Source organism: Microbacterium sp. NPDC091676 (assembly GCF_044756645.1).
In the GTDB taxonomy this organism is placed as follows: Bacteria; Actinomycetota; Actinomycetes; order Actinomycetales; family Microbacteriaceae; genus Microbacterium; species Microbacterium paraoxydans_D.
In genome coordinates, this window is record NZ_JBIVTI010000001.1 from 1,118,569 (window position 1) to 1,173,272 (window position 54,704).

Below are 54,704 nucleotides of genomic sequence, written 5' to 3' on the forward strand. Positions count from 1 at the left end.
CCCGCACCTCGCCGCTGTCCAGCTTCGGGTGGTGCAGCCGGATCGGACGCTCCAGGTGATGGACGATCGTGTGGAACGGGTTGAGTGAGGCGAACGGGTCCTGGAAGACCATCTGCACGTCCGACCGGTAGCGCTCGAGAGCCGTCCCCCGCGTACCCGACTCCTCGCCGTCGAGGAGGATGCTTCCCGAGGTCGGCGTCTCCAGCTTCATCAGCATCCGGGCGATGGTCGACTTGCCCGAACCGGACTCGCCGACCAGAGCCGTGGTCCGCCCCGCCTCCAGCGTGAACGACACGTCCTTCACCGCGTGCAGAACGCTCGTGCGGAACCCTGACCGCAGGTGGAAGTCCTTGACGAGGTTCCTCGCCTCGAGGGTGCCGTCGCGCCTCGTCCCGTCCCCGCTCATCGGATGACCTCCTGGTTCACGCCGCCGCTGCGGACGAAGTCGCCCCGCTCGCCCGTGAGGGACGGGAAGCTCGACAGCAGCCGCTGGGTGTACTCGTGCTGCGGGTTGCGGTAGATCTCCTCCGCGGTGCCCTGCTCGACGATCCGCCCCTGCAGCATGACCGCGATGCGGTCGCTGATCTCGATGAGCATGGGCAGGTCGTGCGTGATGAAGATGACGGCGAAGCCGAGCTTCTCGCGCAGGCGCATGATCTCCCGGATGATGCCGCGCTGCACGACCACGTCGAGCGCCGTGGTGGGCTCGTCCATGATCATGACCTGCGGGTCGAGCGCGAGCGCCATCGCGATCATCATGCGCTGGCGCATGCCGCCGGAGAGCTCGTGCGGGAAGCTCGTGAGCCGGCCGGGGTCGACGCCGACGAGCGTGAGCAGCTCCTCGGCGCGCTCCTGCTTGGCCTTCTTCGACATTCCGGGACGGTGGGTGTCGAAGATGTCGAAGATCTGCGCGCGGACCGAGATGACGGGGTTGAGGGAGTTCATCGCCCCCTGGAAGACCATCGAGATCTTGTCCCAGCGGAAGGCGCGCAGCCCGTCCCCGTCGAGTCCGACGACGTCGATGTCATGGCCGTCGCGGTCGTGGAACACGATCTCGCCGTCGGTCATCAGCGCCGGCGCCTTGAGCAGCCGGTTCATCCCGTACGCGAGGGTCGTCTTGCCGCAGCCCGACTCCCCCGCGAGTCCGAGGATCTCGCCGCGGTGGAGCGTCAGCGAGACGTCGCGGACGGCTTTGACGGGCGGGTCGACCTCGTACTCGATCGAGACGTTCCTGGCGGTGAGCACGGCGTCGCTCATGCGGTGACCCCCTTCTCCTTCGCGGCCTTGCGCAGACGACGGGCCGCATCGGGCGCGTTGCGCAGCTTCGGGTTGATGACCTCGTCGATGGCGAAGTTGATCAGCGCCAGTCCTGCGCCGAGGATCGCGATCATGATGCCCGGCGGCACGAACCACCACCACGCCCCTCGACCGAGAGCCTGGCCGGACTGGGCGTCGTTGAGGATCGAGCCCCAGGTGATCGAGGAGTTCGGACCGAGGCCGAGGTAGGACAGGCCCGCCTCGCCGAGGATGGCGAAGATGATCGCGAAGAGGAACTGCGCGGTCAGCAGCGGGAGCAGGTTCGGCATGATCTCGACGAGGATCACCCGGAAGGACTTCTCCCCCGCCACCTTCGAGGCGTAGACGTAGTCGCGGGTGCGGAGCGAGCGGGTCTGCAAACGCAGCACGTACGCCGCCCCGGCCCACGAGGTGATGCCCAGGACGAAGGCCACGAGCTGCCAGCTGCGCTGCGGCACGAAGGAGGCGATCACCATGACCAGCGGCAGTCCGGGGATGACGATCATGACGTTGGTCAGGAGAGCGAGGACGTCCTCCCGCCAGCCGCCGAGGTACCCGGCCAGGACGCCGAAGAGGAGGGAGAGCACGATGGCGATGCCGCCGGCGGTGACGCCGATGAGCAGCGACCCCTGCGCCCCGACGGCGAGCTGCGCGAGCACGTCGTTGCCGAGCTTGGTCGTGCCCAGCCAGTGCTCCGCCGAGGGCGCGGCGAGGGCGGGGTTGTCGGTGCTGCGCGGGTTCTGCGTGAAGAACGGCGCGATGATCGCGAAGAGCACGATGGCGAGCACGAGCACGGCCCCGACGATGAACTTCGGCGACGTGCTGGGCAGGATCCGGCGGCGCCGGCGCTCCTGACGCTGGGTGGCCAGGGCGACGGTGCCCTCGGGGGCGACGGTGGGAGGCTCCTCCACGAGGAGCGGGTTCTTCGTGTCAGACATTCTGGCGAGCCCTCGGGTCGATGAAGCCATAGACGAGGTCCATGAAGAAGTTGGCGACGAGCACCGTGAGGGTGATCACGAGGAACAGTCCCTGCATCAGCGCGTAGTCGTTGTTGGTGACGGCCTGGAACATGAGCTTGCCGACGCCCGGGTAGGTGAACACCTGCTCCATGACGATGGAGCCGGCCACGACGAACCCGAGCGTGATCGAGAAGCCCGCGATCGACGGGATGGCCGCGTTGCGGGCCGCGTACGTCGTCATGATGCGCCGCGGCCGCAGTCCCTTGGCCTCGGCGGTGAGGACGTAGTCCTCGGCGAGCGTGGAGACCATCATGTTGCGCATGCCGAACATCCAGCCCCCCACGGAGCTGATCACGATCGTGATCGCGGGGAGGAGCGAGTGGGCGACGGCGTCGGTGAAGAACGCCCAGGTCGGCTCCGGGCCGTCCGGGAAGTCGAAGACGTCGTAGCCGCCGAACATCGGGAACCAGCCGAGCCCGACCGCGAAGACGGCGATGAGGACGAGCGCGAGCCAGAAGTACGGGATGGACTGCAGCACGGTGGTCGCCGGGATGAGGTGGTCGACCCAGGTGCCGCGCTTCCACCCGGCCCAGGCGCCGAGCACGACGCCGAGCAGGAAGGAGATGACCGTCGCGGTGCCGACGAGCACCAGCGTCCACGGCAGGGCGCCGGCGATCAGCTCGGCCACCGGGGTGGGGAACTTGGTCACCGACACCCCGAGATCGCCGCGGAGCATGCGTCCCCAGTAGGCGAGGTACTGCTCCCAGAGGGACGCATCGTCGCCGCCGAGCAGGAGCTTGATGTTGCGGATGGTGGTCTCGGAGACCTCTCCGCCGGCCCGCTGCATCTTGGCGATCATGATGTCGGCGGGATCCCCCGGCATGAGCCGGGGAAGCAGGAAGTTGATGGAGATCGCAGCCCACAGCGTGAACGCGTAGAACCCGATCCTTCGTGCATAGAACTTCATGTCACTCGTCCTGACTTCCTGCTTCCCCTGCTCCTCTCGTGACTCAGCCGGCGGGCTTGATCTGCGTCAGCACGTATCCGGCGGCGATGGCGCCCCAGGACGGCGGGAACGCGTAGAGGTTCTCCTCGGTCGGCCAGCCGGTGTAGTCCTTCGTGTTGTAGAAGGTCTGCGTGGCGTTGATCACGAGCGGGATGTAGGGCACGTCGTTGACGATCGCGTCCTGGATCGTGGCGTAGAGCTCCTTGCGCTCGGCCTCGTCCTCGGTGCTGATGGCCTGCTGGATGGCGGCATCGACGGTGGGGTTGTTGTACCGGCTGAAGTTCCAGCGCCCCGGGGGGATCTCGGTGCCGACCGGGCTGGTGGACTGCACCTCGGTGCCGCCGAACCAGTCGCGGTAGATCTGGAACGGGTCGGCGATGGTGGTGCCGACCACGCCGCCGACGATGAGCTGGAACTCACCGGACTGGCGGGCGTCGACGAACTCCTGCCACTGCACGGTCGACGCGGTGACCTTGATGCCCGCGGCCTCGGCCTGCTCGGAGATCAGCTTGGCGGCGTCGTTGTAGTCCGTCCAGCCGTCGACCGAGATCAGGCTGAGTTCGACGGGAGCGCCGTCCTTCTCGTAGATGCCCGACGAGCCCTTCGTGTAGCCGGCGGCCTCGAGGATGGACGCGGCCTCCTCGACGTTCGCCTCCTGCGGGCTGACCTCGTACGCGTCGTCCGTGAGCCACTTCTCATCGCGCGGGAGCAGCGTGTAGGCGGGCGAGACGTCGGCGGTGAGGCCCACGAACGCCTTGTCCTTGATGGTGGCACGGTCGACGGCGACGTTCAGCGCCTGCCGGACGGCGACGTCCGTCTGCGGGCCGGTGCAGCCGAGCTCGGCGTTCGAGCAGGTGTAGAGCACCGTCGGGTCCTGCGGCGTGTTGATCCACTCGATCTTGCCGTTGGCGGTCGCGTCGTCGGGATTCGGGATGAACATCCCGGTCCAGTCCAGCTCGCCCGCCGTCACGAGATCCTGCGCGGTCTGGTTGTTGTCGACGGCGATGTACTGGACCTTCTTGATGGCCAGCTCGTCGGCGCCGCGGTAGTTGTCGTTCGCGACCAGCGTGTAGGACTCGCTCGTGGTCTTGTCCACGACGTACGGGCCCGATCCCACCGGCTCCTCGTTCGTGAAGTTCGCGAAGTCGTCGACGTCTTTCCAGATGTGCTCGGGGAGGATGTAGCTCGACCCCATCCGCTGGAACTCCGTGGTGTACTGCGCGATGCCGTAGGTGAGCACGACCGTGGTGTCGTCGGTGGCCTCCGCGGAGACCAGCTTGTTGCCCTCGGGGTTGTTCGCCTCGTACTGGAAGGTGAAGGCCACGTCGGCCGCGGTGAGCGGCTCGCCGTCGCTCCACTTCAGGTCGGGCTTGATCTTCACCGTGATCTGCGTGCCGTCTTCGTTGTATTCGAAGGACTCGCCGATGAGGCCGATGGGCTCCTCGTCCTTGGTCTTGTTGTAGAAGAACAGGGGCTCGTAGATCGGGCCGAGTGCGCCGTGGAGCACGTTCGGGGCGAACGGGTTGTAGTTCGTGGTGATCGGCGTCGTGCTGCCGGCCCAGACGCGGAGGGCGCGGTCGCTGGACGCGTTGCCGCCCTCGTCGCCATTGCCGCCGCCGCCGCAGGCCGTCAGGCCCAGGGCGAGGACCGAGGCCCCCGCGATCGCGGTGAGCGCGATCTTGCGCTTTCCGTTAGGGATCATTCTTCATTTCCTCTCGGTGCTGCACTGCAGGAGGGATTCTCCGGTTGGAGCCGAACCCCGGGCGGGGTTCACGGGAACCCCGGGAGGTGGCCTGCGGCCGCCCTCGAAGGGGTTTGTTAGGACAGTAACCTAACAAACCCACTCCGGGGGGACAAGCCTTCCCGTGGGCGGGAGATAACGTTTCGGACTCGACGCCTTCACTCGTCATGAACGCGCACTAAAGGTCACCGTGACACTAAGATCGGACGCGGAGGTTAAGGTGCCTATGACTCGAAGTGCGGACATCCGCGTCGCCGTCTCGACGGTGATCCTCACGCTGCGCCGCGGCGACGACGGTCCCCCCGTGCTCGCGCTCCCCCTCGTCCGCCGCACGCGCGAGCCGTTCGCGGAGGCCTGGGCACTGCCCGGCGGGTGGCTCACCCCCGAGGAATCACCGGTCGACGCGGCGGGCCGCACGCTCGCCGAGACGACGGGCCTCGCCCCCACCTACCTGGAGCAGCTCTATGCCTTCGGCGCCGTCGACCGCTCCCCCACGCGGGTCGTCTCGATCGTGTACTGGGCGCTGCTGCGTCAGGACGACGTGGAAGCCCAGATCACCGCGCACCGGGCGTCCGGGCGTGCGCCGGAGAACGTGGAATGGTTCGATGCCGACGACCTGCCCGCGCTCGCCTTCGACCATCGCGAGATCATCGAGTACGCGCTCTGGCGCCTGCGCAACAAGGTCGGCTACAGCCGCGTGGCCCAGGGGTTCCTCCCCGCGGAGTTCACGCTCGCCGAGCTCCGCGAGGCGTACGAGTCGATCCTCGGGCGTCCGCTCGATCCCGCCAACTTCCGGCGGCAGGTGGAGACGGCGGGCAACCTCACCCGGACCGACCGCTTCCGCACGGGCAGCCACCGACCCGCCCGCCTGTACCGCGATGACACCGATGTCGAGCTGGCCGACCGCGGCCCGCTCCGCCCCGAGGAAACGAGAGCCCGATGAGCATCACCTCCGTCCCCCTGCCCCTCGTGCCTGCGGCTGATCCCTCCGTCGACCACGCCATCCAGGCCATCGTCGGCGGGGCCTCCACCGACGCCACCTGCACCACCGACCTGGCCGTCGGGCCCTGGGACTTCGACACGCGCCCGGGGTACGGGCCCGGCTCCTCCATGGGCGACGTCATCCCGACCGGGGCTCCCCGGCAGGGAGAGCTCCCCGCCGCCTACCGCGAAGCGGGCGAGGATGAGCTCCACCGACGCATCGAGGCGGCCAAAGCCGCGCTCGGGGACCGGGTGGTGATCCTCGGCCACTTCTATCAGCGCGAGGAGGTCGTGACCCATGCGGACGAGGTGGGCGACTCGTTCCAGCTCGCCACTGCCGCCACGATGCGACCGGATGCGGAGGCGATCGTCTTCTGCGGCGTGCACTTCATGGCGGAGACCGCCGACCTCCTGTCGCAGCCCGATCAGGCGGTGATCCTGCCGAACCTGGCCGCGGGCTGCTCTATGGCGGACATGGCCGACATCGATCAGGTGGAGGAGTGCTGGGAGCAGCTCGCCGACGTGCTGGGCGACCTCGACACCCCGGACGAAGACGGCCGCGTGCCGGTGATCCCCGTCACCTACATGAACTCCTCGGCGGCGATCAAGGGCTTCGTCGGGCGGCACGGCGGCATCGTGTGCACCTCGTCCAACGCCGTAACGGTCCTGGAATGGGCCTTCGCCCGCGGCCGTCGGGTGCTCTTCTTCCCCGACCAGCATCTGGGCCGCAACACCGCGAAGGCCATGGGGGTGCCTCTCGACCGGATGCCGCTGTGGAACCCGCGGCGCGCGCTCGGCGGCTCCGCCCCCGAGGAGCTCGTCGACGCGCAGGTGATCCTCTGGCACGGCTTCTGCTCCGTGCACCGTCGCTTCACCGTGGCGCAGATCGACCAGGCCCGCGCCGAGCACCCGGGAGTCCGCGTGATCGTGCACCCGGAGTGTCCGATGGAGGTCGTCGACGCGGCCGACGAGGCCGGCTCCACGGAGTACATCCGCCGCGCCATCGCCGAGGCCACGGAGCCGACGACCTTCGCGGTCGGGACCGAGATCAACCTCGTGCGCCGCCTCGCCGCGCAGTACCCGCAGCACCGGATCTTCTGCCTCGACCCGGTCGTCTGCCCGTGCTCGACCATGTACCGCATCCACCCCGGCTACCTCGCGTGGGTGCTGGAGGAGCTGGTCGCCGGCCGCACGCCGAACCGGATCACGGTCTCCGCCGATGTCGCGGCCCCCGCCCGGCTCGCGCTCGAGCGGATGCTGGCCGCCAAGCCGCCGACGGCGGTCGGGGCACGATGAACCTCGTCGTCGTCGGCTCCGGCATCGCCGGGCTCACCGCCGCGCTGCACGCGCACGAGACCGGGCACACGGTGACGGTCGTGACGAAGGGCGGCCTCGGGGGCGGATGCACGCCTCTCGCGCAGGGCGGTGTGGCCGGCAGCTACGGGCCGGGCGACGGCGCGGCCGCGCATGCCGCCGACACGATCAGTGCCGGAGGGGGCCTGTGCGATCCGGCCGCCGTCGACGCCCTCGTGGCGGACGGCGCCGCCCGGATCGCCGAGCTCCTCGCCCGCGGCGTCGCCTTCGATCGCGCACCGGACGGCTCTCTCGCCCGCGGACGGGAGGCCGCGCACGCCCATGCCCGCATCCTGCACGCCGGAGGTGACGCCACCGGCGCCGCGATCTCCGCGGCGCTGTGCGCAGCCGTTCGCCGTGCGTCCATCACCGTCTGCGAGGGGACGATGCTCCTCGACCTCGTGGTCGAGGCGGGACGGGTCCGCGCGATCACGGTCCTCCGCGACGTGGACACGGCCGAGATCCGGGCCGACGCCGTGATCCTCGCGACGGGCGGGGCGGGGCAGCTCTACGCGCACACGACGAACCCGGCGGAGACGACCGGCGACGGCATCGCGGCGGCCCTGCGCGCCGGTGCCGCCGTCGCCGACCTGGAGTTCGTGCAGTTCCACCCGACCGCGCTTCCCGGCAGCCCGGTCTTCCTGCTCTCCGAAGCCATCCGCGGCGAGGGTGCCGTGCTCCGCGACCACGAAGGCCGACGGTTCGTGTTCGACAGCCACCCCGACGGCGAGCTCGCCCCGCGGGATGTCGTCGCGCGCGCCATCGCCCGACAGGCCGCCCGGCAGGGAGCGCCCGTGCACCTCGATGCCACCGGACTGGGCGCGGACGCGCTCGCCCGCCGCTTCCCCACCATCGACCGGGTGACGCGTGCGCGCGGTTTCGACTGGTCGAGGGAGCCGCTGCCGGTGACCCCCGCCGCCCACTACCTCATGGGCGGCGTCGTCACCGATCGCCACGGACGGACCACGGTCCCGGGGCTCTACGCCGTCGGCGAGACCGCCCGCACGGGGGTGCACGGAGCGAACCGGCTCGCGTCCAACTCCCTCCTCGAAGGCGCCGTGTTCGGGGCCAGGGCCGCCGCCGCGCTGGACGGACCGTGGCCCGCTGCCGTCGACATCACCCCGTGTCCGTCACCGACGGACGCGGCGGACGCGGATGTCGCACCGGAGACGCTCCCCCCGTTCGACCGCGCCGGGCTGCAGCGGCTGCTGTGGGAGGAGGTGGGCCTGCACCGGACCGGCTCGGGCCTGCGGCGCGCGCTCCGGATCGTGCGCGGATGGGCCGTCGAGACGCCGCCCGCGTCCGACGCCCGCACGCACGAGGACCGGAACCTGCTGCAGGTCGCCGACGCCACCATCCGCGCCGCCCTGGCCCGCCCCGTCTCAGTCGGCGCCCACCACCGCGACGACCTCGCCCCCGCCGCACCGAGGGCGGCACACGCACCGATCCTGGAGACCGCCTGATGCTCACCCGCGCCACCCTGCACCGCGTCGTCGGAGCCGCACTGGAGGAGGACGCCCCGTGGGGCGACCTCACCAGCACCACCCTGCTCCCGGCGGTGACGACCGCCACGGCCGACCTCGTCGCCCGCGAGGACGGGGTCTTCAGCGGCGGCGAGGCCTTCGCCGCCGCCTTCCTCCTCACCGATCCCGATGTCATCGTCGACCTGCACGTGGGCGACGGCGATGCCTTCGCGGCCTCCGACGTGCTGGCCACCGTGACCGGGCCGGCCCGCGCGGTCCTCACCGCCGAGCGCGTCGCCCTGAACTTCGTGCAGCGGATGTCGGGCATCGCGACCCTCACCGCCGCCTACGTCCGCGAGGTCGGGGGAACGCGGGCGCGCATCGCCGACACCCGCAAGACGACGCCCGGACTGCGGGCGTTCGAGCGGCACGCCGTGGTGTCCGGCGGCGGCCGGAACCACCGGTACTCCCTCTCCGACGCGGTCATGGCGAAGGACAACCACCTCGCGGTGCTCCAGCGGTCCGGGCTCGACCTCGCGACGGCTCTTCGCGAGGCGCTCTCGCGGCTGCCGCACACCGCCCACGTCGTCGTCGAGGTCGACCGTCTCGACCAGATCCCGGCGGTGCTCGACGGCGGCGCGCACACCGTGCTCCTGGACAACTTCTCCCTCGACGATCTGCGCGCCGGCGTGGCCCTCATCGGCGAGCGCGCCACCGTGGAGGCCTCGGGCGGCGTCGATCTGACCACCGTCCGCGCCATCGCCGAGACCGGGGTGGATGTGATCTCGGTCGGCGCCCTCACGCACTCCGCGCGGGCGCTGGACCTCGGACTCGACCTTCGGATCGACTGAGTCCGTGCTGTACCTCGACCACGCCGCGACGTCGCCGGTACGCCCCGAGGTGCGGGCGGCCATGGAGCCCTTCCTCACGGAGGTGTTCGGGAACCCCGCCAGCCACCACACCGCGGGCGAGACGGCGGCGCGCGCGCTGGAGGACGCCCGCGCCCGGGTCGCCCGCGTCGTCGGGGCGCGGGTCGGCGACGTCGTCTTCACCGGCGGCGGCACGGAGGCGAACAACCTCGCCGTGAAGGGACTCGCCCTGGGAGCGCTCGCCTCCGGGCGGCGACGCGTCGTGGTGTCCCCCATCGAGCACGAGTCGATCCGGGAGTCGGCGGCGTACCTCGCGCGCTTCCACGGGGTGACGGTGGCGATGCCCGCGGTCGAGGGAACCGGGCGGATCACGCCGGACGCCCTCGACACGGTGCTCACCGACGACACGGCCGTCGTGTCCGTCGGACACGCGAACAACGAGATCGGCACCGTCCAGGACATCGCGGCGCTCCGCGAGGTCGTCCGCGCCCGCCGCGTGCCGCTCCATATCGACGCGGTGCAGTCGGCCGGCTGGCTGCCCCTGCACGAGCTGGACGCCGACGCCGTGTCGATCGCCGGGCACAAGCTCGGTGCTCCCAAAGGCACCGGGGCGCTCGTCGTCCGCGGACGCTTCCCACTGGAACCGCTCCTGCACGGCGGCGGTCAGGAGCGCGGACGGCGGTCCGGCACCGTCGACGTCGCCGGAGCGGTGGGCCTGGCGACGGCGCTGGAGCTCGCCGAGCGGGAGCGTGAGCACGCGGCGCCGCGGGTGCGGGCCGCCACGGCGCGCTTCATCGCCGAGGTGACCTGGCGGGTGCCCGACGCCGCGCCGACAGGGGATCCCGTGCACCGGCTCCCCGGCACCGCGAGCTTCACCATCGCCGGTGTGAGCGGCGAGGCGGTGCTGCTGGAGCTGGAGCGCCGCGGGGTGATCTCATCCAGCGGCTCCGCCTGCGCGGCCGGCAGCGACGAGCCCTCCCCCGTGCTGCTCGCGTGCGGCATCGCCCCCGAGGTCGCACAGACGGCCGTGCGGTTCACCTTCGGGCGCGCGGCCCTCCCGGCGGACGCTCCCGAGCGCCTCGCCGCACTGGTCGCGGAGGCGGTCGACGCCGTCCGCGGCTGACGGACGGCCTTAGACTCGGCGGAGTGACCGCCCCCACCCCGATCGTGACGCTGATCGTGCCCGGACGCGACATCGCCGCGTTCGCCCCCGCCGCCCTCGACTCCCTCCGCGCGCAGACGGACGAGCGGTGGCGTGCCATCCTCATCGACGACGGCTCCACCGACGACACGGGAGCGATCTTCGCCGACGCCGCCGCGAGGGATGCCCGCTTCACCGTGGTGCGGCATGAGGCTTCCGTCGGGCTCGGCGCCGCGCGCAATGTCGGCCTCGCGCGGGTCGACACGCCCTTCACGGGCTTCCTCGACGCGGATGACGAGCTGATGCCGGACGCGCTGGCGACCCTCGTGGGCACGCTCGAGCGCACGGAGAGCGACTTCGCCGCCGGCGCCTACGTGCGGCTGCGTCCCCAGGGGCGAGGATACGTGCCCGGCCGCGTGCAGCCGTGGGTGGCCGCGGCGACCTCACCGGCTCGTCTCGGCACCACCCTCGCGGAGCATCCGCAGGCCGTGTCGAACATCGTCGCGTGGTCCAAGGTGAGCCGCACCGACCTGTGGACCGACCTGCGGTTCCCGGAAGGGGTGGCCTACGAGGACCAGGTCGTCGCGCAGACGATGTACACCCGGGCGCGCACCTTCGACGTGCTGCCCGACGTCATGGTGCGGTGGCGCGTCCGAGCGGACGGCACCTCGATCACCCAGAGCAAGGCGCAGCTCCCCGTGCTCCGCGACTACCTCGCCGCACTCCGCGGCGGGATCCGCGTCCTGCAGGAGGCGGGCGCGCACGCCGCCGTGACCGCCCGGCTCGACCTCATCCTCGCGATGGACGTCGCGCCGCTCCGGGAGATCGCGGACACCCATCCCGACCCCGCCTACGCGGCGGAGGTCTCCGCGTTCCTGGCCGAGCTGCGTGCCCTTCCCGAGTTCGCCGACGCCCGCCCCGACCCCACCCTCGCCGACGCCCTCGCGTGGTGAGCCCCGCCGGAAGGACCCCCGCATGACCGACTACCTCTCCTCGCTCTTCGCGCTCGAAGGCCGCACCGCCGTCGTGACCGGCGGCAGCTCGGGCATCGGCCGCGGCATCGCGACGGCGCTCGCCCGGGCCGGCGCGGCGACGGTGATCGTCGCCCGCGGTGCGGAGCGCATCGCCGAGACCGTCGAGGAGCTGAACGCGCAGGGGTGCCGGGCCGCGGGCGTCGTCGGCGATCTGGGCTCCCGCGACGGCATCCGCGCGGTCGCGGAGGCCGCGGCCGTCCCCTTCGGCGAGCCGGACATCCTCGTCAACTCCGCCGGCATCAACATCCGTCCGCCCTACGCCGAGATCACCGAGGCGGACTGGGACGCGACGATGACCGTCAACGCGCTGGCCCCGTTCCTCCTCGGTCAGCGCTGGGCGCAGGGCATGGCGGCGCGCGGCTACGGGCGGCTGATCCACATCAGCTCGCAGCAGGCGCACCGGGCATTCGTGGGCAGCGGGGTCTACGGCGCCTCCAAGGGCGCTGTCGAGTCGCTCATGCGCTCGGAGGCGGAGGCCTGGGGCGGCACCGGCGTGACGAGCAACACCCTCGTCCCCGGATTCGTCCTCACGCCCCTGAACGCCCGCCTGCAGGAGGATCCCGCCACGATCGCGGCCCTCGCGGCCCGGACGATGGTCGGACGCAACGGCCTCCCCGAGGACTTCGCCGCAGCCGCGGTCTTCCTCGCCGGCCCGGGCTCGGCCTATGTCACCGGTCAGTCGCTGTTCGTCGACGGCGGGCTCTCCGTCCACTGACCCTCGCGGTCGTCACCCGTCGGTCGGGCGCGGCCGGGAGTCGGTGCTCGATGCCGTCGGCAGCGGGACGCCCGTCGTCAACGCCACGACGGCATCGGCCGCGGCGGAGTCCTCCGGCTCGCGGTCGGCACGGCGCGCGGCGAGACCGGCCTCGACGCCCTCTTCGACGCCCCCGCGGATGGCGGCCTCCTCCTCGGCCTCCGCTTCCCTCTCGGCGTCCAGCACGCGCGACGCGGCCACCTGCTGCGCCGCCAGCTCGGCGTAGAGGCCGCCCTGCGCGAGCAGCTCGGCGTGGGTACCCGACTCCACGATGCGTCCCGCCTCCAGCACGTGGATCACGTCCGCCCCCATGACCGTCGACAGGCGGTGCGCGATCGACAGGGTGGTGCGCCCCTTCGCCGCCTCGTCGAGGGCTTCCTGCACCACGCGCTCGGACACGGTGTCCAGGGCGGAGGTCGCCTCGTCGAGCAGGAGCACCGGCGGATCCTTCAGGAGCACGCGCGCGATGGCGATGCGCTGCTTCTCGCCCCCGGAGAGCCGGTACCCGCGCTCCCCCACGACCGTGTCGTAGCCCTTCTCGAAGCCCGCGATGATGTGGTGGATGTTGGCCGCGGTGCAGGCGGCGACCAGCTCCTCGTCCGTCGCATCGGGCTTCGCGTAGCGGAGGTTCTCCCTGATCGTCGCGTGGAACAGGTAGGTCTCCTGGGAGACGATGCCCACGTCGTCGATGATCGACTCCTGGGTGAGCGTGCGCACGTCCGCCCCCGCGAACAGGACCGCGCCGCCCTTGGCCTCGTACAGTCGAGGCGCGAGGTAGAGGATCGTGGTCTTGCCCGCGCCGGAGGGGCCGACGAAGGCGACGTGCTGCCCGGGCTCGGCCACGAAGGAGACCCCGTGCAGCGTGGGACGCGAGTCGGCCGCGGCATCCGGATACCGGAACACGACGTCCCGGAACTCGATGCGGCCGCGCGGGCCCGGTGCCTGCGCCACGGCGATCGCATCGGGGGCGTCGGTGATCTCGGGGACGAGGTCGAGGTACTCGAAGATGCGGGCGAACAGCGCGGACGAGGTCTGCAGATCGAGCGAGACCCGCATGAGCCCCATGAGCGGCATGAGCAGCCGCGCTTGGACCGTCGTGAAGGCCACGACCGTACCGGCGGTGATCGCTCCCGTCCCGCCCGCGATGAGGTATCCGGAGACGAGGTAGATGACGGCGGGGACGCTCGCCATGATGACCTGGACGACCGCGAAGAAGCCCTGCCCGCTCATGGCGCGGCGCACCTGGAGGCGCACCTGGTTGCGGTTCTCCTGCTGGTAGCGCTCGGACTCGGTGCGCTGGCGGTTGAAGGCCTTGGAGAGCAGCATGCCGGAGACGCTCAGCGTCTCCTGGGTGATCGAGGTCAGCTCGGACAGCGACTCCTGGGTCTCCCCCGCGATGCGGGCGCGCACCTGACCCACGCGTCGCTGCACGAGCACGAGGAACGGCATGAGCACGACGGCGATGAGGGTGAGGCGCCAGTCGATGAGGATCATCGCCACGAGGGAGGCGATCACCGTGACGGCGTTGCCGAGGATGCTGGTGACGGTGTTCGTCAGCACGCCGGAGACGCCGCCGACGTCGTTCTGCAGCCGGGACTGGATCACCCCGGTCTTCGTCCGGGTGAAGAAGCCGAGCTCCATGGCCTGCAGGTGCTCGAACAGCCGCACCCGGAGGTCGCCCGTGACGCTGTTGCCGACCGTCGCCGTGAGCCAGGTCTGCGCGACGCCGAGGACGGCCGAGAAGAGGAAGAGGCCGACCATCGCCCCGACGAGCACGCCGAGCAGCGAGAGGTGGGGACCGCCGCCGTCGACGGGGAACAGCGCGTCGTCGAAGATGCGCTGCACGAGGAGCGGCGGGATGACCGCGATGCCCGCACCGAGGACCACGAGGACACCGGTGAAGAGGATGCGCCACCGGTAGGCGCTGAACAGGGCGACGACCCGGGTGCCGAGTCCGTCGATCTTCGGAGCCTCCGCGTTGAGCCGACGCTGGGCGTCCTCGTCCACGCCGCGGAAACCGCCCCGCGGACCACCGCCCATCCCGCCCATGCTCATGGCGCCAGCGTACTCACCCCCCCCCCCCCCCCCCCCGGGACACGGGCTCCGCTGTCCCGACGTTCAGCGATATCCCAGATTTCGGAATGAAATGTCCGCCCGACCCGTTACGCTGAATGACTCTCGCGAACTCTCGCACCTTCCTCTTCTCTCCGATGCCCTGGAGGCCGCCCATGTCTGCCGTCGATACCGGCTCCATCACGACGCCCCCCGCATCGAGCGGGGGCATCCCCCGCAAGGACATGCGGGTCATCTGGCTGCTGCTCATCGCCGCCTTCGTCGCCATCCTCAACGAGACGACGATGGGCATCGCGATCCCGCACCTGAACACCGACCTCGGCATCCCGCCCGAGCTCGGCCAGTGGCTGACGAGCGCGTTCATGCTCACGATGGCGGTGGTCATCCCGACCACCGGCTTCATCCTGCAGCGCTTCACGACGCGGCAGGTCTTCATCGCCGCGATGACGGCGTTCTCGCTCGGCACGCTCGTGGCGCTCGTCGCGCCCGGCTTCTCCGTGCTGCTCGTGGGCCGCGTGATCCAGGCGGCAGGCACCGGCATCATGATGCCGCTGCTGATGACGACGATCATGAACGTCGTGCCCGCGCAGTCGCGCGGCCGCATGATGGGCCGCGTCGGCCTCGTCATCTCGCTCGCGCCCGCCATCGGCCCGACGCTCGCGGGCGCCGTGCTCGACGCGTTCAACTGGCGCGCGCTCTTCGCGATCGTGCTGCCCATCGCCCTGATCTCGCTCGGCATGGGCGCGAAGTGGATGACCAACCTCGGCGAGACCCGCAAGGCCCCGCTGGACGTGCTCTCCATCCCGCTCGCGGCGCTCGGCTTCGGCGGCATCGTCTTCGGACTCAGCCAGTTCGGCGGCGAGGGCGGATCGGGCGGCACGACCGGCGTCATCGCCCTGGTCGTCGGCGCCGTCTCGCTCGCCCTGTTCGTCTGGCGCCAGCTCGTGCTGCAGCGGGTCGACGACGCTCTCCTCGACCTGCGCGTGTTCCGCTCGGCGAACTTCTCGCTGGCCGTCGTGATCATGACGATCCTCGCGCTGTCGATGTTCGGTACCCTCACGCTGCTGCCGCAGTACCTGCAGAACGTCGCCGGGCTCACCGCGCTGGAATCCGGCCTCATCCTGCTGCCCGGTTCGGTGCTGATGGGTCTCCTCGGCCCGATCATGGGTCGCGTGTACGACGCGAAGGGCACGCGCCCGCTGCTCATCCCGGGCACGATCCTCGTCTCGGCGGCCCTGTTCTTCTACTCGACGGTCGGCGAGCACACCGTGTGGTGGCTGCTGATCATCGTGCAGGCGGCCATGTCGGTCGGCCTCGCGATGTCGTTCACGCCGCTGTTCTCCTCGTCGCTGGGGTCGCTGCACCGTTCGCTGTACTCGCACGGCTCCGCGGTGCTGAACACGCTGCAGCAGGTCGGCGGCGCGGCCGGCGTCGCGCTGCTCACGGTCACGTACTCGGCCATCCTGCACGCCGGCGAGGACGAGGGCCTGTCGCGGGCGGTGGCGGGTGCCCCCGGTGCGCGGACGGCGTTCCTCATCGCGGCGATCATCTCGCTCGCGGCGGTCGCGCTCAGCCCGCTGGTGCGCAAGCCCGCCGACGACATCGGCGATGCGGCGCACGGCGGTCACTGACCGCGAAGAGACACCGACGGCGTCTGCTGCTCACCGCTCCTTGGGGGCGGGGATGTGGCAGACGCCGTTGCTGCAGTAGCCGGCGGCATCGCCGTCGAGCAGCTCGATCGCACCCGGCAGCGGCTGCAGCCCGAGCGGCGCGTCCTGCCCGGTGTTCTCCTGCTTCGATTCGGTCATCCCTCGATCGTACGCCTGCCAGGAGCACCGGGCGCCGCACGCTCTTCTCTGCGCCCCGGGAGCGGCGTATCGTTCCCGGCGAGGGGGTGCGCACCCTCGCCGCGCCCCCGGAGCCGAGGAGGCGCCATGATCATCCATCCTCCCGAGCGGGCCACCGCGACCGGCCACGTCGCCGCGATGTACGAGAGCGACCTCGCCGACGACGGCATCGTGTTCGCGCACACCAGGGCCATGGCCGTGAACCCCGAAGCCCATGCCGCCTTCGAGGCCCTCGTCCGCGCGATCGTCCCGTCGATCGGCGTGCCGATCTACGAGGCCGCGACCCTCGGGGCGGCGCGGGCCCTCGGATCCGCGCACTGTCTGCTCGCCCACGGCCGCCGCTCCCTCCGCGCCGGCGTCGTCGACGAGGCGGGACTCGCCGCCTTCGCCGCCGGAGACGACCGCGGTTTCACGGAGCAGGAGCAGGCCGTGATCCGCTTCGCCGCGCGCCTGTCGACCGATCCGTCGGCGATGACAGACGCGGATGCGCAGGAGCTGCGCGACCGAGGGTTCAGCGATCGGCAGATCGTGGACATCACCCTGGCGGCGGCGGCACGCAACTACTTCAGCAGGGCGCTGCTCGCGCTCGCCGTCCCCGTCGAGGACGTCCCCGGGCTGGACTCCGGCCTCACCGCGGCCCTCGCCCACGCCACTGCGACCGCGCCGACAGGCGATCGATAGGCCGCTCCCCTTAATCTGGACGGATGCTCCGACGATTCCTCGCCCGCGTGTACTGGGCCGTCAGCCGGTGGACCCTCGTCGCCGACGCCGCCCCCACGCGTCCGACCGTCCTGATCGGCGCCCCGCACACCTCGAACTGGGATTTCGTGCTCATGCTCGCGATCGCGTGGCGGCTGGGCATCGACGTGCACTGGCTGGGCAAGAAGAGCCTGTTCCGCGGCTGGCGCGGCCCGATCATGCGCGGCCTCGGCGGCATCGCCGTCGACCGGGCGGATCCGGCGCGCGTCGTCGGCGAGGTCGTGGACCAGGTGCACGCCGGGACGGTGTTCGGCCTCGTCGTCACCCCCGACGGCACCCGCGGCGGCAACGAGTACTGGAAGAGCGGCTTCTACCGCATCGCACGGGCCACCGGCATGCCGGTCACCCTCGGCTTCGTCGACCGTCCCACCATGACGACGGGCCTCGGACCGACGATCGACCTCACGGGCGACGTGGCCGCCGACATGGACCGGATCCGGGCGTTCTATGCGGACAAGCACGGCGTGCGCCCCGAGCGTCGCACGGAGCCGCGGCTGCGCGAGGAGACCGCCGTGCAGCCGGAGGACTGACGTCTCAGTCCGCTGCGGGGGCGTGGTCCCGGGCGTAGGCGAGGTCGTCGTCGGACAGCGACTCGATCATCCCCACCACCGCTCCCGTGATCTCCCGGATCTCCTCGCGGACGTCGTCGTCGAGGTGCCGTGACCCGCTGTCGATGACCGCACGACGCGCCTCGTCTGACAGCTCGGGCCACCATTCGTCGATCGGGGGCAGGGTCATCTCGGGTCCTTTCCTGAGGCGTCTCCGGCGGGCCGCGCAAGGTCCTGGACAGCGGCGGATCGTGCCCACGAGACTATCGCCATGAGAGCAGAACCCCGTGGCGCCGCGGACGAGCGCGACGACGGCCGCGACGAGACCCCGAACGAGCGCGCGGACCGCAACTGGGAAGAGCTGCTGCAGGAGCTCCGGGTGATGCAGACCGGCACGCAGATCCTCACCGGCTTCCTCCTCGCGGTGGCGTTCCAGCCGCGCTTCACCGACATGGACGAACTCCAGCGCGACCTGTACGTCGTGCTCGTGGCGCTCGCGGCGCTGGCCACCATCCTCGCCCTCGCCCCGGTCGGCATCCACCGTGCCCTGTTCGGCAGCCGGCTGAAGCCGGAGCTCGTCCGGACGGCGGCGCGGCTGGTGAAGATCGACCTCTTCGTGATCGGGGCCCTCACGATCGGCGTCACGACCCTCATCGTCGACTTCACGGTCAGCAGGACCGCCGGGATCGTCGCGCTCGTCGCGTCGCTCGTGCTCGTGGTCGGACTCTGGATGGCGCTGCCCGGCCTGCTCCGGCGCGCCCGATCGCGAGTGCACCCCCACACGGAACCGCCGCCCCCGTCGGCGTGAGCGCGACGAGGACGGCGGTCGGACGGCGGGACGTCAGCGCCCGGCGGGGCTGCGGTTCTCCGCGCTCACCATCCAGGCGAACTGCTCCAGTCGCTCGATCACGGCGTGCAGCAGATCGGCCGACGTGGGGTCCTCCTCGTCGACGGCATCGTGCACATCGCGAATCGTCCCCACCGCGGCCTCCAGGCGCGCGGTGACGAGGTCGATGGTCTCCGTCGTGGACACCTCGCCGGTCGGGAACTCCGGCAGCGTCGTCGTCTTCGCGATCGTGGCGCTGCGTCCGTCCGGGACGGCGTGCAGAGCGCGCATGCGCTCCGCGATGGTGTCGCTGAACGTCCGGGCGTCCTCGATGATCTCGTCGAGCTGACGGTGGGTGTCGCGGAAGTTGCGTCCGACGACGTTCCAATGCGCCTGCTTGCCCTGCAGCGAGAGTTCGAGGAGATCGACGAGCACGGCCTGCAGGTTCGCCGCGAGGGTCGGGGATGCGGTGAACCCCTTCTCCGCGTTCTGCTGGCGCGTGGTCTTGACGCCTGCCTTCGCCGCCCCGTTCTTGCTGCTGGAGCTGCCGGACTTCTTGGTCTTCGTGTCTGCCATGGTGTGACCTCCTCCCGGCACGGTAGCCCGCAGCGCGGCCCGTTCCGAGGGGGTTGACACCCGCCGGTCGCACCCCTGAACGTGAGGGAGGCGACAAGGGCCATCGAGAAAGGCGGAACAGTGGGAACAGCAGCACAGGAGGATCGGCCCGAGGTGGTCATCGCCCCTCTCACCGCGGCGGACGCCGGCGAGGTGCTCACGATCCAGCGGGCGGCCTTCGTGTCGGAGGCGGCGATCTACGGCAGCGTCGACATGCCGCCGCTGACCCAGACGGTCGCCGAGATGGAGGCGGAGCTCACGTCGGAACGCGGGCTCGGCGCCCGGATCGACGGCCGCCTGGTCGGGGCGATCCGGTTCGTCGAGGACGACGATCTGCTCCTGATCGGACGGATCGCGATCGCACCGGACATGCAGGGAGAGGGCATCGGACGGAAGCTCCTCGACGCAGCGGAGCAGGCCTCCGACGCCCGGGAGGCCGAGCTCTTCACGGGAAGCCTCAGCGAGGCGAACATCCGGCTGTACGAGTCCTGTGGCTACGAAGAGCGCGAACGGGTGCCGCAGGGCGACGGCACCGCCCAGGTGTTCCTCCGCAAGCGGCTGCGAGGTTAAGGGCAGCGCCCCGCTCCGCGCAAGGGGGTCGAGGGGATCCGGACGATGGGGAATCGTGGTCCGGACATGTCGCGACCGCGTCATGCCCCAACCGGAAAGGAGAGCTCGTGCTCACCCTCACCGACAACGCCACCGCCATCGTGTCGACCCTCGTGAGTCGGCAGAACGACGCGCCGGCCGCCGGGCTGCGCATCCACACCGCCGAGGCGCAGGACGATTCGGGCGCGGCCCGGCTCGCCGTCGCCGTGACCGCCGACCCGGAGCCCGCCGATCAGGTCGTCGAGCTGTCGGGCACGCGCCTGTTCCTCGACGAGGCCGCCGCCTCCGCGCTCGACGACAAGATCCTCGACGCGGGCGTGGACGACGAGGGCTCCGTGTCCTTCGCCGTGCTCCCTCAGGTCGCCTGAGACCTCAGACTTCGAACGCCGCGGCCGCCCCGGCCGCGGCGTTCGTCCGTCTCCGAACACGGTCTGATAACGAGGTCCGCGCCTTCGTGGGCCCGGCCACAAACGCTCTAGCATCGGGACCATGCGACGACCTTCTTCTCTCCTTCTCGCCCTTGCCGCCACCGCGCTCGCCGTGACGGCCTGTGCTCCGGCGAACTCGAGCGAGCCGTCCGGGTCCCCGCGTCCCTCGGAGACCTCCAGCGCATCGCCGACGCCGACGGAGACCACGTCCGCGCAGATCGTGGTGACGCTGGACGGCCTGACGGTCACCGGCGCGGAGGAGCGGAGTGCCGACTACGCGGACTCCGCCGCCCTTCTCGAGCTCCTCCAGGAGGTCACCGGCGAGCTTCCCGAGCCGGAGGGCGTGGAGATCTTCCCCGGCGAGCCCTCCACACTGGAGGCGTACGACTGGGACGGTCTGCGCGTCCTGGCCGACAGCACGGGCGAGGCCCCGGCGAGCATTTCCGTCACCGCCGCCGAGGTGGCGGGCCTCCCCGTCGTCACCGAGGACGGATTCCGCGTCGGCAGCACCCGCGCCGAGCTCCGCGCCGCCGATGCCTGGGCACTGACGGATGCGGAGGACCCGGAGACGGCGAGCGAACTCGGGCTCGGCGGGCGCGAGGTCCCCGACACCGAGTCCCTGACCCGTCCGGGCTCCACCGGGATCATCTACACGATGTTCGTGCTCGACGGCGACACCGTCACGCAGATCATGGTCCCCGCGAACGACTTCAGCGACCTCTGACCCGCGGCGTCCCTCAGTCCCAGTCCAGGTACTCCTCGAGCACGACGGCCGTCTCGATGGGGTGCGTCATGGGGAAGAGGTGATCCCCGCCCTCGACGACCTTGATGCTGGCGCGCTCCGGAGCCGTGGCGCGCAGGCTCTCGGCGTTCGCGGGCGGGGTGTCCTCGTCGGCCGTCCCCTGGATCAGCAGCACCGGGATCACCGGGGCGAGGGGCGTCTCCACGTCTTCCACGCCGAGGAGCGCGAGACCGTTCACGCGCTCCGGATGAGCCAGCGCGAACGACCGGGCGATCGTGCCGCCGAAGCCGTGTCCGCCGATCCACGTGTCGCCGAGGCCGATGTGGTCGATGACGGCGAGCGCGTCCGCGACGCGGTCCTCGATCGAGGTGTCGGCGTCCTCCGCGCGATGGCCGATCCGCACGACGTGGAATCCGGCCTCCTCGGCCAGGTAGTGACCGACCACACCGAGCACGTCGGCGGCCAGGCCGCGCTCCTGGATGAGCACGAGCTTGACCGGCCCGTCGCCCTCGTCGACGAACGGGATGGCGCGGCCCTCGGGCTCGAAGGTCTGGGTGTCGGTCATCGGCGTCGTTCTCCTCAAGCCGTCGGTGTCAGGTTCGCAGGCGTCGTCCGCACCGGGCTCCTGCGACCGGGCACCGGGCGGAGGCGCCTGCGTCCAGCGTAGCCCGCCGGGGGACGAGCCTCCTCCTCGCATCCCCCGGCGGAGTCATCAGGCGGCGGCGAGCTCGCGCCACAGATGCGCGAGTGTCGCGGCGCCGCGGACGAGCATGCGCAGATCGATGCTCTCGTCGCTCGCATGCCAGTGATCCTCGGGCAGCCCCGTGCCAACGAACACGACCGGGGCACCGAGTTCGCGGGACAGCAGCTCCGCCGGCCCTCCCCCGGCGTTGCCCATCCTCCCCTGGACCGGTCGCCCGCATCCGAGGGCGAGAGCCCGCTCCAGCGCATCCCGGTACGGCCCGGGAGGAGAGACGTACGGCTCCTGCGCGATGTCCTCGTCGACCTCGAGACGGTACGTCGCCTCCGGGGGCATGACGTCGGCGATGAAGGCACGGAGCGCGTCGGCGACATCATGGTTGCGCTGGTCGGCGACCGTCCGGATGCTCAGCGAGGCCCTGGCCTCCCGCGGGATGACGGAGCGCTCGATACCCTCCGGGTCCCCGGCGAGCAGCGAGATCACCTCGATGGCCGGGCGCACCCACAGGCGCTCCTTCGGGGTGAACCCCTTCTCCCCCACGATGACCCTCGTCTCGGTGCGCCGCGTCCAGTCGTCGGGGTCGAACGGCAGTGCGTCGAGCTCCGCGGCGCGTTCGTCGGTGAGCGCGGCCAGCCCGTCGTGGAAACCGGGGATCGCGATCCCCCCGTCCTCGTCGTGCAGCTGCGCGAGCACCCGGGAGAGCACGAGGGCGGGATTCACCGTCACGCCGGAGGCGGCGCCGCTGTGCACGTCCCGGTCGGGCCCCTGCACCGTGAGCGTCGCGGTCAGCGTTCCGCGCATCGAGGTCACCGGAGCCGGGGAGTCGACCTCCCACTGCAGGGTGTCCGAGAAGACGACGAGATCGCACGCGAACCGATCGGGGTCGGCCTCCAGGAGGTTCTCGAGGTGCGGGGAGCCGATCTCCTCCTCACCGTCGACGAGGAGCTTGAGATGCACCCCCGCATCGGGGCCGTCCACGGCGGCGAGCGCTCGCTGGGCCCAGACGTGCGCGAGCGCCTGACCCTTCGCGTCCGATGCCCCGCGCCCGTAGAGGCGCCCCTCGCGGAGCACCGGCACGAACGGCGCCGTCTCGCTCCACTCCTCCGGCTTGGCGTGCCGGACATCATGGTGGGTGTAGACGAGCACCGTCGGGGAGCCTGGGGTGCCCGCACGCTCGGCGAACACGGTCACGGCGTCGCCGGCCGGGAGGAGCGTCGTCGTGAATCCCGCGTCACGCAGCTCGGCGGCGATCCAGTGCGCGGACCGCACCCCGTCTGCTCGGCGCTCGGGGTCCGCCGACACCGAGGGGATCTCGACCCAGGCGGACAACCGCTCGACGATCTCGTCCAGACGGGCTGCGAGGAACGCTCCGATCGCGTCCTCCGCGGCTGCCGTCCGATCCCCCATGGTCACAGCATGCCCGCTGGGCCGCAGAGGAGGGCGGGGGTTGACGGCGCTGCCGCCGACCGGCTACGGCCGGCGCGGCCGCTCGCGGGCCGTGAGCGATTGTCCCAGGCGTCTCCGGGTTTGGAAAGGCCCTGAGTGGATCCATCGACCGGGCGTTGCATGGCCAGCCCATCCCCAGAAGAGAAAGGCTCGACATGTTCTTCCATCGACAGGAGCTCCAGTTCTCCGCGACGCCCGAGGCCCCGGATGCCGTGTACGCGCGCAAGCTGCAGGAGGTCCTTGGCGGGCAGTACGGCGAGATCACCGTCGCCCTGCAGTACCAGTTCCAGGCATGGAACATGCACATCTCCGGCAAATACCGCGACCTCGCCTTCGGCATCGGGGCCGAGGAGATGGGCCACGTGGAGATGCTCGCGGTCATGATCGCGCAGCTCCTCGAGAAGTCCCCGCTCGGCATCACGGAGGACGCCGTGCAGGACGACCCGACGGTCGCCGCGATCGTCGGCGGCACGGATGTGCAGCAGGGCATCGTCGCCGGTGCCGGCGCCCGCCCGGTCGACAGCAACGGTAACCCGTGGCAGGGCTCGTACATCACGGCGAGCGGCAACCTCCTCGCCGACTTCATGGCCAACGCGAACGCGGAGATGCAGGGCAGGGTGCAGGTCGCCCGGCTCTATCACATGACCGACGACCACGGCGTGCGGGATCTGCTGAGCTTCCTGCTGGCGCGCGACACCATGCACCAGAACCAGTGGCTCGCCGCCGCGGAGGAGCTCAAGGCGGAGGGCGCCGAGAAGCTGCCCGTTCCCAGCAACTTCCCGCTGTCCAAGGAGCACCGCGACGTGTCGTACCAGTACCTCAACTTCAGCGACGGTCCTGCCGCCGCGGAGGGCACGTGGGCATCCGGACCGACGCCGGACGGACATGGCGAGTTCAGCTACCACGAGGGCCCGACGACCACGGCCGAGATGCCTCCGCCCACCCACCCCGACGCGCGCTTCTACGGCACCACCGAGCTGCCGAACGTCGTGGAGAAGGTGGCCGGCGCCGCGCAGGACGCGCTCCACAAGGAGTGAGCGGCCGTCGCTCGACGGGGCGGGCGTCGCGCGCCCGCCCCGTCGGCCGTCCTACCGGACCGGGTCGACGCGGCGCAACTCCCTCGTGCCCCCGCCGCCGCGTCGATACCGTCGAGGCACACGGTCTCCGGCAGAAGGGAACTCCATGCTCCTCGGCATCCTCAGCTCCTCCTCGGACAGAAGCCTCGGGGCCGGGGCGCGCCGATGACGGCGCGCTTCACCGTCGAGCCCTGGGCGGTCGGCATCGAGAGCGTCGACACCGCCCATCTCGCGCAGGAGGAGTCCGTCTTCGGCCTCTCCAACGGCCACGTCGGCTGGCGGGGCAACCTCGACGAAGGCGATCCGCGGGGTGTGGCGGGAAGCTACCTCAACGGGGTCTTCGAGGAGCACCCGATGCCGTACGCGGAGGACGGCTACGGGTACCCCGAGACGGGGCAGACGGTGATCAACGTGCCGAACGGGCAGCTCATCCGCCTGCTGATCGGCGATGAGCCGTTCGACGTCGAGCACGGGACCGTCCATGCGCACACCCGCCGCCTCGACCTCCGCGAAGGCACCCTGCGCCGGGAGGTCGACTGGGAATCGGCGGAGGGCCGTCGCGTGCACATCGTCTCGACCCGTCTGGTCTCTCTCGAGCACCGGTCGTTGGCCGCCGTGCGCTACCGCGTGACGGCGGTCGACGGTCCGCTCGCGGTGACCGTGCTGTCCGAGGTGCTCGCGAACGAGCCCCTTCCCGTGACGCATGACGATCCGCGGGTGCAGGAGCTCCTCGCCCGTCCGCTGGAAGCCGTCGCCGCCACGGAGCGCGGTGCCCGGAGCACGCTGCTGCACCGCACCCGCCGCAGCGGCCTGCGCGTGGCGGTGAGCGCGGACCATCTGGTGCAGGCTTCCGGGCAGGGCGCTCCGGAGGTGACGACAGAGGTCGACGACGACCTGTCGCGGACCCGCATCCGCGTGGACCTCGCTCCCGGCGAGGAGCTCGAGGTCGTCAAGCTCGTCGGACACGAGTGGTCGGCGTCCCTCGCGCCGCAGACGCTGCGGGACCGCGCGGAGGAGGCCGTGGCGGAAGCCGCGCGCCTGGGGTGGGACGCCCTGGTGGCCGGGCAGCGCAGCGTGCTCGATCGGTACTGGGAGTGCGGCGACGTGCGCATCGATGGCGATGCCCGACTGCAGCAGGCCGTGCGCTTCGCGCTGTTCCAGGTGTTCCAGGCTTCGGCGCGCGCCGAAGCCCGATCGGTCCCCGGCAAAGGCCTCACCGGCTCCGGCTACGAGGGCCACACCTTCTGGGACTTCGAGGCGTTCGTGCTCCCCGTCCTCACCTCGACCGCGCCGGATGCCGCGCTCCAGGCGCTGCGCTGGCGGCACGCGACGCTCGATCACGCCAGGGAGCGGGCGCGCACGCTCGGCCTGCGCGGCGCCTCCTTCGCCTGGCGCACGATCGACGGGCGCGAGAGCTCCGGGTACTGGCCGGCGAGCACGGCGGCCTTCCATATCAACGCCGCCGTCGCGGGCGCCGTGATGCACTACGTCCGCACGACGGGCGACCAGGACTTCGAGCGGGAGGCGGGCACGGAGATCCTCGTCGAGACCGCGCGCCTCTGGCTGTCCCTCGGGCGCAGGGGCGACGACGGCGGCTTCCACATCGACGGCGTCACCGGTCCGGACGAGTACACGGCCGTGGTCGACGACAACGTCTACACGAACCTCTCCGCGCGCCGGAACCTCCGCGGCGCGGTGGCAGCCGTCCGACGGCATCCGGACGTCGCCGACCGCCTCGGGGTGAGCGCGGACGAAGTGTCGGCGTGGGAGGCCGCCGCCGCCGACATGACGGTGCTCTACGACGAGGCGCGGCAGGTGCACGCGCAGTCGGCGGGATTCACCGCGCACGCCCGATGGGACTTCGACGCCACCGGCCCCGACGAGTATCCGCTGCACAGCCACTTCCCCTACTTCGACCTCTATCGCAAGCAGGTGCTGAAGCAGGCCGACCTCGTCCTGGCGCTCTACACCGCCCACGAGGAGTTCACGTGGGAGGAGAAGGCGAGGGCGTTCGCGTACTACGACGCCCTCACCGTGCGCGATTCCTCCCTCTCCGCGGCGGCGCAGGCCGTGATCGCCGCCGAGGTGGGGCACCTCGAGCTCGCGGCGGCGTACCTCGCGGAGCTGGTGGCCCTCGACCTGGACGACCTCCACGGCAACACGGACGAGGGACTGCACATCGCGGCGCTCGCCGGCATCTGGACGGGGGTCACGGCCGGCTACGGGGGCATGCGGGAGGGCGACGACGGCCTGTCCTTCCGACCCCAGCTCCCGGACGGCGTCACCCGTCTCGCGTTCGGGGTGCGGCTGCACGGCTGCATCCTGCACGTCGACATCACGCCGGCGGAGACGACCTACCGGCTGAGCGCGGGTGAGCCGGTGACGATCCGGCACGCGGGCGAGGAGCTCGTCCTGCACGCCGGCGTTGCATCGAGCCTGCCGACGCCGGACCGCGTCGAGCCGATCACCCCGGCCCCGGTGCCGCCGCGCTGGCGGGAGCCGGGACGACCGCGCGCCGGTGACTGAGGCGGCGTTCGGTGCGTGTGCCATATCGAGGCGGGTCAGCGCAAGGGCCGTGGCGATGTCGGCCGCCCGCCGTAGGGTGGAGCCGTGCCTGATTCCCCCCACCCCGCATCGGATGTCCTCTGGGCGTGCGTCGAGGACGGCTTCCATGTCGGAAGCCGCGGCGGAGACTTCCTCGGCTACGTCGACCGTCAGCCCGACGGCCGCTTCGCCGCGTTCTCCGCGTCCGCGCAGCCGCTCGGTCTGCACGCCACGTTGAGCGACGCGACCACGGAGGTCGTCGCCCACGCCGGCCCCTCGGAGGGCGACGCCGCCCTCGGCACCCCGGAGCTGGTGCAGGGGTGATGGCGGCCAGGGCCGACGGGCTGCTCCGCCTCGTCTACACCAGCACGGCGGCGCAGCCGTTCCGGGAGACCGCTCTGGAGCAGCTCCTCGAGCAGTGCCGCCGGTCGAACGCGGCGCGTGACATCACGGGCCTCCTCCTCTTCCGCCAGGGACGCTTCCTCCAGGTCCTCGAAGGACCGGTCGAGGCCGTGCGCCGACTCGTCGACACGATCGCCGACGATCCGCGTCACCGCGCGATGCGCATCCTGCTGGAGACGCCGATCACCGCCCGGCTCTTCTCCGACTGGTCGATGGGCTACCGATCGTTCCGCACGGGGGGCACCGCCGCCCCCACCGGCTTCCGCGACTCCTTCGACGACCTCGTCGACGGCGCGGACGCCTCCACCATGGAGCGCGCCCTGTTCGAGCTCACTCTGTGGTTCCGCACCCGTTCCGGTGCCGCGGCCCCGATTCCGGCCGCAAGCGGCGAGGGCGCCTCGCTGCGGGTATAGCCAGTCCGCGGACGGAGCGGGGCCGTCGCACGTCAGCGACCGACACCGATGCTGAAGCCGCCGGAGAAGAGCACCGCACCAAGGCCCACGACGGCCATGCCGACCAGGAGCACCCACGCCACGGCGCGGACCCCGCTCCACCCGTGGCGCGATCCGGACGTGAGCAGCAGGACGGCCGTCGGCAGGAGCAGCAGCCCGCCGAAGAGGAGGGCCGGAGCGACGCGGACGTCCGCCGTCGGGCAGGGGAACGCGAGTGCGCACACCGTCGGCACTCCCTGAGCGAGCCAGAGGAACAGCCACGTCACGAGCAGGACGACGACCGCCGGCAGGGCTCTCCGCACGAGGCGCGGTTGACTCGTCTCTGCCTGGTGCACCTCACCACTCTCCCAGGCGAACCGAGCGAGATCCAGACCTCGCTCCGGCGGCTGGGCTCGTCGAGCTTCACGAGCCTCGCGCGCCTGGCGATAGCATGGCGCCCGGCACCCCAGGCCGCAAGGAGCACCCATGCCCGAGAACACTCAGATGAATCCACAGGTTCGCCGCCAAGTCGCGGACGAACTGGGCCTCTACGTCTACATGCTCGTCGATCCGGAGTCCGGCATTCCGTTCTACGTCGGGAAAGGGCGTGGAGAGCGCTACAGCACTCACGGGACGGACGCGATGCTCGCCGCGGACCTGGATCCTGACGCGACAAGCGAGAAGATCAGGAGGATCCGAGCGATACGTGAGGCCGGCCACGAACCCGAGATCTGGATCGTCCGTCACGGGATGAGCTCTCAGAAGGAGTACACAGCGGTCGAAGCCGCATGCATCGACCTCCTGCGCTCGATGCCTGTTCTGCCGAAGCACTCCGGCGCTTCGAGGCTTCCCGAAGGGCACGCGCAACAGCTCTCGAACGCCCGGCGCGAGGCGTCGAGCGGGCACGGCATCATCCGCTTGGAGGATCTCTACGAGGAGAAGGCTGCGCCACCACTCACCACGGACGAACCACTCCTGATCGTCTCCCTCGGCGGCTGGGTCGACAGCCCGGAAGTCGCCGTCGACGGCTCCGAGCTGACGGGTTACGGATACAAGAACGCGTGGCTGACACGAGCCGAACGCCTCAAGCACCTTCCAGAGATCGCTCACTCCGCGTCGAAGTGGTTCAAGTTCACCGAGCGCGAGGTGGAAAGGCGCGGAATCGAGTTCGCCGTCGCCGCGCATCGCGGCGTGACCCGCGCCCTCTTGAGAATCGAACCGGGTTCATGGAAGCACATCGGTGCGGGCCCAGAGCGCCGGAGCGGTTTCCGGTTCGAGATCGTCACCGAAGGCCCACTGTTCGATGAAGTGGTCGGCGAGTACGGTCACCGGCTGCCCCCGAAGAAGAGGGGCGAGCAGTCGACGTTCCGCTACTGGCCCTACGGCCGGTGAACCGAGACGCGGTCAGTTGTTGAAGCGGAACTCCGCTCAGTCACGTCCTGCATCATGATCATCGAGAAAGACGGTCCCACGGACCTCACATCCAATGGCGGCAAGGTCTTTGATCAAGCTCGAAGGCACGACGAACGTGCCCTGGGTGTTGGTCGAATCTCCTGACCACCAGATCACGGTCTCGCAGTCGACCCTCAGCGATTCCAGCGCGGCAGCGGCAGGCAGCGCGAGACCAACAAGCCGTCGCAGAGCATTGACGCCTTCCTCGCCGCCCGTTGAACGTGCGGTCACGTCAAGAAGCCAGGTCGTCCGTTGATAGGTCAGATACTCGGGCTTGTACGCTCGTCCGGCTCGGCCGGACCGGGTGTGTTCGCCGACGTTCGCCGCCTCGGTGGGTTCAAGCTGGAGCGAGGCCGTGATCTCCGCGACAGTGCGCGACTCGCTGTAAATCGCCAGCGTTGCTCGGTCGTGATCGATCAAGGCTCTCCCAATACCTAGTTGTTGAAGCGGAACTCCACGACGTCGCGTCGTGGCCAAACCTCTTGTCCTCTAATCCTGTTCGATTCGCAGAACACGAATTTCGAAGTTGCGGCCCCGAGCGGGGGCCTCGTCGACCACGAACACACACGTGTGAGACCGGCATACTTCAGGAATGAGCACATCCCCAGGCGCCGGGCGGTCAGCCAACGCAGATCAGGTAATGGATCTGGCCGAACTCGAGAGAGAGCTCTTGAGAAAACTCTCACAGAGGGTATCAGGGAGTGTCACATCCTACAGACGTCGAACTCCGAACGCTGACCCACGCGAGAAGGCCCGTGACTTTCTTGAGAATCTCGACTGGCACCTTCCAGATGACCTCGCGGAGCTTGGCTCGGCGGCTCGCGCCTTCCCAGACCTGGTGAGCGACTCGGCAGCTGGGCTTCTCGACGAGTCAATAGACTTCGTCGCGGCCTACCTGTCGATCTGCGGCCATGTGCTGGCACTCGCAGGCACTCGCTGGCTCCAGCAGGGACGCCCGCGTCGGAAGGCAGAGGTTTTGGCAGGACTGCTCCAACGGGCCATGACTGCAACTAACGAAACCTTCGCACTGCTCGAACGCGGATTTCCCGACGGAGCTGAAGCCCGCATGCGGACCGTCGTGGAGCTCGGAGTGATCGCGACGTTCATCGAACGAAGCAGCACGGAGATTGCACGACGGTTCGAGGCAAGTCACCATGTGGAGATGTGGCGCCGGAAGGAGGACGGTCATATTCGGGGCCTTTCTGACGAGGCTTCTCAAACAATAGACAGGCAGTATCAGCGCGTCATCCGGCAACATGGCGTCTCAATGTCCAAACCATACGGCTGGGCATCGCCTGCCTTCGACGACCGCCCCGTGACCTATGCAGACATAAGCAGAGCGTATGGAGACGACGATGCAAGCTCCCGCTTTTCGAACGCCAGTCACCACGTCCACGCCTCGCACAGTGGATCTGTGAAGTCAGCAGTCGCGGACTCCTCGGGTGTCTTCCTCCATGGCCCAAGGCCTGTGGGCTTCCACATGCCGGCGTACGAGTGCATGGATAGCTTGAATCAGAGCGCCACGGCCTTCCTCAGGGCCGTCAGGAGCTCGAGGCGGCACGTGGAAATTGTCTACTGGACGGAGTTGCTTCATTACACAATGAAAGAAGCCCAACTGCAGATCACTTACGCGCAAGCCATGGTTGACCCGGAATGGGCACGTCGGTCGATGGCGAAGTTGCCGGAGCTGGACATCGGCAACATCTTGCGTGGGAACTAATCTCAGGCGTCCGCTCTCGGATTATGTTGCCCGCGCGCCACTCGGATCATGTCGTCCGGACCTCTAGTTGTTGAAGCGGAACTCCACGACGTCGCCGTCCTGCATGACGTAGTCCTTGCCCTCCAGGCGCGCCTTGCCCTTGGCACGGGCCTCCTGCACGGAACCGGTCTCGACGAGGTCGTCGAACGACACGATCTCGGCCTTGATGAAGCCCTTCTCGAAGTCCGTGTGGATGACACCGGCGGCCTGCGGGGCCTTCGACCCCTTCGGAATGGTCCAGGCGCGGGCCTCCTTGGGGCCGGCGGTGAGGTAGGTCTGCAGGCCGAGCGTGTCGAAGCCGATGCGGGCGAGCTGGTCGAGGCCCGACTCGTCCTGCCCCGTCGAGGCGAGGAGCTCGGCGGCGTCCTCGGGGTCGAGGTCCTTGAGCTCGGACTCGATCTTCGCGTCGAGGAAGATCGCCTGCGCCGGCGCGACGAGGGCGGCGAGCTCCGCCTTGCGGGCATCGTCGGTCAGCACGGACTCGTCGACGTTGAAGACGAAGATGACGGGCTTGACGGTCAGGAGCCCGAGCTCACGGATCGGCTCGAGGTCGAGGCCGCTCGTGGAGAGGAGGATGCCGCGTTCGAGGGCGTCCTTGGCTGCCTTCGCGGCTTCGAGGACCGACGGGTCGATCTTCTTGCCGCGGACCTCCTTCTCGTACCGCGTGATGGCCTTCTCGACGGTCTGCAGGTCGGCGAGCATGAGCTCGGCGTTGATGGTCTCCATGTCCGACGCCGGGTTCACGGCACCGTCCACGTGCACGACGTCGTCGTCCGAGAAGCCGCGCACCACCTGGGCGATCGCGTCGGCCTCGCGGATGTTCGCGAGGAACTGGTTGCCCAGCCCCTCCCCCTCGCTCGCCCCGCGCACGATGCCGGCGATGTCGACGAACGACACGGCGGCGGGCAGGATGCGCTCGCTCCCGAAGATCTCCGCGAGCTTCTGCAGCCGCGGGTCGGGCAGGTTCACCACGCCGACGTTCGGCTCGATCGTCGCGAACGGGTAGTTCGCCGCGAGCACGTCGTTCTTGGTGAGAGCGTTGAAGAGGGTGGACTTGCCGACGTTGGGCAGGCCGACGATTCCGATAGTGAGAGCCACGGGGTATGAGTCTACCTGCGCCGCTCTCCCCCGCCTCACCCGCGCGAGGGCAGGCACCCACGCGGGATCAGGCGGCAGAGCGCGAAAAGCGCCTGATGCGGCGCGAAGGCCTGTTCAGCGGCGGACCGCGCGGAACGCCCTGGTGACGTACGGCACCTCGATCGCGTCGTCCCCGTGCAGGCCGAGCTCGTCGAACAGGGCGTCCATCTCGCGGCGGATCCGCGCCTTCTCGGCCTCGTCGGCGGTGATCACGGCGCTGCGGGACGCGGCCATACGGTGCAGGAGCTCCCGCGTCATGGGGCGCGACCACTCCCAGCGCTCCTGCGCCAGAGCGCCGAAGGGCTCGGCCACCACGGGGTCGCCCGCAGCGAGCATGATCTCGGCGTTGCTGCCGTGCATGATGCCGGTGAGCCGGCGCACCCAGTCGACGCGCTCGTCGCGGAGGTTCCAGATGAGCCCGAGCACACCGCCGGGCCGCACCGCGCGACCGATCTCCGCCGACGCGGCGACCGGCTCGACCCAGTGCCACGCCTGACCCAGCACGACGGCATCCACGCTCGCGTCCAGAAGCGGCAGCTCCTCGGCGGTGCCGACGAACGTGGGCACCCCGGGAACGGCGTCGCGAAGGGCCGCGAGCATCGCGGGGTCCGGATCGATCGCCACCACCTCGGCGTCCGCAGCCGCGACGAGGGCCCGCGTGAGCTTGCCGGTCCCGGCGCCGACATCGGCGACCCGCCGCGCACCGTCCGCCATCGGTTCGAGCATCCAGGCGACGGCCTCGAAGGGGTACTCGGGCCGTCCGGCCTCGTAGCTTCCGGCCGCCGCACCGAAGGATCTCGCGAGTTCGTCCGCCATGTGGCCAGCATACGGCGAGCCTGCACAGCGACGTCGGAGGCCCGGGAGAGAGTGAGGACGTGCCACTGGATTTCACTGCGATCGACTTCGAGACCGCGAACTCCAGCCCGGCCTCCGCGTGTTCCGTGGGACTCGTGCGGGTTCGGGACGGGGAGGTCGTCGCCACCGCGAACTGGCTGATCCAGCCCCCGCCCGGCCACGACGAGTTCCAGGAGTGGAACGTCCGCATCCACGGCATCCGCCCCGAGCACGTGCTGTCGGCGGCGACGTGGGTCGATCAGTTCGACCGCCTGTGCGGCTTCGCGGGCGCCGACGTGCTCGTGGCCCACAACGCCGGCTTCGACCTGAACGTCCTGCGTCGGGCGACGGAGGTCACGGGACAGATCTGCCCGCCGTACCGGTCGCTGTGCAGCCTCCAGGTGGCACGGAAGACCTATCAGCTCGACTCCTACCGCCTGCCCCTCGCCGCCGCGGCGGCCGGATACGCGGAGTTCTCGCACCACGACGCACTGGCGGATGCCCTTGCCTGCGCCCAGATCATCGTGGACGCGGCCGCGCGCGCCGGGGCCGCGGATGTCTTCGGACTCGCCGACGCCCTCGGCCTCCGCGTGACGGAGCCCGCCGCACCGGCGCTGGAGCGCGCCGTCGCCTGACGCACCTCGCGTCCTCCCGGCGATGTCGGACGCCCCCGGCATCATGGAGCCATGGATGCCGTGTCGATCGTTCTCCTGCTCGTGGCCCTCGCCGCGGGCGTCGCTCTGGGCTGGTTCCTCCGAGCCGGACGCAGCGCCGCCGACCTGGCGCGGGCTCAGGCCGAACTCGCCGCCGCGCGCGACGACCGCGACCGCCAGTACGACCTCTATCGGGACGCGGTCGAGCACGCCCGCACCGAGCAGCGCGCGGAGGCTCAGCGTGTCCAGCAGCAGAACGCCGTCCTGCAGGCTCTGGCACCGGTCCGCGAGAGTCTCCAGCAGATGCAGTCCAAGGTCGCCGCGATCGAGAGCGAGCGTCAGGCGCAGTTCGGCACACTCGCCGAGCAGCTCCGGCGTGCCCAGGAGTCCGATGAAGCGCTCCGCGCGACGACCGAGTCGCTCGCGGGTGCGCTGCGCTCCACGTCCACGCGCGGCGTCTGGGGCGAGACCCAGCTCCGGCGCGTCGTCGAGGCGGCGGGGCTGACCAGACACGTCGACTTCGACCTCCAGGCGACGATCACCTCCGACCGCGGCCAGGGACGCCCGGACATGGTCGTCCGCCTTCCGGGCGGCACGTCCATCGCCGTCGACGCGAAGGTGCCCCTCGATGCCTACCTCGAGGCCTCCGCCCTCCCCCTCGGCGACGCCCACGAACCCCAGCGACGGGCCCACATGCAGAAGCACGTCCGCGCCGTCCGCGCCCACGTCGACGCCCTCGCCAAGAAGGCCTACTGGTCGGGCCTCGACGCGAGCCCCGAGTTCGTCATCTGCTTCCTGCCGAGCGAGTCGCTGCTGGCGGCCGCCATCGACGAGGACCCGACGCTGCTCGACTACGCTTTCAGCCGTCGCGTGGCCCTCGCCTCTCCGGTCAACCTCTGGGCGGTCCTCAAGACGGTCGCCTACACGTGGACCCAGCAGGAGGTGTCCACCGAGGCCCGGACGCTGCTGGCGCTCGGCACGCAGCTCTACGAACGCCTCGGCACCCTCGCCGGTCACGCCGACGACCTGCGGCGGGCGATCGAGCGCACGGTGGACAGCTACAACCGCTTCGCCGGGTCCCTGGAGTCACGGGTGCTCGTCACCGCCCGGCAGTTCCCCGGCGTCGATGCGGAGGCCCTGGCACCGGCGTCGCCGATCACCGCGGACGGACGGCGCTTCACCGCGCCCGAACTCCTGGCCGCGACCGAGGCCGAAGGCGGCGCCGACACGATGCGAGCCGATGTCGGCGACGTCCGCGCGCGTCTGGACCACGCCGCCGCGCTCCACGAGCGGGGACAGTGACGGCGGGAGCGACCGGATCGTCCGGCCGCAGAGGTGTCAGGCGATGCCCGGCACGCCGCTGAGCAGCACGATGACGAGGCCGCTCGTCGCGAGGAACGCGCCGATCATCCACCAGGCGCTGACCTCGTGCCCCTCGGCGCGACGGACGCGGAACAGCACGTCGGCGCGGCGAGCCGGATCGACGGCCGGCTGAGCGACGGGTGCCGGCGGGGCCACGGCGGCCGCTTCGGCATCGGCACTCACCCGGAGGATGCGTCCGGTGTTCGTGGTGATGATCTTCGTCGGCGCGGCGCTCTTCGAGCCGGTCGTGTGCTGCGTTGTCATGCGTTCGCCCTCCTGTGCCTGCGGTGCCTGGCGGCTCCGTCGACGGCGACAAACCCAGTGACAATTGTGACACGGCGGCTCGCCGAACCGGGGCCGACCCGTGCAGGAGGCGATACCGGGTCGGTAACGATGCCCGGAGCGCGCGTCGCGATCATCGCTGCGGAACGGGCCTCACAGCCACTTCGAGACGAGGTGCTCGGACGCGATGCGGCGCAGCGTGCCGGAGGCTCCGCGCAGGACCACGCTCTCGGTGTACACGTAGCCCCGCTCGCGTCGGACGCCGGCCACGAGCTGGCCGTCCGTGACACCTGTCGCGACGAAGATCGTGTTGTTCCCCCGCACGAGGTCGTCCGCCTCGTAGACCTTGTCCATGTCGAGGCCCGCATCGATACCGCGCTGGCGCTCGTCGTCATCACGCGGCCAGAGCCGCCCCTGGACGTGGCCGCCGAGGGCCTTGATCGCGCACGCGGTGACGATGCCCTCCGGGCTGCCCCCGACGCCCACGCACATGTCGGTGCGCGCGTCGTGGCGGGCGGCGTTGATGCCACCGGCGACATCGCCGTCGCTCATGAGACGGGTTCCGGCACCGGCGTCCCGGATCTCCTGGATGAGCTGCTCGTGCCGCGGCCGGTTGAGTACCGACACCACGATCTCGTCCACCGGCTTGTCCAGCGCGCCGGCGAGCTTGCGGATGTTCTCGCCGATCGGCAGGCGGATGTCGACGACGCCGACACCCGCGGGCCCCGTGACGAGCTTGTCCATGTAGAAGACGCTGGAGGCGTCGAGCATCGTGTCGCGGTCGGACACGGCGATCACCGAGAGCGCGTTCTGCCGGCCGGCCGCGGTCAGCGACGTGCCGTCGATCGGGTCGACCGCGATGTCGCAGAGCGGCCCGCGCCCGGTCCCGACGACCTCGCCGTTGAACAGCATCGGGGCGTTGTCCTTCTCGCCCTCGCCGATCACCACGCGGCCCTGGAAGTCGACCGTCCCGAGGAACGCCCGCATGGCGTCGACGGCGGCACCGTCGGCAGCTTCCTTCGCACCGCGACCGATGAACGGAACGGCTCGGATCGCCGCCGCCTCGGTCGCGCGCACCAACTCCATCGCGAGGTTACGGTCGGGACGCAGCGGGCTCAGGTCGGCAGTCAGACTCACCATGATCCCCAGCCTATCCGCGAGCACCGGATCGATCGCCCCGTTTTCCGCCTCTGAGCGAGGAAGAAATCGCAGTTCTTAACACCACCGAAGGACGGCCCCCGCCGACGCGCGACTCCTCCTGCCGGAGCCGGACACCCGCCCCGATAGAGTGGCAGCTGTCCCGGCTTCACCTACCGCAGGAGTTCTCATGCCCGTCGCCACCCCGGATCAGTACGCCGACATGCTCGACCGCGCGAAGGCAGGCGGCTTCGCGTACCCCGCGTTCAACGTCTCGAGCTCGCAGACGATCAACGCCGTCCTCCAGGGCCTGACCGAGGCCGGCTCCGACGGCATCATCCAGGTCACCACCGGCGGCGCCGACTACTTCGCCGGTCACACCGTCAAGGCCCGCGCGACCGGCGCCCTCGCCTTCGCCCGCTACGCCACCGAGGTCGCCAAGAACTACCCGGTCACCGTCGCCCTGCACACCGACCACTGCCCGAAGGACGCTCTCGCGGGCTTCGTCGAGCCGCTCATCGCCGCGTCGGAGGAAGAGGTCAAGGCCGGCCGCAACCCGATCTTCCAGTCCCACATGTGGGACGGCTCGGCCGTGCCGCTCGCGGAGAACATCGAGATCGCCAAGGAGCTGCTCCCCCGCATGAAGGCGATCAACGCCATCCTCGAGGTCGAGATCGGCGTCGTCGGCGGCGAGGAGGACGGCGTGCAGCACGAGGGCTCGAACGAGGCGCTCTACACGACGTTCGCCGACGTGGACCAGGCCGTGCAGGCGCTGGGCCTCGGCGAGCAGGGCCGTTACATCGCCGCCCTCACCTTCGGCAACGTCCACGGCGTGTACAAGCCGGGCGGCGTGAAGCTGCGTCCGGAGCTGCTCGGCGAGATCCAGGCCGAGGTCGCCGCGAAGTACAACACCGGCCCCAAGCCGCTCGACCTCGTCTTCCACGGCGGCTCGGGCTCGACCGACGAGGAGATCGCCCTCGCGGTCGCCAACGGCGTCATCAAGATGAACATCGACACCGACACCCAGTACGCCTACACGCGTGCCATCGCCGACTACATGTTCAAGAACTACGACGGCGTGCTGAAGGTGGACGGGGAGGTCGGCAACAAGAAGCAGTACGACCCGCGCGCCTGGGGCAAGATCGCCGAGTCGGCCATGGCCGCCCGCGTGGTCGAGTCGACCCGCCAGCTCGGCTCGTACGGCCAGTCGAAGAGCTGACACCCGTAGACACAGGAAAGGGGCCCGGCGTCATGCCGGGCCCCTTTCGTCTGCGTGCTCGGGGTCAGCGCACCCCGGTCGCCTGGTCGAGATACGCGATGAAGGCCGGGTCGCCCATCATCGGCACCACGAGGCAGAAGGCGGCGATCCCCAGAGTGACCACGGCTCCCACGAGCGGGAGCCACCAGGTGACACGACCGCGCCGCAGGCGACGGATCGACAGGGCTGCCGTGACGCACCAGCCGACGGCCAGCACGACGGCCGCGATCGTCCCCCACGTGCGACCCGCGGCGTAGTTCGTGAACTCCCCCTCGATCCCCAGCATGCCCATGGTCTGGTTCATCACCGGGACGATGTCGAGGTAGGACAGGCCGGTGACGACGACGTTCACGAGGCCGTAGGCGAGAAGCGCGATCGTCGCGAAGCGGTCCACCGGATGCGGTCGCGCTGCGCCCGAGGCCACGGCCGCGGGCACCGCGGCCGGCGGAGCCGGCGCAGGTGCGGACGGGCTGACCACCTCCACCACGGGCGGCAGCCCCGCGGCTCTCCGCTGCTCCTCCGGTGTGGCGAGTTCCCCGTAGCGGGGGCGCTGGTCGGTCATCCCGCCATGGTATCGGCCGGTGCTCCGTCGGTCGTTCAGGAACGGAGGCCCCAACCGATAGCGGCCCCGGAGAAGTGGGGACTTCTCGGGGCCGCGGACGGAGAGCGCTGGGGACGCTCCTCATCCCGTTCGGTCGCCGGCGCTGGGGACGCCGTAGGCGATCAGTAGGGCGTTGTCGGCCACTACGCCTTCGATCATAGGTAACCGACGCGGCGGGCACCAGGGTCGCGAATTCAGATGGTGAACTCGGCGTCCGGCCCGTCGGTGTCGAGCGCATCGGCGCCGAGCTGCAGCGACAGCCGACGGGCGGCGCGTTGCAGGTTCGAGACGAGCCGCCTGTTGACCACGGCCTGGTCGGCCGGGAGGGAGACGGCCAGCGATGCGGTCACGCCCGGCGCGATGACCGGGACCGCGACGCAGGTGGCGCCGATCGCATACTCCTCCCGATCGATCGCCCATCCGGGCGTCTGCTCGAGCTGGGTGAGGAGCGTCGTCCGATCGCGGATCGTGCGCGAGGTGAGCTCCTCGAGCCGGTGCCGAGAGAGATAGTCCAGGCGATCCTCCTCGGAGAGCGCCGCGAGGATCTGCTTCCCGAGGGCCGTCGCGTGCGCGCTGGCATGCAGGCCGACCCACAACTCGATGCGGGGGTTCCGCACGGCGTCCACGATGTCGACGAGGTGGATCTCCCCATCCGCGTACCGCGACAGGTAGGCCGTGGCGCCGACCTCCTCGGTCACGTCCCGCAGCGCGGCGCGCACCCGCGCCAGGAACACGCCGCGCGAGCCGATCTGCTGCTGGAAGGACGGGAACCGGTCTCCGAGCACGAGGCCGTCGGGTTCGGTGCGGAGGTACCCCTCATGCACGAGCGTGCGGACGAGGTTGTAGGTGGTGCCCGGCGTCAGCCCCGTGATCGACGAGAGCATCTTGGCCGGAAGCGGACGCGGCGAGTTGGCGACGATGTCGACCAGGCGGAGCGCGCGTTGCACGGACCCGATGAGGGTCGGCTCCGCCTCCGCGGCGTTCACCGCTACGCACCCCCTCCTGCGGAGGCGCGGCCGCCGAGGGCGCGCGCGTCGCGCTGGCCCGTGGCGTCCTGACGGAGCTCCTTCGGCAGGGAGAACATGAGGTCCTCCTCCGCCGTCTTGACCTCTTCCACATCGCGATACCCGGCATCGCCGATCGCGTCGAGCACCTCGCGCACGAGCACCTCGGGGACGGAAGCGCCGCTGGTGACGCCCACCGTCTCCACGCCGTCGAGCCACTCCTGGCGGATCTCCTCGGCGTAGTCCACGCGGTAGGCGGCCTTGGCTCCGTACTCGAGGGCGACCTCGACGAGCCGCACGCTGTTGGAGGAGTTGGCCGACCCCACGACGATCACGAGATCAGCGCCCTGGGCGACCTTCTTGATGGCGACCTGCCGGTTCTGCGTGGCGTAGCAGATGTCGTCGGACGGCGGGTTGTGCAGTTCGGGGAACCGGGTGCGGAGCCGGTTCACCGTCTCCATCGTCTCGTCCACGGAGAGCGTCGTCTGCGACAGCCACACCACCTTCGACGGGTCCTTCACCTGCACGGTGTCGGCCTCCTCCGGGGAGTTCACGACCGTGACGTGGTCCGGCGCCTCTCCCGCGGTGCCCTCGACCTCCTCGTGGCCGTCGTGACCGATGAGCAGGATCTCGAAGTCGTCGCGCGCGAAGCGCACGGCCTCGCGGTGCACCTTCGTGACGAGCGGGCAGGTGGCGTCGATCGCGTGCAGACCGCGGTCCGATGCGGCGTTCACGACAGCCGGGGAGACGCCGTGCGCGCTGAAGACGACGTGCGCGCCCTCCGGCACCTCGTCGACCTCCTCCACGAAGATCGCGCCCTTGGCCTCGAGCTCCGACACGACGTGGATGTTGTGCACGATCTGCTTGCGGACGTAGACGGGGGCGCCGTAGCGCTCGAGCGCCTTCTCCACGGCGACCACCGCGCGGTCCACCCCTGCACAGTATCCGCGGGGGGCAGCGAGCAGGACGCGCTTGTGTCCGGGCACCGGGTTATCCTGAAGCCGCCCGGCCGCGGCGCGCACTCGTGGGATGCGAGGAGCGGGAAGATGAACGGCAGTCGAAGTCACCCCTCGATTCTACCGTCGCGCGGCTGGACGGGGCCGGAGAGTGCGCGGGCAGGAACGGAAGCAGATGACAGTCTTCGAAGCGACGACGGGACCGGGAGAGACGCCGCCGGCGGATGCCGTCGCCCCGCGCGACTCCACGGCCCAGGCACCGACGTCGGTCGCGCGCCTGAACGCCACCATCCGCGACTTCGTGGCGCGATGGAACACGGTGTGGGTCGAGGGCGAGATCACGTCCTGGAATGTGCGCGCCGGTAACGTCTTCGCCCGCCTCAAGGACACCCGCTCCGACGCGCAGATCTCCATCCGCGTCTGGTCGAGCGTGCGCGGCCGCATCCCCGCCGACCTCGGCGTGGGCGATCACGTGGTCGCCGCCGTGAAGGCCGACTACTTCGTCCGCTCCGGTGACTTCAGCTTCGCGGTCTCGGCCATGAAGCACGTGGGGCTCGGCGACCAGCTCGAGCGCCTGGAGCGCCTGCGCGTGCAGCTCCGCCAGGAGGGGCTCTTCGACGCCGCCCGCAAGAAGCGCCTGCCGTTCCTCCCCCACGTCATCGGACTCATCACCGGCGAGCGCTCCGACGCCGAGAAGGACGTGCACCGCAACGCCGAGCTGCGCTGGCCGCAGGTGCGGTTCAAGACCGCGTACGCGGCGGTGCAGGGCGATCGCTGCGTGCCGGACACCCTGGCCGCGCTCGCCCGTCTCGACGCAGACCCCGAGGTCGACGTCATCATCATCGCGCGCGGCGGCGGCGACCCGCAAACCCTCCTCGGCTTCAGCGACGAGCGCCTCGTCCGGGCGGTCGCCGCGGCCTCCACACCCGTGGTCAGCGCCATCGGCCATGAGAACGACCACCCGCTCCTCGACGACGTCGCCGACCTGCGCGCGTCGACGCCGACCGACGCCGCCAAGCGCGTCGTCCCCGATGTCGGAGAGCAGCGCGCGCTCATCGCGCAGTTCCGGTCCCGATCCACCACCCGCCTCACACAGCGCCTCACGCACGACATCGCCCAGCTCGAGCAGCTGCGATCGCGTCCGGTGCTGCGCTCGCCCGATCCGATCATCGACACGCGCGCCCAGGAGACCTTCCTGCTCCTCGCCCGCGGTCGCGACGCGGTGACCAGGCAGCTCGACGACGCCGGCCGGCGGACCGCCGAGCTGCGCGCCTCGCTGCGCGCCCTCTCCCCCGCCGCGACCCTGGCCCGCGGCTACGCCATCGCGCACCTGGAGGGCGGCGTCATCCTCCGCGACGCGTCCGAGGCGCCCGCGGGAAGCGCCCTGACCCTCACGGTGGATCGCGGGTCGCTCGCGGTGCGCTCGGAGGGAGAGATCGCGGAAGGCGCCTGAGCAGGCGCCGTCCGGGGCACGACGTAGGATGGAGGAGTGAGCGCCGTGAACGACACCCCTGTGGACACGCTGTCGTTCGAGGCGGCCCGTGACGAGCTCGTGCGGGTCGTCGCCGAGCTCGAGCAGGGGGCACCGACCCTCGAGCACTCGCTGGCACTCTGGGAGCGCGGCGAGGCTCTGGCCGCCCGCTGCGAGGAGTGGCTGCTCGGTGCGAAGCGTCGCCTCGAAGCCGCGCGTACCGCCACCACCGACGAGAGCGACGCGTCATGAGCAAGGGTCCCGCGATCAACGCCGACCTCGGTCGGGCGGAGACGCCCGACGAGACCGCCGCACGCAAGGCCGCGTCGAGCAAGGCCTACCGGTCGAGCCAGACGGTCCGCAACCTCGTCGCCGCGCTCGTGGTGACCCTCGCGGTCGTCGTCGTCATCATCGCGCTCGTCCCTCGGGGCGAGCCGGTCGCGGCGAAGCCGATCGACGTGGCCGCCATCGCCGCGGACGTCGAGTCGTCCATGGGCAGCCCGGCGATCGTCCCCGACACGGACGACTTCTGGCGGGTGAACGCCGCCGAGCTCCAGAGCGGAGCCCCCGTTGTCTGGGAGGTCACCCTCGCGCCCGCGGCACAGGACGAGCGCGGGTTCATCAAGCTCGCCCAGGCCTTCGACGCCGACGCCTCCTGGGCCCCGCAACGCCTCAACGGCGTCGCCCCGGTCGACACCGTGCGCATCGGCGGCCGGGAGTGGGACGTCTATCGGCCCGGATCCGCCGGCGCCGACGCGAACGTCACCTATGCCCTCGGCACCCAGGCCGGCGACGACTACGTGCTTCTCTACGGCTCGCGCTCCGCGGACTCCACCGCCGAGCTCGCGGAGTCGCTCATCCCCCAGATCCGCACCGTCTCGGAGGCTCGATGACCCACCCGCTGACCCCCGCCGCCGCCTGGAAGCAGATGCAGGACGGCAACCGTCGCTTCGTCCGCGACGAGCCCCAGCACCCGAACCAGAACGTCGACCGCCGCAAAGACCTCACCGCGGCGCAGCACCCCGTCGCGACGCTGTTCGGCTGCTCGGACTCGCGTCTCGCCGCCGAGATCATCTTCGACCTCGGTCTCGGCGACCTCTTCGTCGTGCGCAACGCCGGGCAGGTGATCGGCGAGTCGATCGTGGCGAGCCTGGAGTACGCGGTCGCCGTTCTCGAGGTCCCGCTCATCGTGGTCCTCGCGCACGACTCCTGTGGTGCGGTGCGCGCCGCCATCGACGGCACCGCCATCGACGCGGACCCGCTCCCCCCGCACATCTGGAAGCTCATCGCGCCGATCGTCCCTGCCGCCCGCAAGGTGCTCGCGGAGAGCGGCGGCGGCACGGTGGCCGACATCGACGCGGAGCTCGTCGGACGCGAGCACCTGCGCAACACCGTCAACGACCTGCTGCAGTCGTCCGAGATCATCAGCAACGCCGTCGCCGAAGGCCGTCTCGGCATCGTCGGCGCCAACTACCGTCTGGCCGAGGGTGAGGCAGCGCCCGTCATCACGGTCGGCATCGAAGCCGAGGGGATCGACCCCGCAACCAAGGAGGGTTCGGAATGACCGACACCGAGTACCGCATCGAACACGACACCATGGGTGAGGTGCGAGTGCCCGTGAACGCGCTCTACGGGGCGCAGACGCAGCGCGCCGTGGAGAACTTCCCGATCTCCGGCAAGGGCCTGGAGTCCACGCAGATCGCCGCACTCGCGCGCATCAAGAAGGCCGCCGCGCTGGCGAACAAGGAGCTCGGCACGCTCGACGGCGCCATCGCCGACGCGATCGCCCAGGCCGCCGACCAGGTCGCCGCGGGCAGCCACGACGGCGAGTTCCCCGTCGACACCTACCAGACCGGCTCCGGCACCTCGTCGAACATGAACATGAACGAGGTCCTGGCGACGCTCGCGAGCCGTATCCTCGGCTCGACCGTGCATCCCAACGACCACGTGAACGCCTCGCAGTCGTCGAACGACGTGTTCCCCACCTCGGTGCACATCGCGGTCACCCAGGCGCTCATCGACACCCTGATCCCCGCGCTCGACCACCTCGCCGTCGCGCTCGAGGCCAAGGCGGAGCTCTGGAAGGACGCGGTCAAGTCCGGCCGCACGCACCTCATGGACGCGACGCCCGTCACGCTCGGCCAGGAGTTCGGCGGGTACGCCCGTCAGATCCGCCTGGGCATCGAGCGCGTGCAGTCGGCGCTCCCCCGCGTGGCCGAGGTGCCCCTGGGCGGCACGGCCGTCGGCACGGGCATCAACACGCCGCTCGGCTTCCCGCAGAAGGTGATCGAGCTGCTCGCGGCCGAGACCGAGCTGCCCATCACCGAGGCGAAGGACCACTTCGAGGCGCAGGCCAACCGCGACGGTCTCGTCGAGGCCTCCGGCGCGCTCCGCACCATCGCGGTCTCGCTGACGAAGATCAACAACGACCTGCGCTGGATGGGCTCCGGCCCCAACACCGGCCTCGGCGAGCTGCACATCCCCGACCTGCAGCCGGGGTCGTCGATCATGCCGGGCAAGGTGAACCCCGTCGTCCCCGAGGCCGTGCTCATGGTGTGCGCGCGCGTCATCGGCAACGACGCGACCGTCGCCTGGGCCGGGGCCTCCGGTTCGTTCGAGCTGAACGTCGCCATCCCGGTCATGGGCACCGCGCTGCTCGAGTCGATCCGCCTGCTGTCGAACGCCTCCCGCGTGCTCGCCGACAAGACCATCGACGGCCTGCAGGCGAACCTCGACCGCGCCGCAGCCTTCGCGGGCATGAGCCCGTCGATCGTCACGCCGCTGAACAAGCTGATCGGCTACGAGGCCGCGGCGAAGATCGCGAAGCACTCGGTGGCCAAGGGCATCACGGTGCGCGACGCCGTGATCGACCTCGGCTACGTCGAGCGCGGCGAGCTCACCCTCGAGCAGCTCGACGAGAAGCTCGACCTGCTGTCGATGACCCACCCGGGCTGATCCACGCCTGACACGGATGCCGCGAGGACCTCGGTCCCCGCGGCATCCGTCGTCTCCGGCTCCGTATCGTGCAGGTGACGGATCAGCTGAGTTCGCCGCCCTCCAGGAGGTCGGTGACGAGGGCGGCGATGGCGGAGCGCTCCGAGCGGGTCAGGGTGACGTGGCCGAAGAGGCCGTGTCCCTTGAGGGTCTCGATGACGCTCGCGATGCCGTCGTGGCGGCCGACGCGGAGGTTGTCGCGCTGCCCGACGTCGTGGGTGAGGATCACCCGGGAGTTCTGGCCCATCCGGCTGAGCACCGTGAGCAGCACGTTCCGCTCCAGGGACTGCGCCTCGTCCACGATCACGAAGGCGTCGTGCAGGGACCGTCCGCGGATGTGGGTGAGGGGCATCACCTCCAGGAGTCCGCGTTCGACCACCTCGTCGATGACGTTCCCCGAGACCACGGAGCCGAGGGTGTCGTACACCGCCTGACCCCAGGGGTTCATCTTCTCGCCCTGGTCGCCCGGCAGGTACCCGAGCTCCTGGCCGCCCACGGCGAACAGCGGGCGGAAGACGATGATCTTCTTCTGCTGCTGGCGCTCCAGCACGGCCTCCAGCCCGGCGCACAGCGCGAGCGCCGACTTGCCGGTGCCTGCGCGACCGCCCAGCGACACGATGCCCACCTCCGGGTCGAGGAGCAGGTCGATCGCGATGCGCTGCTCGGCGGAGCGCCCGTGCATGCCGAAGATGTCCCGGTCACCGCGGACGAGCCGGAACTCCCCGTCTCCGGTCACCCGGCCGAGGGCCGATCCGCGCTCCGAGTGGATGATGAGGCCGGTGTTGACGGGAAGCCCGTGCACGTCCTCACTGAGCCCGACCTCGCTCTCGTAGAGGTCGCTGATGTCGTCGCCGGAGAGATCGAGCGTGGCGATGCCGGTCCAGCCCGAGTCCACGGCCTGCTCGGCGAGGTACTCCTCGGCGCGGAGCCCCAGGGACGCGGCCTTCACCCGCATCGGGAGGTCCTTCGACACGATGGTCACGTCCTGGCCGTCCTGGGCGAGGTGCATCGCCACCGAGAGGATGCGGCTGTCGTTGTCGCTGAGGCGGATGCCCGCGGGGAGCACCGAGAGGTCGGCGTTGCCGAGCTCGACGCGGAGGGTGCCGCCCTCGCCGACCTCCACCGGGAAGTCGAGTCGACCGTGCTCGACGCGCAGGTCGTCGAGGTGGCGCAGGGCCTGGCGGGCGAAGTACCCGATCTCCGGGTCGTGCCGCTTGCCCTCGAGCTCGGTGATGACGACGACCGGGAGCACCACGGAATGCTCCGCGAAACGGAAGAGCGCCTGCGGATCGCTCAACAGGACCGAGGTGTCGAGGACGTAGGTGCGCAGATCCTGTGCGGGTTCTGCGGCCGCGGCCTGTCTCGTCGTCTGACGGGTGGACTGCTGCGCGGTGCTGCTGGACTGCTGCGCTGTACGTGTGGTCACGACCCACTCCCGACCCGGGGATTCCCGGCTATTCGAACGAGTCGACCAGGGGGTCACGAGTCGCGAACCTGAGGCCGACCCGACCGGGCGCCTTGCCCGATGCCTTGAAGGTACGGCCGCCCGGGGCTTTTCCACGGACTCGACACGCCAGCGATTCGTTACGGGACGATGAACGATTCCCTGCCGAAGCTTCCGAGCGTCTCGTCGAGCAGTCCGAGGGTCTCGGCGTCCGTGCCGGCATGCGGCGCGATGCGGATGGATCCGCCCCGAGCGGTGACGACGAGTCCGGCATTCGCGAGAGCAGCGGCGAGCCGCGCCGGTTCCTCCGGTGCGAGGGCGACGATCCCGGCGCGTTCGGTGCGCTCGCGTGGTGAGACGACGGCGATCCCATGGCGGTCGGCTGTGGCGATGACCGCGTCCACATGCGCGGACAGCCGCTCCTCGATGGCCGCGACACCGGCATCCCGGACATCCCGGGCGCCGATCGCGAGCCGGCCGGCGGCGAGCGTGTCCGGCATGCTGATCGTGTAGGCCCGCGCGTCCGGCGCGGGGGCAGGCAGCTCGTCGACGACCAGCCCGCTCGCCGCCGTCCCGGTGATGCCGGAGAGCACGGGCGCGATGCGCTCCCGTGCCTGCGGCGAGAACCAGGCGAACCCGGTGCCTCGGCCCGCGCGCAGCCACTTGTAGCCATGCCCGACGACGACGTCGGCGACGCTGTAGTCCGCGTCGACCACGCCGAAGGACTGCACGGCGTCGACGATGAGGAGGCGGTCGGGGCCGAGGACGTCCCGCAGCGCGGCGAGGTCGGCACGATAGCCGGTGCGGAAGTCGACGTGGCTAACGGCGAGCGCCGTGACATCGTCGTCGAGGACGGCAGCGACGGCGTCGGGAGTGACCCGTCCGTCGTCGGGCGTGATCCAGCGCGGCGTGACCGCGTGGTCGGACGCCGACGCCGCGCGCTCCAGGGTGAGGCTCACGCTCGGGAACTCCGCGGTGCTCGCGACGACCGCGCCGGAGACCCCGTAGAGCGCGTGCAGGAGACCGTGCGTCGACGACGGCTGCAGCGTGACCTCCGCGGCGTCGGCACCGAGCAGCTCGGCGACGACCTCCTGCGCCTGCCCGATCCGCTCGCCCACGAGGGCCAGGGACGACGGCCGCCCGCTGCCGAGGAGATCCGCGTCCGCGAAGACCTCGGCCCGGACCGACGGCGACACGGGGCCGAACGCCGCCCAGTTCAGGTATCCGGGCTCGGCGTCGAACGTGCCGAGGTAGTCGTCGAAAGTGCTCACTGCGTCATTGTGACACGCGACCGCACCCCTCGGATCAGCGTCCGAATCGGCGGTCGCGGTCGGCGTAGTCGCGGATCGCGCGGAGGAAGTCGACCTGCCGGAGGTCCGGCCCCAGCGCCTCGACGAAGTAGAACTCGCTGTGCGCGCTCTGCCACAGCAGGAAGTCGCTGAGCCGCTGCTCGCCGCTCGTGCGGATCACGAGGTCGGGATCCGGCTGACCCCCCGTGTAGAGGTGCTCCCCGATCATCTCGGGGGTGAGCTGCGCCGCGAGGTCCTCCAGGGTGCCACCCGAGGCCTCGTGCGTGGCGATGATGCTGCGCACCGCGTCGACGATCTCGTTCCGGCCGCCGTAGCCGACGGCGAGGTTCACGTGCAGTCCGGTGTGGTCCTTCGTCCGCTCCTCCGCATCGGCGAGCACCCGTGCCAGCTCCGCAGGGAGGATGTCGGCGCGGCCGACGTGCTTGACCCGCCAGTTCCCCTTCTGGGACAGCGCCTCGGCGAGCTCCGCGATGATCTCGATGAGGTCGGCGAGCTCCGCCGAGTCCCGTTTGCGGAGGTTGTCGCTGGAGAGGAGGTAGAGCGAGACCACGCGCACCCCGAGCTCGTCGCACCAGCCGAGGAACTCCTGCATCTTGGCCGCCCCCGCACGGTGCCCTTCGGCCGGGGTGTCGAATCCGAGCTGTCGCGCCCACCGACGGTTGCCGTCGATCATCATGGCGACGTGGTGCGGAACGGAGGCCGGATCGAGCTGACGACGCAGCCGGCTGGTGTACAGCCGGTACAGCGGTCCCCGCCCCGGGCTCTCGCGTGACATCACCCACCTACGCTACCCTGCCCCGCCCGTCCGCGCCGGTGCAGAACCTGGGGACATGTACGGGGACGGGCATGCACTGCCATTTAGAGTGAGCACGTGAGCACTTCCGACCAGACCGGCGCCGACCTCCCGAAGCTGCCGCTGCTCGAAGCGGCGGCCGCCGACGCGGCCACCGAGATCAAACCGAGCTGGCGCGGGTGGATCCACGCCGGCACGTTCCCCGTGGCGATCGCCGCGGGCATCGTCCTCATCGCCGTGTCCCAGGGGGCGGCGGCCAAGTGGGCGGCGGCGGTCTTCATGGCCACCTCGCTGCTGCTGTTCGGGAACTCCGCCGTGTATCACCGCTTCAACTGGCGGCCCCGGGTGAAGGGCATCCTCAAGCGGATCGATCATGCGAACATCCTGCTGCTCATCGCCGGCACGTACACGCCGCTCGCGACCCTGGCGCTGCCGCCGGAGAAGGGCGTGCTGCTGCTGACCCTGGTCTGGAGCGGGGCCCTGGTCGGCATCCTCTTCCGGGTGTTCTGGATCCATGCGCCGCGCTGGCTCTACGTCGCGTTGTATCTGCTGCTCGGCTGGGCCGCGGTGATGTACATCGTCGACCTGCTCGACGCCAACGTGGCCATGATGGTCCTCGTGATCGTCGGCGGTCTGCTCTACACGGGCGGCGCCATCGTCTACGCGCTGAAGAAGCCGAATCCGTGGCCGGGACACTTCGGCTTCCACGAGATCTTCCACGTGTGCACGGTCCTGGCCTTCCTCTGCCACTGGACCGCGTGCCTGCTCATCGCCCTGCACCCGCTGTCGCCGTCGCTCGGCGCACCCTGAGCGGCGGTCAGCGCTCGCGCGGCTCCTCGTCGGGCGCGGCCGGCGCTTCCGGCGCGGTACGTCCCTGGTCCCGGGCGTCCTCGGCGGCGCGGGCGGCCTCCTCCGCGTCGAGCTCCTCGCGCACCTCTTCGCGGTACCGCACCCGGCGGATCCGGCGATTCATGTCCCAGATCAACAGGATCACGGCGACGAGCACGATGACGATCACCGCGAAGCCGGCGAAGCCCGGCGTGACCGACTCCGGAGCCACCGTCATCGACGGTGTCGGCATCGGAGTCTCGGAGAGGAAGCGCATGAATCGGCCTTTCGTACGCAGGTCGCATAACCTGGTATCACCAGCCTAACGACCGGAAGACCCCACCTGTGACGACCGCCCTCCAGCTCGACGAACGCTACGGCCGCACCCACCGACGCCGGTGGCCGTGGATCCTCGCCGGGGCCGTCGCCGTGATCCTCGTCGCCACCTTCGGATGGTTCACCGTGAGCCAGTCCCTGAGCTCGGTCGACGCCGACGATCTCGGCTTCGAGCTCGTGGACGAGCACGCCGTCGACGTGCGCTTCCAGGTGACCGGAGTCCAGGGCAAGGACGTCGTCTGCGTGCTCGAGGCGCTCGACGAGGAGTTCGGCGTGGTGGGCTGGAAGATCGTGGAGATCCCCGCCGGAGACACGCACTCGCTCCGCCGTGCGGAGCGCATCCCGACCGTCGCGGAGGCCACGACAGGTTTGGTGAACACCTGCTGGGTCGCCTAGACTGATGCCAGACAGACGACGCCCCGGCACCGTGCCGGGGCGTCTTGGCATATCCCCCGCGGCATCTCGGCGGGATCCCGATAGAAGGAGCTTCGTCATGTCCACCGATGCTCAGGTCCCCTTCCTCACGCAGGAAGCCTACGACCGGCTCGTCGCCGAGCTGGAACACCTCTCCACCGTCGGTCGCGACGAGATCGCCAAGCGCATCGAGGCGGCCCGCGAGGAGGGCGACCTCAAGGAGAACGGCGGCTACCACGCGGCGAAGGACGAGCAGGGCAAGCAGGAGGCGCGCATCCGCACCCTGGAGGCGCTGCTGAAGACGGCGAAGGTCGGCGAGGCGCCCGCCAGCCGCGGCATCGTCGAGCCGGGCACCGTCGTGACCGCGGTCGTCGCGGGCGGCGAGGAGGTCTTCCTCCTCGGCAGCCGCGAGATCGCCGCCGCCGGCAGCGACCTCGACGTCTACAGCGAGGCCAGCCCGCTGGGCCAGGCGATCCTCGGCCTCAAGGTCGGCGAGTCCTCGTCGTACGAGGCCCCGAACGGCCGCTCGATCAGCGTCGAGATCGTGAAGGTGGAGACCTACACGGGCTGACGCCCGCAGGAACCCGCTGCCGTGATCCTCTCCCTGACCCCGCCCTCGGCGGCGGAGTTCAAAGCGCTCTACGACCAGACCGGTTGGGCGGAGTTCTCGGAGGCGACCTTCGCGGACGCCCTCGCCGGCAGCTGGATCGTCTGCACGGCCCGTGACGAGGACGGCACACTCCTCGGCATGGGCCGATTGATCAGCGACGGCGTGCTGCATGCGTTCGTGACCGAGATGCTGATGGCGGACCGGTCACGTGGCCAGGGCACGGGCGCCCGGATCCTGGAGGAGCTCGTCCGCGCGTCGAAGGCGCGGGGAGTCGAGGACGTCCAGCTCTTCGCCGCGCAGGACCGCGCTGCCTTCTATGAACGCAACGGATTCCGTCGGCGACCGGACCGGGCTCCCGGGATGGACCTCGCCGCGGAGGCGGAGCACGCGTGAGCCGCTCCACCGATCGCCCGTGACATGACACACCCCCTCGACCGCCACGGTCGAGGGGGTGTGCCGCTTCGGGGTCAGTCCTGGACGACGATGGGCGCGAAGCCCGCTCGACGAAGGGTGTCGAGTGTGTGGGCCGAGTGGTCCGCGCCGCGGGTCTCGACGCTGAGCTCGAGGATGACCTCGCTGATCTGCAGTCCGTGGCCGTGACGGGTGTGCATCGCCTCGATGACGTTCGCTCCCGCCTCCGCGATGAGTTCGGACACACGGGCGAGCTGACCGGGACGGTCGGGCAGCGGGATGCGGATCGTCAGATACCGGCCGGAGGCGGCGAGGCCGTGCGACACCACGCGCTGCAGCAGGAGCGGGTCGATGTTGCCGCCGGACAGCACGGCCATCGTCGTGCCGGTCGCCGAGACGCGTCCGGAGAGGATGGCCGCGACTCCCGCGGCTCCGGCGGGCTCCACGACGACCTTGGCCTGCTCCAGCAGCACGAGCATGGCGCGCGCGAGATCGTCGTCGGAGACGGTGACGACCTCGTCGACGAGTTCCTTGATGATCTCGAACGGCACCGCTCCCGGGCGGGCTACGAGGATGCCGTCGGCGATGGTGGGGCGCGTGACGATGTCGACCGGTTCCCCGGCCGCCAGCGACGGCGGCACCGCGGCCGCGTTCTCCGCCTGCACGCCGATCACGCGGATCGTCCGTCCGAGCTCGGCGGCCTTGGCCTTGACCGCGGCGGCGACGCCGGCGATCAGCCCTCCGCCGCCGATGCCGAGGACGACGGTGTCGATCTCGGGCGCATCCTCCAGCAGCTCCAGGCCGAGGGTGCCCTGCCCGATCACGATGTCCCGGTGGTCGAACGGGTGGATGAGCACGGCGCCGGTGCGCTCCGCGAACTCGGCGGCCAGGCGTAGCGATGTGGCGACCGTCTCCCCTTCGAGCACCACCTCGGCCCCGTAGCCGCGTGTGGCCAGGAGCTTCGGCACGGGGACCCCGAGCGGCATGAAGATCGTCGCGGGGATGCCGAGCGCCTGGGCGGCCAGAGCGACGCCCTGCGCATGGTTGCCGGCCGAGGCCGCCACGACGCCGCGCGAGCGCTCCTCCGCGCTGAGTCGGGAGAGCCGGTAGGCGGCCCCGCGGATCTTGAAGGAGCCCGTGCGCTGCAGGTTCTCCATCTTCAGCAGCACCGGGGCGCCGAGCACGTCGGACAGTGCCCGCGAGGGCAGCGTCGGCGTGTGCGAGATCACCTCAGCCAGACTTCGAGCCGCGTCCTGGAACTCGGTCAGGCTGGGGACTGCGCTCATCGATTCCTCCGTCTCCGCTCGCGCGGAACTGTGCTCCAGATCAGATCTCCGCTCGGCCCGACGCCGGTGCGCCAGGATCCCGAGCTGATGGTCACCGCCGCCACGTTCACGAACGCGGCCAGCGGGACGGCGAACAGGGCACCGGGGATGCCCGCGATCATCGCGCCGCCCGCGACCACGAGGACGACGGCGAGAGGGTGCACCTTGACGGCGGAGCCCATCATGATCGGCTGCAGGATGTGGCCCTCGATCTGCTGGACGGCCAGCACGACGACGAGCATCCAGAGGGCGATCCACGGCCCGTTGTAGACGAGCGCGAGGAAGACGGCCACGGCACCGGTCACGACCGCACCGACGATCGGGATGAACGAGCCGAGGAACACGAGGACCGCGACGGGCAGCGCGAGCGGGACCTGGAGCAGGAACGCGCCGAGGCCGATGCCGATCGCGTCGATCGTCGCCACGAACAGCTGCGTCCTGGCGTAGTTGACGATCGTCGTCCAGCCGTTGCGTGCCGCGCCGCCGACGGCGGGACGGGCCTTCCGCGGGAAGATGCGCAGCGTCCAGCGCCAGATGCCGGCGCCGTCGGCCAGGAGGCAGATGAGGATGAACAGCGACAGCAACGCTCCGGTGGCCACGTGCCCGACGGTCGTCCCGATCGCGAGGGCTCCCGTCCAGAGGACCTGCGCCTGCTCGTTGAGGAAGTCGAGTCCCTGCTGCAGGTAGTTCGCGATCTGCGTGTCCGACAGGCTCAGCGGACCCTCGTGCAGCCAGACCTGGAACTGGTCGAGGGCCTCCGTGGTGCGCTGCTGCACATCGGGGAGCTGTGCACGCACCTGCCAGACGACGAGCCACATGAGTCCCGTGACGATGGCCGCCGTCCCGATGAGCGAGATCGTGATCGCCAGCCAGCGCGGGAACCCGCGGCGCAGCATCCACGAGAACGCCGGCCACAGCAGGGCGGTGATGAGGATGCCGACCATGAGCGGGATGACGAGGAGCTTCAGCAGCATCACCAGCCAGATGAAGACACCGATGGCCGCCGCGATGAGAAGCAGCCGCCAGGCGTAGCTCGCGGTGACGCGCAGCGGCAGCGGCACGGCTTCGTCGGCTTCGGTGGTCACGGTCCGCTCGGTCACCACGGGGCGCGGACGGAACAGATCGCGCAGCCGGGGTCGCTGGTCCTCGCTCATCGCCTCAGTCTACGGTCATGCCGTATGCCGTTCGACGCATCTTGCCGGCCACGACGATGTCGGAGAGCGGGGATACGCTGGCGGCGTGACCGACACCCTCAGTCCCGCCCAGGCGCGACGGATCGCCCTCGCCGCCCAGGGCTTCAGCCGCGCACGCCCGGCCACCGTCTCCGGTCGCCATCTGCACCGCGTGATGGAGCGGCTCGGCGTTCTGCAGATCGACTCGGTCAACGTGTTCGCCCGGTCGCACTACCTCCCCCTTTTCTCCCGGCTCGGTGCGTACGATCCGGCGCTCCTCGACCGCCTCTTCCTGTCTCGCACGACGCACTACGTGGAGTACCTCGCCCACGAGGCGACCTTCATCCCCGTCGAGGACTGGCCCCTGTGGCGGTTCCGCATGGACGACTTCCGGCGGCGCTGGTCCGCGGAGGACTCCTGGCTCCGCACCAACGCGCGGACGGTGCAGTGGGTGCAGGACGAGCTCCGTGCGCGGGGACCGCTCCGCCCGGTCGATCTCCGCGCCGACGCCCCGCGCGAACGCGGCACCTGGTGGGACTGGGACGACGTCAAGCTCGCCCTCGAGCACCTGTGGCGCACGGGCGACGTGGCGGTGAGCGGACGCCGGGGGTTCGAGCGCACGTACGCCCTCGCCGAGCAGGTCATCCCCGACGCCATCCGATCCCGGGAGATCCCGCGCGAGGAGGCCATCCGCGAGCTCGTCCGACGTGCGGCGCGGTCCAGCGGCGTCGGCACGGCGGCCGATCTGGCCGATTACTACCGTCTGCGCGATCGCGCCGCGGTGACGGGCGCGATCGCCGATCTCGTGTCCTCCGGCGAGGTGCAGCCCGTGACCGTGCGCGGCTGGGAGCGCGGCGGTCGGCCCCTGCCCGCCTGGCGGCACCGCGACGCCGTGCTCCCCCGCCGGATCGAGACCGCCGCACTGCTGACCCCGTTCGATCCCGTGGTGTGGTTCCGGGAACGCGCGCTGCGGGCGTTCGAGCTCGACTACCGCATCGAGATCTACGTGCCGGCGGCGAAGCGCCGCTTCGGCTACTACTCGCTGCCCGTGCTCGTCGGCGACCGGATCGTGGCACGGGTCGACCTCAAGGCGGACCGCGCCACCTCGACCCTGCAGGTGCAGTCCGCGTGGTGGGAGCCGCAGGCCCGCCCCGGCGACGCCGAGGCCATCGCGGCCGAGCTCCTGCGCGCCGCCCGATGGCAGGGCCTCGAGCGGGTGTCGGTCTCCGGATGGGGCGATGCGACCGCTGCCATCCACGCCGCGCTCGCCTCGACCGCACCCGGAGTGGTGCATCGCCATGTGCACGTCCGGGAGGGGGCCGCATGAGCCGTCGTCGACGGGCGCTCCTGATCGGGCTCGTCGTGGCCGTCGCCGTGGCCGGTGCGGTGTGGTGGAGCGTCGCCGCACTGCGCCCCGCCACCCCGGAGGAGGCGGCGCTCGACTATCTCCGGGCGCTGGAGTCGGGCGATCCGGAGGCGGTCGCGGCGACCGGGACCACGGTGTCCGACGCCGCCCTC

Annotated in this window: 60 protein-coding genes (2 of these 60 only partly in view); 34 read left to right on the forward strand and 26 right to left on the reverse strand. The window is 70.6% G+C overall.

Annotated elements, in window-relative coordinates:
- The 5 genes in view from ACIQID_RS05550 to ACIQID_RS05570 are tightly spaced (at most 43 nt apart) and all read right to left on the reverse strand, a layout consistent with a single transcriptional unit that may run on beyond the window.
- Positions 1 to 406 carry the beginning of an ATP-binding cassette domain-containing protein gene (locus ACIQID_RS05550; RefSeq protein ID WP_331202533.1) on the reverse strand. Its footprint begins 452 nt before the window's first position, so the window shows 406 of its 858 coding nt (coding positions 1-406); the start codon lies at positions 404 to 406; its stop codon lies off the left edge, out of view.
- Positions 403 to 1,257 carry an ABC transporter ATP-binding protein gene (locus ACIQID_RS05555; RefSeq protein ID WP_268777760.1) on the reverse strand — a complete coding sequence of 285 codons (855 nt, stop codon included), beginning with the start codon at positions 1,255 to 1,257 and terminating at the stop codon, positions 403 to 405. The genes ACIQID_RS05550 and ACIQID_RS05555 overlap by 4 nt, the downstream gene beginning before the upstream one ends.
- Positions 1,254 to 2,234, reverse strand: coding sequence for an ABC transporter permease (locus ACIQID_RS05560; RefSeq protein WP_136050930.1), 981 nt, complete (start codon positions 2,232 to 2,234; stop codon positions 1,254 to 1,256). Before ACIQID_RS05560 ends, ACIQID_RS05555 begins: the two co-directional genes overlap by 4 nt.
- Positions 2,227 to 3,222: an ABC transporter permease gene (locus tag ACIQID_RS05565; RefSeq protein WP_312673225.1), complete on the reverse strand. Its 996-nt coding sequence runs from the start codon at positions 3,220 to 3,222 to the stop codon at positions 2,227 to 2,229. Before ACIQID_RS05565 ends, ACIQID_RS05560 begins: the two co-directional genes overlap by 8 nt.
- A 43-nt stretch (positions 3,223 to 3,265) precedes the next feature.
- Complete coding sequence (locus ACIQID_RS05570; protein ID WP_400282713.1) at positions 3,266 to 4,963, reverse strand: ABC transporter substrate-binding protein; 1,698 nt, start codon at positions 4,961 to 4,963, stop codon at positions 3,266 to 3,268.
- 265 nt (positions 4,964 to 5,228) lie between these two features.
- On the opposite strand from ACIQID_RS05570, the gene ACIQID_RS05575 reads away from it, so the two are divergent.
- Genes ACIQID_RS05575 through ACIQID_RS05605 form a run of 7 tightly spaced genes read left to right on the forward strand, consistent with a single transcriptional unit; the run spans position 5,229 to position 12,558 of the window.
- On the forward strand, positions 5,229 to 5,945 hold the full coding sequence (locus ACIQID_RS05575) for an NUDIX hydrolase (protein ID WP_400282716.1): 717 nt from the start codon (positions 5,229 to 5,231) through the stop codon (positions 5,943 to 5,945).
- A complete protein-coding gene (nadA, locus tag ACIQID_RS05580; RefSeq protein ID WP_400282719.1) occupies positions 5,942 to 7,279 on the forward strand; it encodes a quinolinate synthase NadA in 1,338 nt (445 codons plus the stop codon). Before ACIQID_RS05575 ends, nadA begins: the two co-directional genes overlap by 4 nt.
- Positions 7,276 to 8,799, forward strand: a complete 1,524-nt coding sequence (gene nadB / locus ACIQID_RS05585; RefSeq protein ID WP_400282722.1) for an L-aspartate oxidase — start codon at positions 7,276 to 7,278, stop codon at positions 8,797 to 8,799. The genes nadA and nadB overlap by 4 nt, the downstream gene beginning before the upstream one ends.
- Positions 8,799 to 9,650: a carboxylating nicotinate-nucleotide diphosphorylase gene (nadC, locus tag ACIQID_RS05590; RefSeq protein WP_400282725.1), complete on the forward strand. Its 852-nt coding sequence runs from the start codon at positions 8,799 to 8,801 to the stop codon at positions 9,648 to 9,650. Before nadB ends, nadC begins: the two co-directional genes overlap by 1 nt.
- A 4-nt stretch (positions 9,651 to 9,654) precedes the next feature.
- On the forward strand, positions 9,655 to 10,791 hold the full coding sequence (locus ACIQID_RS05595; RefSeq protein ID WP_400282728.1) for a cysteine desulfurase family protein: 1,137 nt from the start codon (positions 9,655 to 9,657) through the stop codon (positions 10,789 to 10,791).
- A gap of 23 nt (positions 10,792 to 10,814) precedes the next feature.
- Positions 10,815 to 11,762 carry a glycosyltransferase family 2 protein gene (locus ACIQID_RS05600; protein WP_400282731.1) on the forward strand — a complete coding sequence of 316 codons (948 nt, stop codon included), beginning with the start codon at positions 10,815 to 10,817 and terminating at the stop codon, positions 11,760 to 11,762.
- Between the two features lie 22 nt (positions 11,763 to 11,784).
- Positions 11,785 to 12,558, forward strand: coding sequence for an SDR family NAD(P)-dependent oxidoreductase (locus ACIQID_RS05605; RefSeq protein WP_400282734.1), 774 nt, complete (start codon positions 11,785 to 11,787; stop codon positions 12,556 to 12,558).
- Between the two features lie 12 nt (positions 12,559 to 12,570).
- Here ACIQID_RS05605 and ACIQID_RS05610 read toward each other — a convergent pair whose 3' ends face one another.
- On the reverse strand, positions 12,571 to 14,646 hold the full coding sequence (locus tag ACIQID_RS05610) for an ABC transporter ATP-binding protein (RefSeq protein WP_400285672.1): 2,076 nt from the start codon (positions 14,644 to 14,646) through the stop codon (positions 12,571 to 12,573).
- A 179-nt stretch (positions 14,647 to 14,825) separates the two neighbouring features.
- Between ACIQID_RS05610 and ACIQID_RS05615 the strand changes: the two genes are divergently transcribed.
- Positions 14,826 to 16,301 (forward strand): MDR family MFS transporter, encoded by a 1,476-nt coding sequence (locus ACIQID_RS05615; protein ID WP_400282737.1) that lies wholly within the window; start codon positions 14,826 to 14,828, stop codon positions 16,299 to 16,301.
- A 30-nt stretch (positions 16,302 to 16,331) separates the two neighbouring features.
- Here the strand turns inward: ACIQID_RS05615 and ACIQID_RS05620 are convergent, their stop codons facing one another.
- Positions 16,332 to 16,478, reverse strand: a complete 147-nt coding sequence (locus ACIQID_RS05620) for a hypothetical protein (protein WP_167627859.1) — start codon at positions 16,476 to 16,478, stop codon at positions 16,332 to 16,334.
- Positions 16,479 to 16,604: 126 nt separating this feature from the next.
- On the opposite strand from ACIQID_RS05620, the gene ACIQID_RS05625 reads away from it, so the two are divergent.
- Entirely contained in the window at positions 16,605 to 17,198 is a 594-nt protein-coding gene (locus ACIQID_RS05625) for a carboxymuconolactone decarboxylase family protein (RefSeq protein WP_400282741.1), read from the forward strand.
- A 23-nt stretch (positions 17,199 to 17,221) separates the two neighbouring features.
- Positions 17,222 to 17,806 (forward strand): 1-acyl-sn-glycerol-3-phosphate acyltransferase, encoded by a 585-nt coding sequence (locus ACIQID_RS05630; protein ID WP_400282744.1) that lies wholly within the window; start codon positions 17,222 to 17,224, stop codon positions 17,804 to 17,806.
- Between the two features lie 4 nt (positions 17,807 to 17,810).
- On the opposite strand, the gene ACIQID_RS05635 is transcribed toward ACIQID_RS05630, so the two are convergent.
- Positions 17,811 to 18,014, reverse strand: coding sequence for a hypothetical protein (locus ACIQID_RS05635; RefSeq protein ID WP_312673245.1), 204 nt, complete (start codon positions 18,012 to 18,014; stop codon positions 17,811 to 17,813).
- Between the two features lie 81 nt (positions 18,015 to 18,095).
- Here ACIQID_RS05635 and ACIQID_RS05640 point away from each other — a divergent pair, with 81 nt between their 5' ends.
- The gene (locus tag ACIQID_RS05640; RefSeq protein WP_400282748.1) at positions 18,096 to 18,632 is read left to right on the forward strand and encodes a DUF6328 family protein; all 537 of its coding nucleotides are present in this window, start codon (positions 18,096 to 18,098) and stop codon (positions 18,630 to 18,632) included.
- Between the two features lie 33 nt (positions 18,633 to 18,665).
- Here ACIQID_RS05640 and ACIQID_RS05645 read toward each other — a convergent pair whose 3' ends face one another.
- A complete protein-coding gene (locus ACIQID_RS05645) occupies positions 18,666 to 19,226 on the reverse strand; it encodes a Dps family protein (RefSeq protein ID WP_136050917.1) in 561 nt (186 codons plus the stop codon).
- A 120-nt stretch (positions 19,227 to 19,346) separates the two neighbouring features.
- Between ACIQID_RS05645 and ACIQID_RS05650 the strand changes: the two genes are divergently transcribed.
- From ACIQID_RS05650 to ACIQID_RS05660, 3 genes are all read left to right on the forward strand, one after another.
- Positions 19,347 to 19,835, forward strand: coding sequence for a GNAT family N-acetyltransferase (locus tag ACIQID_RS05650; RefSeq protein WP_400282752.1), 489 nt, complete (start codon positions 19,347 to 19,349; stop codon positions 19,833 to 19,835).
- A 107-nt stretch (positions 19,836 to 19,942) separates the two neighbouring features.
- Positions 19,943 to 20,242 (forward strand): Fe-S cluster assembly protein HesB, encoded by a 300-nt coding sequence (locus tag ACIQID_RS05655; protein WP_312673250.1) that lies wholly within the window; start codon positions 19,943 to 19,945, stop codon positions 20,240 to 20,242.
- A 121-nt stretch (positions 20,243 to 20,363) separates the two neighbouring features.
- A complete protein-coding gene (locus ACIQID_RS05660; RefSeq protein ID WP_400282755.1) occupies positions 20,364 to 21,026 on the forward strand; it encodes a hypothetical protein in 663 nt (220 codons plus the stop codon).
- A 13-nt stretch (positions 21,027 to 21,039) separates the two neighbouring features.
- Here the strand turns inward: ACIQID_RS05660 and ACIQID_RS05665 are convergent, their stop codons facing one another.
- Together ACIQID_RS05665 and ACIQID_RS05670 are read right to left on the reverse strand one after the other, a co-directional pair.
- Positions 21,040 to 21,609, reverse strand: a complete 570-nt coding sequence (locus ACIQID_RS05665; protein WP_312673252.1) for an alpha/beta hydrolase — start codon at positions 21,607 to 21,609, stop codon at positions 21,040 to 21,042.
- A 147-nt stretch (positions 21,610 to 21,756) separates the two neighbouring features.
- Positions 21,757 to 23,151 (reverse strand): M20/M25/M40 family metallo-hydrolase, encoded by a 1,395-nt coding sequence (locus tag ACIQID_RS05670; RefSeq protein ID WP_400282759.1) that lies wholly within the window; start codon positions 23,149 to 23,151, stop codon positions 21,757 to 21,759.
- A gap of 194 nt (positions 23,152 to 23,345) precedes the next feature.
- On the opposite strand from ACIQID_RS05670, the gene ACIQID_RS05675 reads away from it, so the two are divergent.
- The 4 genes from ACIQID_RS05675 (at position 23,346) to ACIQID_RS05690 (ending at position 27,625) form a co-directional block, all read left to right on the forward strand.
- The gene (locus ACIQID_RS05675; RefSeq protein ID WP_400282762.1) at positions 23,346 to 24,227 is read left to right on the forward strand and encodes a manganese catalase family protein; all 882 of its coding nucleotides are present in this window, start codon (positions 23,346 to 23,348) and stop codon (positions 24,225 to 24,227) included.
- Positions 24,228 to 24,431: 204 nt separating this feature from the next.
- Positions 24,432 to 26,792, forward strand: a complete 2,361-nt coding sequence (locus ACIQID_RS05680; protein ID WP_400282765.1) for a glycoside hydrolase family 65 protein — start codon at positions 24,432 to 24,434, stop codon at positions 26,790 to 26,792.
- 84 nt (positions 26,793 to 26,876) lie between these two features.
- The gene (locus ACIQID_RS05685) at positions 26,877 to 27,134 is read left to right on the forward strand and encodes a hypothetical protein (protein WP_060923504.1); all 258 of its coding nucleotides are present in this window, start codon (positions 26,877 to 26,879) and stop codon (positions 27,132 to 27,134) included.
- Positions 27,134 to 27,625, forward strand: coding sequence for a BLUF domain-containing protein (locus ACIQID_RS05690; protein ID WP_400282770.1), 492 nt, complete (start codon positions 27,134 to 27,136; stop codon positions 27,623 to 27,625). The genes ACIQID_RS05685 and ACIQID_RS05690 overlap by 1 nt, the downstream gene beginning before the upstream one ends.
- Positions 27,626 to 27,657: 32 nt before the next feature.
- Here the strand turns inward: ACIQID_RS05690 and ACIQID_RS05695 are convergent, their stop codons facing one another.
- Complete coding sequence (locus ACIQID_RS05695; protein ID WP_400282773.1) at positions 27,658 to 27,999, reverse strand: hypothetical protein; 342 nt, start codon at positions 27,997 to 27,999, stop codon at positions 27,658 to 27,660.
- A 130-nt stretch (positions 28,000 to 28,129) separates the two neighbouring features.
- On the opposite strand from ACIQID_RS05695, the gene ACIQID_RS05700 reads away from it, so the two are divergent.
- Entirely contained in the window at positions 28,130 to 29,035 is a 906-nt protein-coding gene (locus ACIQID_RS05700) for an LEM-3-like GIY-YIG domain-containing protein (protein ID WP_400282776.1), read from the forward strand.
- A gap of 36 nt (positions 29,036 to 29,071) precedes the next feature.
- Here ACIQID_RS05700 and ACIQID_RS05705 read toward each other — a convergent pair whose 3' ends face one another.
- Positions 29,072 to 29,515 (reverse strand): hypothetical protein, encoded by a 444-nt coding sequence (locus ACIQID_RS05705; RefSeq protein WP_400282779.1) that lies wholly within the window; start codon positions 29,513 to 29,515, stop codon positions 29,072 to 29,074.
- Positions 29,516 to 29,687: 172 nt separating this feature from the next.
- On the opposite strand from ACIQID_RS05705, the gene ACIQID_RS05710 reads away from it, so the two are divergent.
- Positions 29,688 to 30,815 (forward strand): DUF5677 domain-containing protein, encoded by a 1,128-nt coding sequence (locus tag ACIQID_RS05710; RefSeq protein ID WP_400282782.1) that lies wholly within the window; start codon positions 29,688 to 29,690, stop codon positions 30,813 to 30,815.
- 63 nt (positions 30,816 to 30,878) lie between these two features.
- Here ACIQID_RS05710 and ychF read toward each other — a convergent pair whose 3' ends face one another.
- Both ychF and ACIQID_RS05720 read right to left on the reverse strand, forming a co-directional pair.
- Positions 30,879 to 31,952 (reverse strand): redox-regulated ATPase YchF, encoded by a 1,074-nt coding sequence (ychF, locus tag ACIQID_RS05715; RefSeq protein ID WP_062766410.1) that lies wholly within the window; start codon positions 31,950 to 31,952, stop codon positions 30,879 to 30,881.
- Between the two features lie 114 nt (positions 31,953 to 32,066).
- Entirely contained in the window at positions 32,067 to 32,807 is a 741-nt protein-coding gene (locus ACIQID_RS05720; protein ID WP_400282786.1) for a class I SAM-dependent methyltransferase, read from the reverse strand.
- 59 nt (positions 32,808 to 32,866) lie between these two features.
- On the opposite strand from ACIQID_RS05720, the gene ACIQID_RS05725 reads away from it, so the two are divergent.
- The gene (locus ACIQID_RS05725) at positions 32,867 to 33,460 is read left to right on the forward strand and encodes an exonuclease domain-containing protein (protein WP_136050907.1); all 594 of its coding nucleotides are present in this window, start codon (positions 32,867 to 32,869) and stop codon (positions 33,458 to 33,460) included.
- 51 nt (positions 33,461 to 33,511) lie between these two features.
- The gene (locus ACIQID_RS05730) at positions 33,512 to 34,780 is read left to right on the forward strand and encodes a DNA recombination protein RmuC (protein WP_400282789.1); all 1,269 of its coding nucleotides are present in this window, start codon (positions 33,512 to 33,514) and stop codon (positions 34,778 to 34,780) included.
- Between the two features lie 36 nt (positions 34,781 to 34,816).
- On the opposite strand, the gene ACIQID_RS05735 is transcribed toward ACIQID_RS05730, so the two are convergent.
- Both ACIQID_RS05735 and glpX read right to left on the reverse strand, forming a co-directional pair.
- Complete coding sequence (locus tag ACIQID_RS05735; protein ID WP_312673263.1) at positions 34,817 to 35,104, reverse strand: hypothetical protein; 288 nt, start codon at positions 35,102 to 35,104, stop codon at positions 34,817 to 34,819.
- A 171-nt stretch (positions 35,105 to 35,275) separates the two neighbouring features.
- On the reverse strand, positions 35,276 to 36,262 hold the full coding sequence (gene glpX / locus ACIQID_RS05740; RefSeq protein ID WP_400282793.1) for a class II fructose-bisphosphatase: 987 nt from the start codon (positions 36,260 to 36,262) through the stop codon (positions 35,276 to 35,278).
- 187 nt (positions 36,263 to 36,449) lie between these two features.
- Here glpX and fbaA point away from each other — a divergent pair, with 187 nt between their 5' ends.
- Complete coding sequence (gene fbaA, locus ACIQID_RS05745) at positions 36,450 to 37,478, forward strand: class II fructose-bisphosphate aldolase (protein ID WP_312673265.1); 1,029 nt, start codon at positions 36,450 to 36,452, stop codon at positions 37,476 to 37,478.
- 64 nt (positions 37,479 to 37,542) lie between these two features.
- Here the strand turns inward: fbaA and ACIQID_RS05750 are convergent, their stop codons facing one another.
- The 3 genes from ACIQID_RS05750 to ACIQID_RS05760 form a co-directional block, all read right to left on the reverse strand.
- Positions 37,543 to 38,079: a DUF6264 family protein gene (locus ACIQID_RS05750; protein WP_331202509.1), complete on the reverse strand. Its 537-nt coding sequence runs from the start codon at positions 38,077 to 38,079 to the stop codon at positions 37,543 to 37,545.
- Positions 38,080 to 38,312: 233 nt separating this feature from the next.
- Positions 38,313 to 39,104: an IclR family transcriptional regulator gene (locus ACIQID_RS05755; protein WP_312673267.1), complete on the reverse strand. Its 792-nt coding sequence runs from the start codon at positions 39,102 to 39,104 to the stop codon at positions 38,313 to 38,315.
- A 2-nt stretch (positions 39,105 to 39,106) separates the two neighbouring features.
- Positions 39,107 to 40,153: a 4-hydroxy-3-methylbut-2-enyl diphosphate reductase gene (locus ACIQID_RS05760; protein ID WP_400285675.1), complete on the reverse strand. Its 1,047-nt coding sequence runs from the start codon at positions 40,151 to 40,153 to the stop codon at positions 39,107 to 39,109.
- A gap of 100 nt (positions 40,154 to 40,253) precedes the next feature.
- Between ACIQID_RS05760 and xseA the strand changes: the two genes are divergently transcribed.
- From xseA to ACIQID_RS05785, 5 genes are read left to right on the forward strand one after another with little or no spacing between them, the layout of a single operon-like run.
- On the forward strand, positions 40,254 to 41,531 hold the full coding sequence (gene xseA / locus ACIQID_RS05765; RefSeq protein WP_400282798.1) for an exodeoxyribonuclease VII large subunit: 1,278 nt from the start codon (positions 40,254 to 40,256) through the stop codon (positions 41,529 to 41,531).
- A 36-nt stretch (positions 41,532 to 41,567) separates the two neighbouring features.
- Positions 41,568 to 41,801, forward strand: coding sequence for an exodeoxyribonuclease VII small subunit (locus tag ACIQID_RS05770; protein WP_060922691.1), 234 nt, complete (start codon positions 41,568 to 41,570; stop codon positions 41,799 to 41,801).
- Positions 41,798 to 42,442: a DUF4245 family protein gene (locus tag ACIQID_RS05775; RefSeq protein WP_331202508.1), complete on the forward strand. Its 645-nt coding sequence runs from the start codon at positions 41,798 to 41,800 to the stop codon at positions 42,440 to 42,442. Before ACIQID_RS05770 ends, ACIQID_RS05775 begins: the two co-directional genes overlap by 4 nt.
- Positions 42,439 to 43,113, forward strand: a complete 675-nt coding sequence (locus ACIQID_RS05780; protein WP_025103947.1) for a carbonic anhydrase — start codon at positions 42,439 to 42,441, stop codon at positions 43,111 to 43,113. Before ACIQID_RS05775 ends, ACIQID_RS05780 begins: the two co-directional genes overlap by 4 nt.
- Positions 43,110 to 44,504, forward strand: a complete 1,395-nt coding sequence (locus tag ACIQID_RS05785) for an aspartate ammonia-lyase (RefSeq protein WP_062633568.1) — start codon at positions 43,110 to 43,112, stop codon at positions 44,502 to 44,504. The genes ACIQID_RS05780 and ACIQID_RS05785 overlap by 4 nt, the downstream gene beginning before the upstream one ends.
- An 82-nt stretch (positions 44,505 to 44,586) precedes the next feature.
- On the opposite strand, the gene ACIQID_RS05790 is transcribed toward ACIQID_RS05785, so the two are convergent.
- From ACIQID_RS05790 to ACIQID_RS05800, 3 genes are all read right to left on the reverse strand, one after another.
- Complete coding sequence (locus ACIQID_RS05790) at positions 44,587 to 45,969, reverse strand: PhoH family protein (protein ID WP_396654618.1); 1,383 nt, start codon at positions 45,967 to 45,969, stop codon at positions 44,587 to 44,589.
- A gap of 158 nt (positions 45,970 to 46,127) precedes the next feature.
- Positions 46,128 to 47,258: an aminotransferase class V-fold PLP-dependent enzyme gene (locus ACIQID_RS05795; protein WP_400282805.1), complete on the reverse strand. Its 1,131-nt coding sequence runs from the start codon at positions 47,256 to 47,258 to the stop codon at positions 46,128 to 46,130.
- 34 nt (positions 47,259 to 47,292) lie between these two features.
- Positions 47,293 to 48,072 carry an isoprenyl transferase gene (locus ACIQID_RS05800; protein WP_312675047.1) on the reverse strand — a complete coding sequence of 260 codons (780 nt, stop codon included), beginning with the start codon at positions 48,070 to 48,072 and terminating at the stop codon, positions 47,293 to 47,295.
- Positions 48,073 to 48,168: 96 nt separating this feature from the next.
- Here ACIQID_RS05800 and ACIQID_RS05805 point away from each other — a divergent pair, with 96 nt between their 5' ends.
- A complete protein-coding gene (locus ACIQID_RS05805; protein WP_400282808.1) occupies positions 48,169 to 48,900 on the forward strand; it encodes a hemolysin III family protein in 732 nt (243 codons plus the stop codon).
- A gap of 7 nt (positions 48,901 to 48,907) precedes the next feature.
- On the opposite strand, the gene ACIQID_RS05810 is transcribed toward ACIQID_RS05805, so the two are convergent.
- On the reverse strand, positions 48,908 to 49,195 hold the full coding sequence (locus tag ACIQID_RS05810) for a hypothetical protein (protein WP_400282811.1): 288 nt from the start codon (positions 49,193 to 49,195) through the stop codon (positions 48,908 to 48,910).
- 68 nt (positions 49,196 to 49,263) lie between these two features.
- Here ACIQID_RS05810 and ACIQID_RS05815 point away from each other — a divergent pair, with 68 nt between their 5' ends.
- From ACIQID_RS05815 to ACIQID_RS05825, 3 genes are all read left to right on the forward strand, one after another.
- A complete protein-coding gene (locus ACIQID_RS05815) occupies positions 49,264 to 49,650 on the forward strand; it encodes a DUF4307 domain-containing protein (RefSeq protein ID WP_312673278.1) in 387 nt (128 codons plus the stop codon).
- 97 nt (positions 49,651 to 49,747) lie between these two features.
- Positions 49,748 to 50,239, forward strand: a complete 492-nt coding sequence (gene greA / locus ACIQID_RS05820; protein ID WP_136051615.1) for a transcription elongation factor GreA — start codon at positions 49,748 to 49,750, stop codon at positions 50,237 to 50,239.
- A gap of 21 nt (positions 50,240 to 50,260) precedes the next feature.
- Positions 50,261 to 50,671, forward strand: coding sequence for a GNAT family N-acetyltransferase (locus ACIQID_RS05825; protein WP_400282815.1), 411 nt, complete (start codon positions 50,261 to 50,263; stop codon positions 50,669 to 50,671).
- 74 nt (positions 50,672 to 50,745) lie between these two features.
- On the opposite strand, the gene ilvA is transcribed toward ACIQID_RS05825, so the two are convergent.
- Positions 50,746 to 51,975: a threonine ammonia-lyase gene (gene ilvA, locus ACIQID_RS05830; protein ID WP_331202504.1), complete on the reverse strand. Its 1,230-nt coding sequence runs from the start codon at positions 51,973 to 51,975 to the stop codon at positions 50,746 to 50,748.
- Positions 51,972 to 53,168 carry an AI-2E family transporter gene (locus ACIQID_RS05835; protein ID WP_400282819.1) on the reverse strand — a complete coding sequence of 399 codons (1,197 nt, stop codon included), beginning with the start codon at positions 53,166 to 53,168 and terminating at the stop codon, positions 51,972 to 51,974. Before ACIQID_RS05835 ends, ilvA begins: the two co-directional genes overlap by 4 nt.
- A gap of 85 nt (positions 53,169 to 53,253) precedes the next feature.
- On the opposite strand from ACIQID_RS05835, the gene ACIQID_RS05840 reads away from it, so the two are divergent.
- Positions 53,254 to 54,513 (forward strand): winged helix-turn-helix domain-containing protein, encoded by a 1,260-nt coding sequence (locus tag ACIQID_RS05840; RefSeq protein WP_400282822.1) that lies wholly within the window; start codon positions 53,254 to 53,256, stop codon positions 54,511 to 54,513.
- Positions 54,510 to 54,704, forward strand: the 5' portion of a protein-coding gene (locus tag ACIQID_RS05845) for a hypothetical protein (RefSeq protein WP_400282825.1). Its footprint extends 705 nt past the window's final position; the window shows 195 of its 900 coding nt (coding positions 1-195); it begins with the start codon at positions 54,510 to 54,512; the stop codon falls past the right edge of the window. The genes ACIQID_RS05840 and ACIQID_RS05845 overlap by 4 nt, the downstream gene beginning before the upstream one ends.

Coding starts and splice junctions, on each gene's coding strand:
- ACIQID_RS05555 (WP_268777760.1), bottom strand. CDS start 1,257: ATGAGCGACGCCGTGCTCACCGCCAGGAACGTCTCGATCGAGTACGAG.
- ACIQID_RS05560 (WP_136050930.1), bottom strand. CDS start 2,234: ATGTCTGACACGAAGAACCCGCTCCTCGTGGAGGAGCCTCCCACCGTC.
- ACIQID_RS05565 (WP_312673225.1), bottom strand. CDS start 3,222: ATGAAGTTCTATGCACGAAGGATCGGGTTCTACGCGTTCACGCTGTGG.
- ACIQID_RS05570 (WP_400282713.1), bottom strand. CDS start 4,963: ATGATCCCTAACGGAAAGCGCAAGATCGCGCTCACCGCGATCGCGGGG.
- ACIQID_RS05575 (WP_400282716.1), top strand. CDS start 5,229: ATGACTCGAAGTGCGGACATCCGCGTCGCCGTCTCGACGGTGATCCTC.
- nadA (WP_400282719.1), top strand. CDS start 5,942: ATGAGCATCACCTCCGTCCCCCTGCCCCTCGTGCCTGCGGCTGATCCC.
- nadB (WP_400282722.1), top strand. CDS start 7,276: ATGAACCTCGTCGTCGTCGGCTCCGGCATCGCCGGGCTCACCGCCGCG.
- nadC (WP_400282725.1), top strand. CDS start 8,799: ATGCTCACCCGCGCCACCCTGCACCGCGTCGTCGGAGCCGCACTGGAG.
- ACIQID_RS05605 (WP_400282734.1), top strand. CDS start 11,785: ATGACCGACTACCTCTCCTCGCTCTTCGCGCTCGAAGGCCGCACCGCC.
- ACIQID_RS05610 (WP_400285672.1), bottom strand. CDS start 14,646: ATGGGCGGGATGGGCGGTGGTCCGCGGGGCGGTTTCCGCGGCGTGGAC.
- ACIQID_RS05615 (WP_400282737.1), top strand. CDS start 14,826: ATGTCTGCCGTCGATACCGGCTCCATCACGACGCCCCCCGCATCGAGC.
- ACIQID_RS05620 (WP_167627859.1), bottom strand. CDS start 16,478: ATGACCGAATCGAAGCAGGAGAACACCGGGCAGGACGCGCCGCTCGGG.
- ACIQID_RS05625 (WP_400282741.1), top strand. CDS start 16,605: ATGATCATCCATCCTCCCGAGCGGGCCACCGCGACCGGCCACGTCGCC.
- ACIQID_RS05630 (WP_400282744.1), top strand. CDS start 17,222: ATGCTCCGACGATTCCTCGCCCGCGTGTACTGGGCCGTCAGCCGGTGG.
- ACIQID_RS05635 (WP_312673245.1), bottom strand. CDS start 18,014: ATGACCCTGCCCCCGATCGACGAATGGTGGCCCGAGCTGTCAGACGAG.
- ACIQID_RS05640 (WP_400282748.1), top strand. CDS start 18,096: ATGAGAGCAGAACCCCGTGGCGCCGCGGACGAGCGCGACGACGGCCGC.
- ACIQID_RS05645 (WP_136050917.1), bottom strand. CDS start 19,226: ATGGCAGACACGAAGACCAAGAAGTCCGGCAGCTCCAGCAGCAAGAAC.
- ACIQID_RS05660 (WP_400282755.1), top strand. CDS start 20,364: ATGCGACGACCTTCTTCTCTCCTTCTCGCCCTTGCCGCCACCGCGCTC.
- ACIQID_RS05665 (WP_312673252.1), bottom strand. CDS start 21,609: ATGACCGACACCCAGACCTTCGAGCCCGAGGGCCGCGCCATCCCGTTC.
- ACIQID_RS05670 (WP_400282759.1), bottom strand. CDS start 23,151: ATGGGGGATCGGACGGCAGCCGCGGAGGACGCGATCGGAGCGTTCCTC.
- ACIQID_RS05675 (WP_400282762.1), top strand. CDS start 23,346: ATGTTCTTCCATCGACAGGAGCTCCAGTTCTCCGCGACGCCCGAGGCC.
- ACIQID_RS05680 (WP_400282765.1), top strand. CDS start 24,432: ATGACGGCGCGCTTCACCGTCGAGCCCTGGGCGGTCGGCATCGAGAGC.
- ACIQID_RS05690 (WP_400282770.1), top strand. CDS start 27,134: ATGGCGGCCAGGGCCGACGGGCTGCTCCGCCTCGTCTACACCAGCACG.
- ACIQID_RS05700 (WP_400282776.1), top strand. CDS start 28,130: ATGCCCGAGAACACTCAGATGAATCCACAGGTTCGCCGCCAAGTCGCG.
- ACIQID_RS05710 (WP_400282782.1), top strand. CDS start 29,688: ATGAGCACATCCCCAGGCGCCGGGCGGTCAGCCAACGCAGATCAGGTA.
- ACIQID_RS05720 (WP_400282786.1), bottom strand. CDS start 32,807: ATGGCGGACGAACTCGCGAGATCCTTCGGTGCGGCGGCCGGAAGCTAC.
- ACIQID_RS05730 (WP_400282789.1), top strand. CDS start 33,512: ATGGATGCCGTGTCGATCGTTCTCCTGCTCGTGGCCCTCGCCGCGGGC.
- ACIQID_RS05735 (WP_312673263.1), bottom strand. CDS start 35,104: ATGACAACGCAGCACACGACCGGCTCGAAGAGCGCCGCGCCGACGAAG.
- glpX (WP_400282793.1), bottom strand. CDS start 36,262: ATGGTGAGTCTGACTGCCGACCTGAGCCCGCTGCGTCCCGACCGTAAC.
- fbaA (WP_312673265.1), top strand. CDS start 36,450: ATGCCCGTCGCCACCCCGGATCAGTACGCCGACATGCTCGACCGCGCG.
- ACIQID_RS05750 (WP_331202509.1), bottom strand. CDS start 38,079: ATGACCGACCAGCGCCCCCGCTACGGGGAACTCGCCACACCGGAGGAG.
- xseA (WP_400282798.1), top strand. CDS start 40,254: ATGACAGTCTTCGAAGCGACGACGGGACCGGGAGAGACGCCGCCGGCG.
- ACIQID_RS05775 (WP_331202508.1), top strand. CDS start 41,798: ATGAGCAAGGGTCCCGCGATCAACGCCGACCTCGGTCGGGCGGAGACG.
- ACIQID_RS05780 (WP_025103947.1), top strand. CDS start 42,439: ATGACCCACCCGCTGACCCCCGCCGCCGCCTGGAAGCAGATGCAGGAC.
- ACIQID_RS05785 (WP_062633568.1), top strand. CDS start 43,110: ATGACCGACACCGAGTACCGCATCGAACACGACACCATGGGTGAGGTG.
- ACIQID_RS05800 (WP_312675047.1), bottom strand. CDS start 48,072: ATGTCACGCGAGAGCCCGGGGCGGGGACCGCTGTACCGGCTGTACACC.
- ACIQID_RS05810 (WP_400282811.1), bottom strand. CDS start 49,195: ATGCGCTTCCTCTCCGAGACTCCGATGCCGACACCGTCGATGACGGTG.
- greA (WP_136051615.1), top strand. CDS start 49,748: ATGTCCACCGATGCTCAGGTCCCCTTCCTCACGCAGGAAGCCTACGAC.
- ilvA (WP_331202504.1), bottom strand. CDS start 51,975: ATGAGCGCAGTCCCCAGCCTGACCGAGTTCCAGGACGCGGCTCGAAGT.
- ACIQID_RS05835 (WP_400282819.1), bottom strand. CDS start 53,168: ATGAGCGAGGACCAGCGACCCCGGCTGCGCGATCTGTTCCGTCCGCGC.